Here is a 41,387-nt window from a genome sequence, read left to right on the forward strand (position 1 = left end):
TTTAGATTCATTTGGACAAAGGGGGATTAGGGCAACACACTTTTCGTTTGAAGATATAAATAATAAAGGTGATCTTAATGAAAGAGTGATTGATGCCTTAGCTATTGCTAGTTGTATCAGTGCGCATCCGTATGTCAAAGGAGAACTTTGTGTGTCGGATGACTTAACGTATACGACAGGTTATTTTGCGTCTGCTAAAATTGGTTACCATCGATTATTTGATATTAAACCAGTTAATACGAGATATGGAGGTAGAATAATATTTGTAGACGATAGTATTGATTTAAATCATTATATATCATTTTTAGAAAGCACACCGAAGCAAGTTATTTATAAAAAGGTATAGGGGTTTTAGTATGACATCAAAAGATATTACTCAAATTAGTGTCATTGCTGCGATTTTAACCATTTTTGCAGTTTTGAAAATACCATCCATTATACCAGGATTAGACTTTCAATTATCTGCACCGGCAGCATTATTAATATTAGCTTTCTTTGGAATTAAAAAGTACTTTTTAGGCGGACTTTTATCAAGCATATTATTGCTGGTATTTGGCGTATTTAATCCAATTAATGTGATCATTTCTATTATATTTAGAGTTATAGCTATTGCAGTTATTTATTTATTGAAAATAAATGTTCTATCATTAGTTTTAGCAAGTGTATTAGGCAGTTTGGTATCTAGACTACTATTATCAATTATTTTAAATTTACCTGTGTGGGCAGTATTATTAAACGCGATTCCAGGAGTAATATTCACTTTAACTGTAGCTATTCCTTTATATATCACATTGAGAAAAAGAATTGCAGTCTTACTAAGGTAATAAATTAAATCACGGTCGTCACAATTACTGGTGTCGACCGTGTTTGACTAGCTATTTATTGTTTTCAGTTTCTTTTGTATCTAATAATTTCACTTTGTGATTTTCCCAATCGATTTCATATGTTGATTTAAATGTTCTTGTTTTATAGTTTTTATAATTCGCGCCTGCCCAGTAGAAACCATTCCAACGAATTTGGTATAAGTCCATCTCGCGTTGGTAAGTTACAGTTAGTTTAGATTTTTTAGCTCCATCTTGTCTATGAGATAGTACGCTTAAAAATTCTGGATTAAAGTTGCTTCTAGATAATAATGGCATTTGGTGTTGTGCTATGAAGTTTTGACCAGCGTTTGCGCTGCTTTGTCTGCCAGCTAAGAAGAGTTCATTACCATATGTTGGGTGGAAGCTATCACGTCCATAAGGTCCCCAACCATTATTCATAATTTTATGTGCTTCAACACCCCAGCCAACATTTTTATAATTTGTGTTGCGACTTAAAGTAGTTCTGTAACTTTCTTGTTTATAATTGATTGTTTCAGAAAAAGCCGTATTTCCATTCAGTCCGCCAGATAAGCCATTAGAGATACTAATGTCACCACCAAATGTATAGCCTAAAGTATTTTGAACTTGAAACTCTTCATTTTGATTTTTTGGTGCATAATCAACGACGTTTACTGAATCGTTAGATTGTGAGCTTATAGATACATTGTATTTAGCGCCCCAATATATTTTTGAAAAGTCGTAGTCTTTAGGGTTTGGTCTTTCATAACCTGAGTTAATATTTCCAGTAGCTTTAAGTACTAAAGTATCTTTATCATAACTTTTATCTTTAATGAAATTGAATGTTAAAATCTGTGAAATATTAAATTTATCGGAGTCTGCTGTTGCTGTTGTTTTGTATAAAGTAACTTTATCATCGACTTTTTTGACGTTTACTGGTGTGATTTTGCCTTCAGCGTTAGCAGTATTTGAAAGTAATAGCAATGCCATGGACGTAGCAACGGATGATTTGACTATATTATTCATTTTCATATCAGTTCTGTCCTTTCACTTTGATTTCATGTGTCTTCCAATTAACTTCATATTTCACAGTATAATTTCTATTCACAAATGCATTATGGATTCTATGGCCATCTAAATAACTGTTACCATAATGAGTCGATCTTTTAATGGCATGTGTGACATCCATATTTCGACCATAAGTGATTTCAAATTCACTTGTGTCGCCTGAACCTTTTTCATGAGATACTGTTGCGATAAATGAAGGGTTAAAACCACTTTGTACTAGAGGTGGTAGTTCATTATCTGGAACAAAGTAATCTCTAGGGTCTTTACTATGTGGTTTATAGCCTACAAATAAATCGCTATCGAATGCTGATTTTTGACCTGATGGAGAGGTGAATGCATTTGCTTTGATACCCCATAAAATACTTTTAGAGTTTTGTTGTTCTACTTCACTGACATAATTTTGTTGTGTGTAGCTAATTGATTTAGAATAGTTAAATGAACCATTACCACCAAGTGATGGTGCAGATTGGAATTTACCACCGATATTGTATCCTAATGTCTGACTCACATTTGTAGATTCTATTTTATTTTTCGGTAGATAATTTATTAAAGAAACATTTGGATCATTTGTTTTTAACCCAATATTATATTGGAATGGCCAACGCATAGATTTAACATGATCCGTATTTTTATAGTTGTAATATGTTGTTCGAGAACTAATGAATCCTTGCATTTTTAAAATTAATGCGTCTTTGTTATATTTTTTATCCTTCACAAAGTCGAATTGTATATTTTGAGTCACGGCCCATTTATTACTTGTTTTATCTTCTGTCCTTTTGATAATTTCTACATCACTTCCTTTACCGATGTCTTCAGTATCGTTAGCAGCTTTAGCGTTTTCGAATAACGGATTGGCAAGAGGGGCAAGTAAGCTTACACATAAAGTTGTAGCTAATATTTTATTTCTAAGCATAAGTTTCACTTTCTTTCTATATTATTATTTAACTTAATTAAATAATAATATATTTTGGGCGTTATTTTAATTAACTGTTCATTAACAATTGACCTATATCAACTATTTTGAAATGCTGTTTAAAATCCTGAAATTCCGTTCAATAGGGTCTTTTTAATTGAAATGCCAAAAGCTAATTTTGAGTGAAAATAAGTTATTAAACCATTGATAATGTTGATGATTATTAACTTTTGATAGTAACCGTTTTCACGAATGTCCATTTAGTTTTTTGATTCAATGTTTGTAAAAGTTAAATAATGGGTTTTACAATTCTGTTTATTTATCTTTAACAATTAATTATTTATTAACTTGAGAATAATTATTTAAGGGTTTAAGTTAAATAATTTCATTGTGTTCTGTGTATTTTTACTATGATGAGAAAGTAAATTTTCATGCGATTCAGTTGTTATTACTAAATTTAATGTCGTGTAACATTACTTGTTATCAGTGTAGGATGTAATAAGTAAAAAATCCTGAGACAAGTATGAAGTGTCTCAGGATTGTCATATTGTTATATGTTTATTTAGGATTGATATTTTTTATTTTTACTTCATGTGTTTTCCAGTTCACTTCATATTTAACTGTAACGTTTCTATTTTTAAAAGCGTCATGTTTTCTATCTACGGCTAAGCGATGTCTTGTCACATATGAGTATGTGGCATCCATGTTTCTACCATATGTGATTTCAAATTCACTTTTATCTCCTTTATCTTTTTCGTGTGACAATGTTGTAATAAATGATGGATTAAAGCCACTTTGAATTAACGGTGGTAATTGGTTATCTGGAACGAAATAGTCTCTTGCTGATGGTCCAGTTGGGTCTTGTGCAAATAAATAACGATCATATGCAGATATTTGACCATTTGGTGTAACGAATGAATTTGCTTTAACGCCCCATTTAACACCTTTAGAATTTTGACTTTCTACTTCAGTAACATAGTTTTTTTGATTATAACTAATTGTTTTAGAATAGTTGAATGAACCGTTACCACCAATTGATGGTGCTGATTGGAAGTTACCACCAATGTTATAGCCTAATTTCTGGCTCACATCTGCTGATTCTATTTTGTTTTTAGGTAGGTAATTAATTAAATCAACATTAGGATCTTTTGTTTTTAAACTAATGTTATATTGGAATGGCCAAATCATTCTTTTAATATAAGGATATTTTTTTAAATCTGAGTAAGTGGTTCTAGAACTAATAAAGCCTTGCATCTTTACAACTAAGGCATCTTTGTTATATTTTTTATCTTTTACAAAATCAAATTGTATATTTTGTGTTATAGCCAACCGCTTACTAGTAACATCTTGTGTCCTTTTGATGATTTCTGCACCTTTACCGATATCTTCTATATTGTTTTCTGCTTTAGAAATATCTATAAATGGATTGCCTAAAGGAGCGATTAAACCAACAGTTAAAGTTGCTGTTAATATTTTATTTTTTATCATAGAAATCACATTCTTTCTATTTGATTTTTCTTTCATATTTAGAATAATCTATTGGTAAGCGTTTTCAAATTAACTATTTGTTAACAGTTAATTATTATTAATATATATGTAAAGGCGCTTTTAATCATTGGCAAATGATGTTTTACTGTTTATTTGTATTTGAGGAAATTTTTTGGCATAGAACTTTATATAGCGGTGCAACTAAGATTTGTAAGATTGATTTAACTATTCTTTTAATAAATGAAGTTAAAGAGGGGAAGATTGTGACATAATTTGTAGTGATACATTGTTAATAAAGTTGAGTGAATTCAACGAAAATATAAACTATTCGTTAATGAAGAAATTTTTATTTAACATAGTAAAAAGGGAAAATGATGAGTTTGACAAATAGGGACTGGATATCGAAGGTTTTAATATAAATAATAATAAGAACCGTTGATTCATTTTAGGAACAACGGTTCTTTTTCACGGATATTTTAATACGAAAATTATTTAAAAATTAATGTAAGACTAGGGAAGATATTTTTGAATGATGTTGCTGTTTCAGCTGTAGTTATAGCAGCTTTAACTACTTTTGGATTTTGATAAAATGCATATAATACTTTACCTGTGTTTAAAGTTTCAGTTACATAGTTTCTTACTTGTGCATATGATTTAGATACATAATTTTTTTGATCTTCAACTTTTAATGGTTGGATGTATGATTTGTATCCATTACCAAAAACTGATAGTACAGTTTTATCTATTGTACCTTTATATTTAAAATATTTATCAGTGTAGTACTTTGCAGTGTCATATTTATCTTTATAGCTTTTATAAGTATCTGTTAAATACTTGTAACCATAGTTAAATGAATTTTTTAATGATTGGTAGTAACCTAGTAATTTTGATTGAGGAACCTCAACTTTTGGAGATTCTGCTTTAGGTTTTTCAATTTGTGGTGATTGAATTTGAGGAGCCTCAACTTTTGGCGCCACTTTCTTTTCAGCATCTTTTTGAGCTACCAACACGTCTAATTGTTTCTGTAGGTGTTTTTGAACATCCATAGGAGCTTTGTTAACTTCACGTTGTGCTAAACGTCTATTTTCAATAGAATCTTTCTCGTTTAATTTTGTAATCGCATTATTTGCAGCTTTCACACGCTCATCATGACGTACGATTGCTTTTTCGATAGAAACTTTTTCAACAAAGCGGTTGTTTTTATCACGTAAATCTTTTGGTAATTTTGAGTTAGCTTCATAAGCTGCTGATTTATCATGTGGAGCTTTGTTATCTTGGAAATCTTGGATAGCTTTATTAGCATTTTCAATGTTTTGACGTTCTTTTGCTTTAGGTGATTGGATTGACTCAACCCAAACTTGTTGGCTTCTATCAGGATTTTCTTTAATTTGTGCAATGTAATTATTTTTCTCAGCTTCAGTTAAGTTTTTGTTATTATGAATATCGTAAAAAGCATTTTGTTGTGCAACACGACGTTCAGGATTTTTACTGTCTTTAAGTGACTCACTGAAAACCTCTTGAGCGCGTTCAGGGTGTTCGCGTAAAGTTTTTATGTATTGGTCACGTTGTTCTTCTGTGATGCCTTTCAAATGTAATACTTGGTAAAATGCTTTTTGTTGATCAGTTACATAATTGTTTTGAGTTGTTTGTTGCTTAGTTGAAGTTTGTTGCGAATTTTCACTCGCTTTTGCTTCCCCATTTGAAATCATTGTAGCTAAAGTAATAGTTGCTGCCCCAACTAGCAACTTAGAGATGTATTTGTTTTTCATGTTAATTCCCTTTCTTTTTACATATTAAATTTATTGTATGCTTTTAGAATTTATCACAGGCACATACAAAAGGAAATTAACTAATTATTAACTAATGTTAACTAATCGATTAACTTGTGTTAACTAACCAAATAAGCTTTTTATTCAGAATATTCAGCGTGTTTTTAGAGGATAGAAATGAATGTAGTTTTGACATATTTTCTAACAAATAGGGGAAGTTAGGCACCTTTCTAGCTCATAAAATTCGCAGAAAATAGAGGAACGCATTAGATAGCTTCGCTACTAATGCATAAGCCTTTCTAGCTCATAAAATTCGCAGAAAGGCTAAAAAAATTATTAGGGAATACTAAAGAAATAATTAGATTAATTTTATAAAAATTTATAAAAAATAAAAACGTTGTAAATTTAAAATGAATCATTCATAATATTGTTACTATACTAATTCAAGGTGGTTCAACACATGTCTCATAGTGAAAATCTTAAATTGGCACAACGTGGTGCTTATTTAAGTTTAACCGTATATATTATCTTATCCATAGTTAAATATGTGACAGGTTTTGTCTTTAATTCTGCAGCAGTTAGAGCAGATGCATTAAATAATATGACAGATATTATTGTATCTTTAGCAGTTATCATTGGATTAAAAATTTCTATTAAACCAGCTGATAGAAATCATCCATATGGTCATTTGAAATCTGAAAATATATCTTCATTGTTAGTGTCATTCGTTATTATGTTTGTCGGTATCCAGGTAGTTATTCAAAATGGACCTCGTCTATTTAAAGAAGATGATGTTGTGCCAAATGCAATAACAATTATTATCAGTTTAATCAGTGGTCTTGTTATGTTGGCTGTTTTTATTATTAATCAACGCTTAGCGAAAAAGACGAAAAGTAGTTCTTTAAATTCAGCTGCAAAAGATAATCTATCTGATAGTTTAGTTAGTATCGGAACAGCAATTGGATTAATATTTACACAAATAGGCTTTCCAATTGTCGATATTATTTTGGCCACACTTTTAGGTTTATTAATTGTTTATACAGGTTTCGGTATTTTTAAGGAAGCCATATTTATGTTGAGTGATGGATTTAACGAGACAGAATTAGAAGAGTATCGCAACGATATTTTAGAAGTTGATGAAGTACAAGATGTTAAAAGTATTAAAGGACGATATCACGGAAGTAGTGTGTTTATCGATGTAACAATTGTTGTGGATGCGCGTTTATCTTTAGTAGAAGCGCATCAAATTTGTGATAAAGTTGAACATCATTTACATAAGCAAGGTATATCTTCAGTATATGTACATCCTGAACCGGATCATTTATAAAGTTTAAACACTTCAATAGATACAATTGTATCTATTGAAGTGTTTTTCTTTCCGTTTTAATTAGGGTAACCTAAAAATATTTTTAGAATCTTAGAAAATTAAAATGAAAAGGTGTATAATATGTTTTGTTAATAGGAAGTTATTTGTTTATGAATTAAATAAATGAAAATGGGTAATAGAATTTATGTATTCTATATCTATAAACTATCGGTTTAAATTTTTGATCTTAAAGTAAACCATAAGATTCATTACAAAATTTAAATCATTTCAGTTTTTCCAGAATAACATCCTAAGATAAAAGGAAAGAGGTTATTAGTTATGCCAAAATTAATTTTATGTCGACATGGACAAAGCGAATGGAATGCTAAAAATTTATTTACTGGATGGGAAGATGTTAATTTATCTGAACTAGGTATTAATGAAGCTACTAGAGCAGGAGAAAAAATAAGAGAAAATAATATTGCTATTGATGTAGCATTTACATCATTACTAACACGTGCTTTAGATACAACGCATTATATTTTAACTGAATCTAAACAACAATGGATTCCAGTATACAAAAGCTGGCGCCTAAACGAACGTCATTATGGTGGATTGCAAGGTTTAAATAAAGATGATGCTAGGAAAGAATTTGGTGAAGAGCAAGTTCACATTTGGCGCCGCTCTTATGATGTAAAACCGCCAGCAGAAACTGAAGAACAACGTGAAGCTTACTTAGCTGATCGTCGTTACAATCATTTAGACAAGCGCATGATGCCATATTCAGAAAGCCTTAAAGATACGTTGGTACGTGTGATTCCATTTTGGACAGATCATATTTCGCAATACTTATTAGATGGTCAAACAGTATTAGTTTCTGCACATGGAAATTCTATTCGCGCATTAATTAAATATTTGGAAGATGTTTCTGATGAGGATATTATTAACTACGAAATTAAAACAGGTGCCCCGCTTGTTTATGAATTAACAGATGATTTAGAAGTTATAGATAAATATTACCTATAAAAAAGAGCTGCATGTACACAAGGAGTGAGTGTATATGCAGCTCTTAAATATGTGAAGTAATGTAAGGAAATAGTAAGTATAGAGTTAAATATATTGACGAGCTAGGGATACTCGAAAATATAGTTAGATATACAATATAGTCAAATTAAAACAATTATTTCGCTCTTTTATGTTGTTTAATAATTTTCAAAGCACGCTTTCTTGTTTTAATGTTAGGGCTATTTAAATTACGACGAGCAGTCTGTAAATCTAATTTCATCTCTATCCCTCCTTGTATATATATTATGCCTCATTATTATCTAAATGTAAATAGTAATCATTACGTTTTATGTGAATTTTGGAATAAAGACGTGCTTATTTATTGAAAAATAGGTATAATTGCCGAATGTCTAAAAATTGCGGGATATATTTTAGGCAATGAGGGGGGATATATTTAAATGTCGAAGAAACAAAAGCTTACGATGATTATAACAATGTTAATGGGCGGCTTCTTTGGATTACTTAATGAAACATTATTGGTAACAGCTTTACCAAGTATTATGGAAGATTTTGATATTTCTTATACTCAAGTACAATGGCTGACTACAGCATTTTTATTAACTAATGGGATTGTTATTCCATTATCAGCACTAGTGATACAACGTTATACAACAAGACAAGTATTTTTAGTTGGTATATTAATCTTTTTTGTGGGGACATTGCTTGGCGGATTTAGCCCACATTTTTCAATTTTACTAATCGCACGAATTATTCAGGCATTAGGTTCAGGAATTATGATGCCACTAATGATGACTACAGTTTTAGATATTTTCGCACCGCATGAACGTGGTAAATATATGGGGATTTTTGGTCTAGTGATTGGTTTAGCTCCAGCTATTGGGCCGACCTTATCTGGATATTTAGTCGAATATTTAAATTGGCGTTCATTATTTCACGTTGTCGCACCAATTGCAGCGATTACGTTTTTAGTAGGTTTTAAAACAGTTAAAAATGTAGGTACAAATGTCAAAGTGCCTATAGATATGCTTTCTATTATTTTATCTGTGCTAGGTTTCGGTGGATTGTTATACGGTACAAGTTCAATTTCTGAAAAAGGATTTGATAATCTAATCGTATTGATTGCAATGATTGGTGGTATTGTACTCGTTGCATTATTTGTATTGCGTCAATACCGTTTAACGATACCATTGTTGAATTTTGGGGTATTTAAAAATAAACAATTTACTGTTGGTATTATTATTATGGGTGTCACTATGGTCTCGATGATTGGATCAGAAACAATATTACCAATTTTTGTACAAAACTTACTGAATCGTTCAGCTTTAGATTCTGGTTTGACATTATTACCTGGTGCTATTGTAATGGCATTTATGTCAATGACTTCAGGGGCGCTATACGAAAAGTTCGGCCCGAGAAAATTGGCATTAGTAGGTATGTCTATTGTAGTTATTACGACTGCTTATTTTGTAGTCATGGATGAGCATACATCTACGATTATGTTAGCAACAGTATATGCAATAAGAATGGTGGGAATAGCTTTAGGACTAATTCCGGTTATGGCACATACAATGAATCAACTGACACCTGAAATGAATGCACATGGCTCATCTATGACTAACACTGTACAGCAAATTTCTGGTTCAATTGGTACAGCAATTTTAATTACTATTTTATCTCATGCTAGTAAAAACTTTTCCCCTAATATATCGGACTATCACAGATTGAATAAAGTCGAAATGATAAATCAAATTAAAATTGATTCTATGTTACATGGCTATCATGCCGGGTTCTTATTTGCTATGTTAATCACAGTTATTAGTTTCTTTTGTTCATTTATGTTACAAGGAAAGAAAAAAGAGGTTGATCAACAGCAATAAAGATAAGTTGTTAGCTATATAACGCTTTTTAACAAAAGTTCAACATATTGACTTATCTCGCGTTTCAGATTAAAATATTTTTATTCCGATTAGAATAATAAGAATAAGGAGATATATTCTATGAAAAGACTTTTATTTGTGATAATAGCTTTTGTTTTCGTACTAGCTGCATGTGGTAATGATTCGTCAAAAGACAAGGAAGCTAGTAAAGATAGTAAGACAATTAATGTTGGCACTGAGGGAACTTATGCACCATTTAGTTTCCATGATAAAGATGGTAAATTAACTGGTTATGATATCGATGTTATTAAGGCAGTGGCGAAAGAAGAAGGTTTGAAACTTAAATTTAACGAAACATCTTGGGATTCAATGTTTGCAGGACTAGATGCAGGGCGTTTTGATGTAATTGCGAACCAAGTTGGTATTAATCCAGATAGAGAAAAGAAATATAAATTTTCAACACCGTACACATTTTCTAGTGCTGTATTAGTTATTCGTGAAAATGAGAAAGATATCAAAGATTTTGATGATGTTAAAGATAAGAAATTAGCACAAACATTTACGTCTAATTACGGTAAATTAGCTAAAGACAAAGGTGCTGATATTACAAAAGTTGATGGCTTTAATCAATCAATGGATTTATTATTGTCTAAGCGTGTTGATGGTACATTTAATGATAGTCTGTCATACTTAGATTATAAAAAACAAAAACCTAATGCTAAGATCAAAGCTATTAAAGGTAATGCTGAACAAAGTAAATCTGCATTTGCATTTTCTAAAAAAGTAGATGACAAAACAGTTCAAAAATTCAACGATGGCTTGAAAAAAATCGAGGAAAACGGTGAATTAGCTAAAATAGGTAAGAAATGGTTTGGTCAAGATGTTTCTAAATCTAAATAGTGAACAATTACATGCACTTGATGCTGCAAAACAAGCTTTCGGGCCAATGCTCGAAGGTTTAGTAAAATATTCTATTCCAATTACATTAGTTACATTTGTATTAGGATTGATTATCGCATTATTTACAGCATTGATGCGAATTTCAACGAGTAAAGTTTTGAGAAGTATTGCACGTGTCTATGTATCAATTATTCGAGGCACACCAATGATAGTACAATTGTTTATCATATTTTATGGTATTCCTGAATTAGGTAGATTGCTAACAAATGACGCAGACAATCAATGGACATTGGCACCTGTGGTTGCTGCTATCATTGGATTATCATTAAATGTAGGTGCTTATGCTTCTGAAATTATTCGAGGTGGTATCATTTCGATACCTAAAGGTCAAACGGAAGCGGCTTATTCCATTGGTATGACATATCGTCAAACGGTTCAACGTATTATCTTACCGCAGGCAATTCGAGTTTCTATTCCTGCTTTAGGAAATACATTTTTAAGTTTAATCAAAGATACATCATTACTAGGATTTATTTTAGTAGCAGAAATGTTTAGAAAAGCTCAAGAAGTTGCGTCTACAACATATGAATATTTAACAATTTATGTGTTAGTAGCGCTAATGTACTGGGTGGTATGCTTTATTATTTCAATTATCCAAGGTATCTATGAATCTTATATTGAAAGAGGGTATCGCTCATGATTCAATTGAACAATATCCATAAATCATTTAATGATGTTGAAGTAATCAAAGGAATTGATTTATCTGTTGATAAAGGTGAGGTTGTAACTTTAATTGGTCGTTCAGGCTCTGGTAAAACAACATTGTTACGTATGATTAATGCATTAGAAATTCCAACAGAAGGTACTGTTTATGTTAACGGCAAAACATATACATCTAAAGACAAAAAATCACAAATAGAAGTTCGTAAACAATCTGGTATGGTATTTCAAAGTTATAATCTTTTTCCTCATAAGACTGCATTAGAAAATGTAATGGAAGGCCTTATTACCGTTAAAAAGATGAAAAAGGTTGAAGCACGAGAAAAATCACTGGAATTACTTGAAAAAGTTGGTTTGACACATGTTAAAGATCAACGACCACATGCATTGTCAGGTGGTCAACAACAACGTGTTGCAATTGCGAGAGCATTAGCGATGAACCCTAAAGTGATGTTATTTGATGAACCAACATCTGCACTTGATCCTGAACTTGTGAATGACGTTTTAAAGGTTATTAAAGATTTAGCAAATGAAGGTATGACAATGGTCATTGTGACACATGAAATGCGTTTTGCTAAAGAAGTATCGAATAACATTGTATTTATTCACGAAGGTATGATTGGAGAACAAGGGGCACCTGAAGATATATTCAATCGTCCGAAAACAGAAGAATTAAGACGTTTTTTAAATGTAATAAATGAAGATTAATAAAATAGAACCACACATTATGTTAATATGGCGAATTTGCCATGAACATGATGTGTGGTTCTTTGTTATGTTTACGAGACAACATATTAATCTACTAATGGCGTTTGTGATTTAAATACTGTTGAACTTTATAAAACATTGGTTTAATTGGTTTAATAAAATCACCAATATACTCTTCAACATGGGCGTTAAAACCTTTTTTGAATTGTTGTACACCGTAGTCTTCAGCAGACTCTGAGAAGTCTCCGGTAATACCATAGAAGTTATAACGATCGATATGATGCGCTTTGGCAAATTTAATCATTTCCCATTGCAAATGATAAGCACCCATGTAAGCATTATATTTAGGATTTGAACCACTCGATAAATAATAAACTTCATGGTTATTATAGATGAACAATGCGGAGGCTAAGTTTAACACTGCACCATCTTGTTCAATTTGTTCGATTGTATTGTCGATTTTACGCTTATTACTATTTAGCTGTTGTTCTAACTGTGTACGTTTTGTTTTATTTTTCTTCGAATTAGGACTCTCTTTTAACGCTTCTTCAACACCTGAGAGTTCAGCAGCTAATTGCTGTTGTTTTAATTGCAAAGTCTTTAAATAATCGTTCAAATCAATATAAGCTAACTTTAACATAGCGTGCTCACCATATAAGTTTTGCATTTCTTCAAAGTATGGTAACTCTCGGAATTTGAAACCGTGTTTTTCTTCAGCCATATGGAATAAGTCGAAAAATGTTTGTGTTTCATCAATCGTTAATGTTTTTGTTTTTACACCAATATCATATGTTTTTTTAATATTACGTCGTGTCTGGTAATCCATTTCTTTTAATAGTTGCTCTTCTGATTTATCTTTTAAATCTAATACTGACAACCAGCGAATTTGACTCATCGAATCATAACCAACTGAAAAGCCTTGATGTTTATAACCTAATGATGACATTATTTTGACGAATGCGCGATTATCAAAAGATTTAATAATTTCGCCATCTGCATTACGTAAGTTTTCAATTAAATATGGGTCTACAAGTACATATAAACAATTTTGTTTCTTCAAATATGAAGTTAGTGATTTAAAGAAAAATGAGACTAATGATTGATTTGTATAATCCATCACTGGTCCACGATGTGTATAGAAATATTTGAAAAACTTAAGTGTACGTGCCTCTGTTAATAAGCAGGCTGCTACTATTTCTCCGCTGTCATCTTTAACTCCCACTAGATGCACATCACGTTTTAAATCAACTCGATTATCAAAATGAATAGCTGATTGTGTGTAATGTGAGAAATACTTTGTTGTAAATTCATTGAATTCTTCTGAAGTCAAAGTTACAAAGTCCATTTTTATCCCTACCCTCTCTGAATAGAACTGCAAAATTTCAATTTATTAATAATGCTATTATTTCATTTTATCAAAAAATGATTGTAAACACACATGCAAAATTAAATATAATTTTTTGTTAGTATACATAACAATTATATATTTGTTGTTTTATAATAAATGCATAACAGTTGTTGTAGCGCGTTGATGTTAGACGGTGTATAGTAATAAATATATTGAAAGTTAGTTGGATATGAAATTAGGAGTGGATGTATTGAAGCGATTGGTAATAACAATATTTTTATTACTTATCTTTATGGTGGGATGCGGTAAAGATAAATATGTGAAAGAAATAGATGAAGCAGTTAAACTTCAAAATCAGAAGCAAGAGCAACTAGCTAAAAATGGCAATGGTGATCGTGTTGATCATTTTGAACGCAAAGATGCTAATATTTATGTCTACGATAAGGATAAAATCATCATTTTAGCATATAAACCGTTGAGTAATGATGATGAAGTACATTATTTTGCTTACGATTTTAGTGGTAAACATGTGACATATAAAAAGGATTTTGATTCTAGACGATACTATCAACAAAAAGAAGCAGATTATCAAGAGGAAAATATAAGAAACTAGTCTATGAATAGGAGTAACTATGACTAAAAAATTAATAACTATACTTATTGTAAGCATGTTAGTTTTAACAGCTTGCGCTAAAAAAGAATCAGCAACGACATCTACGAAAAGTGGTAAGCCATTAATTGTCATCTATGGGGATTATAAATGTCCTTATTGTAAAGAATTAGACGAAAAGGTTATGCCGAAATTAAGAAAACATTATATAGATAACCACAAAGCGGAATATCAATTCGTAAATTTAGCTTTCTTAGGTAAAGATTCAATAGTAGGTTCGCGTGCGAGTCATGCAGTTTTGATGTACGCACCTAAATCATTTTTAGATTTTCAAAAGCAACTATTTGCTGCGCAACAAGATGAAAATAAAGAATGGTTAACAGAGGCAGTATTAGATAAACAAATTAAAAATCTTCATTTAGATAAAAAGACGGAAAATAAAATTATAAAAGATTACAAGTCGAAAGATAGCAAGTCTTGGAAAGCTGCAGAGAAAGATAAAAAAATAGCTGAAGATAATCATATAAAAACGACACCAACTGCATTTATTAATGGTGAAAAAGTCGAAGATCCATATGATTATGAAAATTATGAGAAGTTATTAAAAGATAAAATTAAATAGTCTTAATTGTTGAGATGAGTAAGTGATATCAATTTATTAGGACAATATAATAAGGCAATTTCTATTAGCAATATGATAGAGATTGTCTTTTTAATGTATGAAGTTTAAATAGGTGAAAATTACTTTGTAAACATTGTTTAGTAGGGAATTAGTATAGGATAGGTATTGATTCATCCCCGTGCAAAATCTTGGTTAGTAATTTTTTGTATCTCTTGTTTTATTGTACAAATATTTGTACAATTGAGATGTGTTAAAAGGAGGAGATAAATATGATTATTAAAAATTATTCATACGCTAGACAGAATTTAAAGGCACTTATGACAAAAGTAAATGATGATAGTGATATGGTAACTGTAACATCTACTGATGATAAAAACGTAGTAATCATGTCAGAATCAGATTATAACTCCATGATGGAAACACTTTACCTTCAACAGAACCCAAACAATGCTGAACACTTAGCTCAATCAATTGCAGATCTAGAACGTGGCAAAACTGTAACGAAAGATATAAATGTATAATGACTAGGTTAAATATTACGTTCTCGCCTCAAGCCTTTGAAGATTATGAGTATTTTCAGCAGAACGATAAAAAAATGGTGAAGAAGATTAATGAGTTACTTAAAAGTATCGACAGAAATGGTGCATTGAAAGGTATAGGTAAGCCTGAAAAGTTAAAATCGAATCTGACTGGGTATTATAGTAGACGTATCAATCACGAACATAGACTTGTTTATACAGTAGATGGCAATCATATAAAAATAGCCTCATGTAAATACCATTATTAAATCTAAAAATCACACTATAAAATTAGGGTAAGTTATTTTAGGACAATATGATAAGGCAATTTCTATTAGCAATATGATAGAGATTGTCTTTTTTTACATTATGACGTTCGTAAATACAATAAAGCTTTCAGTATCATATGTGTACAATGGTCATGTATTAGATATATTGCAAGGTGGTAAATACCTAAAGTATGATTCGATTTTATATTATTTGTAAAAACAGTGCTTGTATTTTAAGTAGCATGAGTATATAATTTTAAAACGTAAAGATTACTATTTAGGAGGGTGACTATGAAAAAGAAATTAGGTATGTTACTTCTTGTGCCAGCCATTACTTTATCATTAGCAGCATGTGGGAATGATGATGGGAAGGATAAAGATGGTAAGGTAACTATTAAAACGACTGTGTACCCATTACAATCATTTGCACAGCAAATTGGTGGGAAACACGTAAAAGTATCGTCAATCTATCCAGCAGGAACAGATTTACATAGTTATGAACCAACGCAAAAAGACATTTTAAGTGCAAGTAAGTCAGACTTGTTTATGTATACAGGGGATAATTTAGATCCAGTTGCTAAGAAAGTAGCATCAACAATCAAAGATAAAGATAAGAAGTTATCTTTAGAAGATAAATTAGATAAATCAAAACTTTTAACTGATCAGCATGAGCATGGTGAAGAACATGAACATGAGGGGCATGATCATGAAAAAGAGGAACATCATCATCATGGCGGATATGATCCACATATATGGTTAGATCCTAAAATTAACCAAACTTTCGCTAAAGAAATTAAAGACGAGTTAGTGAAAAAAGATCCAAAACATAAAGATGATTACGAGAAAAATTATAAAAAATTAAACGACGATCTTAAAAAACTTGATAATGATATGAAGCAAGTTACAAAAGATAAGCAAGGTAATGCGGTATTCATTTCGCATGAATCAATCGGATACTTAGCTGATCGTTATGGTTTTGTACAAAAAGGTATTCAAAATATGAATGCTGAAGATCCATCACAAAAAGAATTAACGAAAATTGTTAAAGAAATTAGAGATAGTAATGCTAAATATATTCTTTATGAAGATAACGTAGCGAATAAAGTGACTGAAACCATTCGTAAAGAAACAGATGCAAAACCGTTAAAATTCTATAACATGGAATCTTTAAATAAAGAACAACAGAAAAAAGATAACATCACTTATCAATCATTAATGAAAACAAATATTGAAAATATCGGCAAAGCTTTAGATAGTGATATTAAAGTGAAAGACGACAAAGCTGAAAGTAAACATGACAAAGCGATTTCTGATGGTTATTTTAAAGATGAACAAGTTAAAGACCGTGAACTTAGCGACTATGCTGGTGAATGGCAATCTGTTTACCCATATTTAAAAGATGGTACGCTTGATGAAGTAATGGAACATAAAGCTGAAAATGATCCTAAGAAATCTGCAAAAGATTTAAAAGCTTATTATGACAAAGGATATAAAACTGATATTTCTAACATTGATATAAAAGGAAATGAAATTACATTTACTAAAGATGGTAAGAAACATACTGGTAAATATGAATACAATGGTAAGAAAATATTGAAATATCCTAAAGGAAATCGTGGTGTAAGATTTATGTTTAAATTGGTAGATGGTAATGATAAAGATTTACCGAAATTCATCCAATTTAGCGATCACAACATTGCGCCTAAAAAGGCAGAACACTTCCATATCTTCATGGGTAATGATAATGACGCGTTATTAAAAGAAATGGATAACTGGCCAACGTACTATCCTTCAAAATTAAATAAAGACCAAATTAAAGAAGAAATGTTAGCACATTAATTCAATAGGTTTACACACTTTATTCAGCTGTTAATAGCTGAATAAAGTGTGCTTTTTTATTTTGTAGTTATCATTTTTAATAGAGGGAATGATTAATATTACCATAGTTTCTAACAAATGATTTGATAACATATATCACTCAATGCATGTTAAGATGAGTAAATATAAAATAGGGAGTGAGTAGATGACGATTAAAGTTGAAGATAATAAAATTATTTTTTCAAGAACGATACAAGCGCCAATAGAAAAGGTATTTGATGCTTACACTAAAAAAGAATTATTTGAAAAATGGTTTCATCCAAAAGGAGCTAACACAAAAGTATTTCACTTTAATGCAATTACTGGTGGCGATGCATTTTATGCAATTAAAACACCTGCACTGACGAGCTATACGTTAGTAGAATACGAAGCGGTTAAACGCCCATATTTAATTGAATACATTGACTCATTTGCAACATCAGAGGGCAACAAAGATACTAAAATGCCAAGTATGAACATAACTTTATCATTTTCAGAAACTAGTAAAACCGAGACGACTGTGACATCTATTTCCACATTTCCAACGAAAGAAGCAGCTCAACAAGTAATTGAAATGGGTGTTGAAGAAGGAATGAATCAAACTTTAGATCAACTTGATGCATTATTGAAATAAAGTTGTTGAAAATATGTAAAAACTTTTTTGTTTCATTCGGTTTATAATAATCTTGTAATATTATAAAAATGAGGGATGATTCAATGGTAGAACGTTATATCAAAGTTTTAATATTATATATTTTTACAACACTATTATCTTCTATTTCAGTAACGTCAAAATGTGTACCTAATAAAGGGATAAGGTTTATTTTACGAACTGCAATTGGTTACAGTGTATTTGCCTACGGTTTACATTTCTTTTCAAACTTAAAAAAATATAAAAAATAGCTTGATAACAAAGCGAGATAAAATGAGCGTCGTAATATCTTAAAGTACAAAGGTATTAGCCAATCACGCGATTTATCTCGCTGCTTTTATGAAAGAAAACTACATATTTGAGACAATAAAAAGATTTTTCTGAAATTTAATCTATCAATTACATTGATTTACTAATATAATTAGAAAGTGAATTTTATTTGATCAAAGTAAATGGGGGAAGTACTGTGATAGAAAATAAGAAAACAGTTGAAGATACATATTCAACAGGCGCAATTGTTGATTCAATATCATCTTCAGTACAGATGAAGCAAGTAATGGTACAGCAAACACCTGGCCGATACATGCTTAAAGCAATGATGGCAGGATTTTTACTCTCAATCGTTACCGTATTTATGTTCGGAATAAAGACACAGTTTGCGAGTACTCATGTAGATGGGCTCATCAATTTAATGGGAGCCATTGCATTTAGTTTAGGTTTGATTTTAGTTGTATTAACTAACTCTGAATTATTAACAAGTAACTTCATGTATTTTACAGTAGGCTGGTATTATAAAGTCGTTTCTGTTAAGAAGATGACTTGGATTTTATTATATTGTTTCTTAGGAAATATTTTAGGTGGGTTTGTACTATTTTTCTTAATGAAATTTGCACATGTCATGACACCTGAAATGACACAAGCTTTAACAGCTTTAGTTCAGAAAAAGACTGTTGATTCGACATGGTTGAATATTTTTACAAAAGGTATTTTCTGTAACTTCTTTATTAATATTGGTATTTTCATTTCTATGCAATTCAAAGGCGGCTTAACAAAGGCATTTTTCATAGCTTGTGGTGTTGTTGTCTTTGTATACATGGGATATGAACACGTTGTGTTCAATGCAGGTCTTTACGCAGGCATGGTATTCTTTAACCTTGATGCAGTTTCATGGTTACACGTTTTAAAAAATATCGTTTTTGCTTTCTTAGGTAACTTTGTCGGTGGCGGTATTTTTGTAGGTCTCGTTTATGCTTTCTTAAATGGTAAGCGTAATCGTTTAGAGCAACAATAAATAAGATATAGTGGTTAAATAGCGTTACAATGAAATGAATCATCCTTCTAAACCATTCATGTATTTGAATGGTTTTTTACGTTTAGAGAGTAAATTTTAATATGATTCATGCGAGTATTGGTGTATTCATATGAAGCATCCTTTCTGACATGTGATAAATTTATTGGTACACTTTGATGGATAATTATTTTAAAAACAAAATACGGTTAAATCATCATAAAAAAGAGTGGGGACTAATATGACAAAAACAATGATTCGACTCGCAAGTGAACAAGATGCAGAAAAGTTGCAACAACTCATGCATGAAGCATTTACACCTCTAAGAGAACTAGGTATTGATTGGCCTTCAGTCAACGCAGATATAGATGCTGTTAAAGAAAACATAGATAAAAATACTACATTTGTCATGACTATTGACGATGAAATTATCTCTACCATTACAGTTAGATATCCTTGGAGCAGTTTAAAAAGTATTTCTGGTTACCCTTTTGTCTGGTGGTTTGCGACTAATCCGGCATATGAAGGCCAAGGCTATGGCAGTCAATTGCTTACTTATGTTGAAGAAACATTTTTACGAGACACGTTAAAGGCAGCTGCAGTAACTTTAGGTACATCTGCTAGATTGCATCCATGGTTACTTAAAATATATGAAAAAAGAGGCTACGAAATTTATAGTGAACATGAGAATGATGATGGTGATTTAGGTGTTATCATGCGTAAAGTTCTTATTCCTGAACGGTTTGAAGAATCTGTCTTAGGACAACCACCATTTTAAGATAATCACATACACTACAAGCGACCAATGTGTTGATGCTTGCTCAAATGAATGTTGAGTAAGTGTTAATATATTGGTCGCCTTTTATTTTAGGAAATATAAAAAATGTATAAGGAATATGCATGACTACAGGCATCAGGGAATTCCCTGATTTTACATTATAATGTGATTCTTTTCACAAAAATAAAGTGATTTGGTATACAATACGTGTGAAAGGGTTGGTAAACGTGAATGGGAATATCATTGTTGCACATGGCATGAGGCGCGGGCGACAGAATCAAGCATTAGAAGCATTTATTTCTGAATTAGTAAAAGATGATATACATCACTATGATATTGCATTTTTAGAAAGTGAGCATCAGGATTTAGCAAAAGTAATGATGACGTTGATTCAAAATGGGGTTGTACATTTTAAAATAGTACCATTGCTTATCTTTAGTGCGATGCACTACCTCAAAGATATACCAAATATCGTTCATGAAATGAAGCAAATGTATCCAGGCATAACGGTGGAAGTTAGCGAACCACTTGGTACACACCCTTTAATGACAGAAATTATCATGCAACGTATTGAAGACGCGCTAGGAGATGAAGAACAACACGTAGGTATTGTCGTTGTTGCACATGGCAATATTAGTGGCAAGTTTACAAAAGCACATGACGAATTACAAGCCTGTGTCCAAACGTTGCAGCTTAATCACCCAACTTATGCGAGAACGCTCTATGGTTCAATTAGTTTTATGCATGATTTAAAGGATATTGCTAGACAATATCGAAAATTGATTGTCGTACCTTTGTTTTTATATGACGGGCGACTTGTCAATAAAGTAAGGCAGCAAATTAATGACATGACTATTAGCGCAGATATACACATGACACCTTCAATTAACTTTGATCCAATTTTAAAGCGAATAATTAAAGATAGATTAGAAAACTTAATAACTCCAATAAAAATATAAAAGCACAAACGAGACATTAAAACCTTTTTGAAATAAATATTATGTAGTAAAGGGGCATATTTTATGGTAAAGCAAAAACTAGTAATGATTGGTAACGGTATGGCGGGCATTCGAACAATCGAAGAAATATTAGAGCGTGCCAACGATTTATATGATATTACAGTAATTGGTAAAGAACCTTATCCTAACTATAATCGCATCATGCTTTCAAATATTTTACAAAATAAAATGACTGTTGAAGAGACAATTATGAATCCTTATGAGTGGTATGAGGAACACGATATTAAGTTAATTACAAATGACCCCGTAGTAGAAGTGGATAGAGAGAATCAATCAGTAACTACTGCTAATGGTATTGAAGTAGTATACGATAAGTTGATTTTTGCGACAGGATCTAAGGCATTTGTCATTCCTGTTCCAGGTTCGACATTACCAAGTGTTATCGGTTGGAGAACTATTGATGATACTGAAAAAATGATGGATATTGCTAAAACGAAAAAGAAAGCGATAGTAATAGGTGGGGGCTTATTAGGTTTAGAATGTGCGCGTGGTTTATTAGATCAAGGTATGGAAGTGACAGTATTACATTTAGCTGAGTGGTTGATGGAAGTGCAGTTAGACCGTAAAGCTGGTAACATGCTTAAAGCTGATTTAGAAAAACAAGGTATGAAGTTTGAAATGCAAGCGAATACGACTGAAATCTTAGGTGAAGATGATGTTGAAGGTGTTAAATTAGCTGATGGACGCGAGATTCCTGCAGACTTAGTTGTTATGGCAGTCGGTATTAGACCGTATACAGAAGTAGCCAAAACAGCAGGTTTAGACGTTAATCGAGGTATTGTTGTCAATGATGTGATGCAAACAAGTGACAATCATATATTTGCTGTCGGTGAATGTGCAGAACATAATGGCAAAGTTTATGGACTAGTTGCGCCATTGTATGAACAAGGTAAAGTATTGGCAGATCATTTAACGAATAAAGAAACGAATGGCTACAAAGGATCAACTACATTTACATCATTAAAAGTTTCTGGTTGTGACTTGTATAGTGCTGGTCAAATTGTTGAAAATGCCGGAATTAAAGGGATTGAAATATTTAATAGTGTTGATAATAATTATAAAAAAGTATTTTTAAAAGATGGCAATGTAGTCGGTGCAGTGTTATATGGTGACATTGATGATGGCTCTCGCTTTTATAACATGATGAAAAAAAGCGAATCGATAGAAGATTATACACTCGTATCGTTACTCACTAAAGGCGGTGAAGAGGCAACAACATCAATTGCGGATATGGCAGATGATGAAACGATTTGTGGTTGTAACGGTGTTGATAAAGGGACAATTGTAAAAGCTATTACCGAAAATGGATTTACAACAGTGGAAGAAATTACAGCTAAAACGAAAGCTGGTAATTCATGTGGTAAATGCAAACCACAAATTGGGCAAATTTTACAACATACACTTGGTGATGATTTTGTTGCTGCAAAACCAGCTGGTATATGTGGTTGCACTGATTTGACACGTGATCAAATCGTAACACAAATACGAGCGAAAGGCTTAAAAACATCTAAAGAAGTTCGACATGTTTTAAACTTTAAAAATAAAGGTGGATGTCCAAAATGTCGACCTGCGATTAACTATTATTTAAATATGGTTTATCCGCATGATCATGAGGATGAAAAAGAATCAAGATTTGCAAATGAACGTTATCATGCGAATATTCAAAATGATGGCACCTTTTCTGTTATACCTCAAATGCGTGGTGGTGTTACAGATGCAGATCAACTTATTCGTCTTGGAGAAGTAGCTAAAAAATATAACGTACCATTGGTTAAAGTAACTGGTTCACAACGTGTTGGATTATATGGATTGAAAAAAGAAGAATTGCCTCTTGTATGGGATGATTTAGGTATGCGCTCGGCATCAGCTTATGGTAAGAAAACACGTTCCGTGAAAAGTTGTGTCGGCAAAGAGTTTTGTCGATTTGGTACACAATATACGACACGACTTGGTATTCGTTTAGAAAAAACATTTGAATACATTGACACTCCTCATAAGTTTAAAATGGGTGTGTCAGGTTGCCCAAGAAGTTGTGTAGAATCCGGTGTGAAAGATTTTGGTATTATCTCTGTTGAAAATGGATTCCAAATTTATATCGGTGGCAATGGTGGTACAGAAGTTGAAAAGGGAGAATTTTTAACAACAGTAGAAACTGAAGACGAAGTAATTAAATTATGTGGTGCTTTAATGCAATATTATAGAGAAACAGGCATTTATGCTGAAAGAACAGCACCTTGGTTAAGAAGATTAGGTTTTGAAAATGTCAAAGAAGTGTTGCTTGATCCGGAAAGACAAAACGAATTATTTGAACGTATTATGGATGCTAAAAAAGCGGTCGAAGCAGAACCATGGGAAGCAATAACTAGCAATGCTCAAGCACGAAAAATCTTTGAAGTGGAGAAGGTGTAATACATGGAAACAAAAGAGAAAATTAAAGTCACAACCTTAGACGAATTGACACCCTTAATTGGTAAAAAGGTTATTGTTAAAGGTAAAGAAATAGGATTGTTCTTAACGGAAAGTGGTACAATTCATGCGATTCATAACATTTGTCCGCATAAACAAGGCCCATTATCTGAGGGGACAGTTAGTGGTGAGTATGTATTCTGTCCACTTCATGATCAAAAGATTGATTTAAATACAGGTATTGTCCAAGAACCTGATGAAGGTTGTGTAGATGTATATGAAGTAGAAGTTACAGATGGGAACGTATATATATGTCTGTAGATGGTTATGGTAAGGTTTACTTGATAGGTGCGGGCCCAGGTAACCCTAACTATTTGACTAAAAAAGCAGAGCGTTTACTACGCGAAGCGGATGTCATTTTATATGATCGATTAGTGAATCCGTTAATCTTACAATATGCGAAACCAACAACTGAGATTATAGATGTTGGGAAAAAGCCGTATGCAAAACATATTCAGCAAGAAAAAATAAATGACTGTATCGTGGAAGCAGCGCGTCGTTATAACAAGGTTGTTAGACTTAAAGGTGGCGATCCAGCGATATTTGGGCGAGTTCAAGAAGAAGTTGATACGCTAAACAAGTTTAATATTGCATTTGAAATTGTACCTGGTGTGACATCTGCGAGTGCTGCAGTTGCTACTATGCAAACAGGATTGACAATGCGTGCTGTTGCTAAAAGCGTTACATTTTCGACAGGACACTTTAAAGATTCAGAAGAAAATGAAGTAGATGTCAACGCTTTAGTAAATGGGGGTACATTGGCAATATATATGGGTGTCAAGCGTTTAGGAAAAATTATCGCACAGATACAACAGTATACAGATATTGATTATCCAATTGCTATCGTGTTTCAAGCATCATGCTTTAATGAATTTGTTGTTAGGGGACGTTTAAGTAATATCCTAAAGAAATTACAACATTATTCAATTGATGCAAAGCCAGGGATATGTATTGTTGGAGATGTTGTTGGTTATACAAAAAATGCCCATGCAACATCTAATTCTACGCAGCAGTTTTACGTTGTAAGTGGTTCTAAACATGACGCGCTCATGCTTTGTGAAGATTTATATGAAAAAGGTTATGGATGCATAGTCAATCCATCTGACATGTCAAATGGTCCATATCATCCATCACAACATGCTTACTATGATGCATTTATCAAACAACAAGAAAATGTAGCATATATTTCAGCTGATTGTGAGCACACTATTACAGAATTAATGCATTAATAACATTCATCATAAATGTATAGATAAGGTTTTAACCGAGTAAAGATATTCGTGTTGAAGCCTTATTTGTCGTTGCATTAAAATGGATGATTTCGTCTTTGCAATGACTCATAGTTGATTCAATTGTGTCGCTTTTTAGTGAATTACCGTAATTGATAGGGAAAATCCTTGAGTAATTAGGTGATTCCCTAATATTTTACGTTTGTGAAAAAATGTACAATCTAATTAAAGCAATAGTCTTGGGCATTTTATAGTAATTAAAAACACGACATCTACACATCGTATTGTTATACGTAGGAGGATATAAATATGGGAAAATTTGGATTGAATTTCTTTAAGCCAACAGAAAAATTTAATGGGAATTGGTCAGTCCTTGAAAGCAAAAGTAGAGAATGGGAAAAAATGTATAGAGAACGCTGGAGTCATGATAAGGAAGTTAGAACAACACATGGCGTTAACTGCACAGGATCATGTTCTTGGAAAGTCTTTGTGAAAAACGGTGTCATTACTTGGGAAAATCAACAAACTGACTATCCAAGTTGTGGACCGGATATGCCTGAATACGAGCCAAGAGGCTGTCCTCGTGGTGCATCATTCTCTTGGTATGAATATAGTCCACTTCGAATCAAGTATCCATATATACGAGGGAAACTTTGGGATTTATGGACTGAAGCATTAGAAGAAAACAATGGTAATCGTGTCGCTGCATGGGCTTCTATTGTAGAAAATGAAGATAAAGCGAAACAGTATAAGCAAGCGCGTGGTATGGGTGGACATGTGCGTTCAAATTGGAAAGATGTTACGGATATTATCGCAGCACAATTACTGTATACAATAAAAAAATATGGGCCTGATAGAATCGCAGGATTTACACCAATCCCAGCGATGTCAATGATTAGTTATGCAGCAGGTGCCCGATTCATCAATTTACTTGGTGGTGAAATGCTTAGTTTTTATGACTGGTATGCAGATTTACCACCGGCATCTCCACAAATTTGGGGAGAACAAACAGATGTACCTGAATCAAGTGACTGGTATAACGCATCATATATTATTATGTGGGGCTCTAATGTGCCTTTAACACGTACACCGGATGCACATTTTATGACAGAAGTCCGCTATAAAGGAACAAAAGTTATTTCGGTAGCACCTGATTACGCTGAAAATGTGAAATTTGCTGACAATTGGTTAGCACCAAACCCTGGTTCGGATGCGGCAATCGCACAAGCAATGACTCATGTTATTTTACAAGAATATTATGTTAATCAACCTAATGAACGTTTTATAAATTATGCCAAACAATATACAGATATACCATTTATCATTATGTTAGATGAAGATGAAAATGGATATAAAGCGGGGCGCTTTTTAAGAGCAAGCGACTTAGGACAAACGACAGAACAAGGTGAGTGGAAACCGGTTATCCACGACACGATTAGTAACAATCTAGTCGTACCTAATGGCACAATGGGGCAACGTTGGGAAGAAGGTAAGAAGTGGAACTTAACACTAGAAACAGAAGATGGTTCTAAAATTAATCCTACATTATCAATGACAGAAGGTGGCTACGAACTACAAACAATTCAATTCCCTTACTTTGATAGTGCTGGTGATGGCATATTTAAACGTCCAATTCCAACTCGACAAGTCACTTTAGCAAATGGTAATAAAGTTCGAATTACGACAATTTTTGACTTAATGGCGAGTCAGTACGGCGTTCGCCGCTTTAATCATGAATTAGAATCTAAAGGTTATGACGATGCAGAATCAAAATATACACCTGCTTGGCAAGAAGCAATTTCAGGCGTAAAACAAAGTGTCGTCGTTCAAGTAGCTAAAGAATTTGCGCAAAATGCTATCGATACTGAAGGGCGTTCAATGATTATCATGGGCGCAGGTATTAACCATTGGTTTAATTCAGATACTATTTATCGATCAATCTTAAACTTAGTTATGTTATGTGGCTGTCAAGGTGTGAATGGTGGTGGTTGGGCTCACTATGTAGGGCAAGAAAAATGTCGCCCAATAGAAGGATGGAGTACTGTTGCGTTTGCGAAAGACTGGCAAGGACCACCACGTTTACAAAATGGAACAAGTTGGTTCTACTTTGCGACAGACCAATGGAAATATGAAGAGTCTAATGTAGATCGTTTAAAATCTCCATTAGCTAAAACAGAGGAGTTAAAACATCAGCATCCAGCTGACTACAACGTGTTAGCAGCTCGACTTGGCTGGTTACCATCATATCCACAATTTAATAAAAACAGCTTATTGTTTGCGGAAGAAGCCAAAGATGAAGGCATAGATTCAAACGAGGCAATTTTACAACGTGCTATTGATGAAGTGAAATCAAAGCAAACGCAATTTGCAATAGAAGATCCTGATTTGAAAAAGAACCATCCGAAATCATTATTTATATGGCGTTCAAACTTAATTTCAAGTTCTGCAAAAGGTCAAGAATACTTTATGAAGCATTTACTTGGCACAAAATCTGGTTTATTAGCTACACCAAATGAAGATGATAAACCAGAAGAAATCACATGGCGTGAAGAAACAACAGGTAAGTTAGATTTAGTGGTCTCTCTAGACTTCAGAATGACAGCAACACCTTTATATTCTGACATTGTATTGCCGGCAGCGACTTGGTATGAAAAGCATGATTTGTCATCTACAGACATGCACCCATATGTACACCCATTCAATCCAGCGATTGATCCATTATGGGAATCACGTTCAGACTGGGATATTTATAAAACGTTAGCAAAAGCATTTTCAGAAATGGCAAAAGACTATTTGCCTGGAACGTTTAAAGATGTAGTGACAACACCACTTAGTCATGATACAAAACAAGAAATTTCAACACCATATGGCGTAGTGAAAGATTGGTCTAAAGGTGAAATCGAAGCGGTACCAGGCCGTACAATGCCTAACTTCGCAATCGTAGAACGTGACTACACTAAAATTTATGATAAGTATGTCACGCTTGGTCCTGTACTTGAAAAAGGAAAAGTTGGAGCACATGGTGTAAGTTTCGGTGTAAGTGAACAATATGAAGAATTAAAAAGTATGTTAGGTACGTGGAGTGATACAAATGATGATTCTGTGAGAACGAATCGTCCACGCATTGATACAGCACGTAATGTAGCTGATGCGATATTAAATATTTCATCTGCCACGAATGGGAAGTTATCACAAAAATCATATGAAGATCTTGAAGAACAAACTGGCATGCCATTAAAAGATATTTCTAGTGAGCGTGCTGCTGAAAAAATTTCATTTTTGAATATAACTTCACAACCACGTGAAGTGATACCAACAGCAGTATTTCCAGGATCTAATAAGCAAGGTCGACGTTACTCTCCATTTACAACTAATATAGAACGTCTAGTGCCTTTTAGAACGTTAACTGGTCGTCAAAGTTATTATGTTGATCACGAAGTTTTCCAACAGTTTGGCGAAAGCTTACCAGTATACAAACCAACATTACCGCCAATGGTATTTGGTAATAGAGATAAGAAAATTAAAGGTGGCACAGATGCTTTAGTACTACGTTACTTAACGCCACATGGTAAATGGAATATACACTCAATGTATCAAGATAATAAGCATATGTTGACATTATTTAGAGGTGGGCCAACCGTTTGGATATCAAATGAAGATGCTGAAAAACATGATATTCAAGATAATGATTGGCTAGAAGTTTATAACCGTAATGGCGTCGTAACTGCAAGAGCAGTTATTTCACACCGCATGCCTAAAGGCACAATGTTTATGTATCATGCGCAAGATAAACATATTCAAACGCCTGGATCAGAAATTACAGATACACGTGGAGGCTCACACAACGCGCCGACTAGAATTCATTTGAAACCAACGCAACTAGTCGGGGGATACGCACAAATTAGTTATCATTTTAACTATTATGGACCAATTGGGAACCAAAGGGATTTATATGTAGCAGTTAGAAAGATGAAGGAGGTTAATTGGCTTGAAGATTAAAGCGCAAGTTGCGATGGTATTGAATTTAGATAAATGCATAGGATGCCATACGTGTAGTGTGACATGTAAGAACACTTGGACGAATCGTCCAGGCGCTGAGTACATGTGGTTTAACAACGTAGAGACTAAGCCAGGTGTAGGGTATCCGAAACGTTGGGAAGACCAAGAACATTACAAAGGTGGATGGGTACTAAATCGTAAAGGGAAACTGGAATTAAAATCTGGAAGTAGAATTTCAAAGATTGCATTAGGTAAAATTTTCTATAACCCAGATATGCCATTAATTAAAGATTATTATGAACCATGGAATTATAATTATGAACATTTAACAACAGCGAAATCAGGGAATCATTCGCCTGTTGCTAGAGCATATTCAGAAATTACAGGGGATAACATTGAAATTGAATGGGGGCCTAACTGGGAAGATGACCTAGCAGGCGGTCATGTTACAGGTCCAAAAGATCCTAATATTCAAAAAATCGAAGAAGATATTAAATTCCAATTTGATGAAACATTTATGATGTATTTACCGCGTTTATGTGAACATTGCTTGAATCCAAGTTGTGTTGCATCATGTCCTTCAGGTGCAATGTATAAACGTGATGAAGATGGCATTGTGTTAGTTGACCAAGACGCATGTCGTGGCTGGCGTTACTGTATGACAGGTTGCCCATATAAAAAAGTTTACTTCAACTGGAAAACGAATAAAGCTGAAAAGTGTACTTTCTGTTTCCCGAGAATTGAAGCAGGGATGCCGACGGTGTGTTCCGAAACATGTACGGGACGCATGCGCTATTTAGGTGTTTTACTATACGATGCGGATAGAGTACATGAGGCAGCATCTGCTGTAGATGAGAAAGATTTATATGAAAAGCAATTAGACATATTTTTAAATCCATTCGATGAAGAAGTGATTGCTCAAGCTGAAAAAGATGGTATTGGTTACGATTGGATAGAAGCTGCACAAAATTCACCAATTTATAAGTTAGCAATTGAATATAAACTAGCATTTCCATTACATCCTGAATTTAGAACGATGCCGATGGTTTGGTATTGTCCACCACTTAGCCCTATAATGAGCTATTTCGAAGGGAAAAATACAAATCAAAATCCTGATGCTATTTTCCCAGCAATAGAAGAAATGCGTTTACCAATTGAGTATTTAGCGAATATTTTCACTGCTGGAGATACAGAACCAGTAAAAGAAGCATTGCAACGAATGGCAATGATGAGAAGTTATATGCGATCTCAAGTTACACAACAACCATTTGATACATCGCGTTTAGAACGATTAGGTTTAACTGAACGTCAAACTGAAGATATGTATCGTTTATTAGGACTAGCCAAATATGAAGATCGTTTTGTTATTCCAACATCGCATAAAGAAACTTATCTAGATACGTATCATGCACAAGGTAGTACGGGATATAACTACGGTGGCGAACACTTTGGAGATAACTGTGAAGGTTGTGGTGTTGCAGTAGGTTCAGGAAAAACTGGTCAAGAAATTTATAATGAGAATTTCTATGGAGGGATCTTCCGTGATTAATTTCGATAATTTTAAAAAATATCAAGAAAGTTTTGGATATATGGCACAACAGTTATGTTTTCCAGAAAAGTTAACTTTTCATCCAAAAACTTTTGAAGAAACAATTACGAAAGACCATCCAGCATACGAAGATTTATTAGCGTATAGAAATGTAATGCTGACATTTTCATTATCAGAAATCAAAGCGATTTATACAGATACATTTGATTTTACGAAAAAAGCACCATTATATATGACATATAACAAATTTGATACGCAAAAAGAACGTGGGCAAATGTTAGCTAAATTAAAGGTATTATATGAAATGTTTGGATTAGAAATGGTAGACAATGAACTTTCTGATTATCTACCGTTGATGTTGCAATTTTTACAAGTAGCAGAATGGCGAAATGATCCAAGGGCTGAAGAAAATATACAATTGATTATTATGATTATTGAAGATGGCACGTATGTTATGGCGAATGCACTTGGCGAAGATAACAATCCATATGCTTATGTGATTCAAGCGCTAAGAAAAACATTAAAACTATGTTTGACATCACCAAAAGGAGTGAAACATCATGCTTAATCAATTTTTGTGGGTTATATTTCCATACCTATGCTTAGTTGTTTTTGTCGCAGGTCACATTGCACGCTATCGTTATGACAAATTTTCATGGACAGCTAAATCTAGTGAATTAATAGAAAGAAAAAGATTGATGTGGGGAAGTTTGCTATTTCACTTAGGTATTATTCCAGTGTTTTTTGGACACGTAGTTGGATTGTTAATACCGAAATCATGGATGGATGCAGTGGGTGTGTCTGAGCATTTATATCATATAGGAGCTGTTTATATAGGGAGTATCTTTGGTATAATTACATTGTTAGGTATGTTTTTATTAACAGCGAGACGTGTAACTACAAAAAGCATTCGAAGATTAAGTTCAGCGTCTGATATATTTGTTAATTTCCTATTATTACTTATTGTATTTATGGGATGTTATGCAACATTAGTAACAAACGTGCAGCATCCAGATTTTAATTACAGAACTTCATTGTCAATTTGGTTTAGACAATTATTCATATTAAAACCGGATGCGTCATTGATGAGTGGTGTACCAATTGCATTTAAAATTCATATATTGTTAGGTTTCACTATTATGGCTTGTTGGCCATTCACACGTTTGGTACATGTTTGGAGTGTACCTTTGACATATATAAATCGCAGATATATTATTTACCGTAAGAATAAAGTGTAAGTATAAGAGGTGAAAGGATTTGACACCAGAAGCAATTATTGAAGATCGTAGATTTCAAGAGACATTAGATAAAATACGCAAAGAAGAAGGTTATGATTTTGCGGCAATCGCTTTCTATGAATCTAATAAACCATCATCTCCAATAAAATGGCACTATGTTTCAGGTAATAAAAATAATCGCTTTAAATTGATTATTTTAAGAAAAGGCCGTGGATTAGCTGGAACTGTTATGAAAACAGGAAAGCGTATGGTAATAGCCAATGTCGGTTTAGCATTAGGACCGGAAGAAAAGATTGACTATCCAATTTTATTGAGCGAATCATTAACAGCAGTTTTAGCTGTGCCGCTTTGGTATAAGAATCAAGTGTATGGTGTGCTATTATTTGGACAAAGAGACGGGCGTCCTTTACCAAAAATATTTGATAACGATGATATTCAACATAAGTTTGGTATTTTCAATGATGACAAATAATGAAATGAATTAGGGTGTAGGCATGATTAATGAGGACAGTGTACAATTAGAAGCTTTATTAAAACAATACTATGAACATTCAATCGAAAAGATAGTCTTTGCTGATAATAGCGGTAAAATTATTGCGATGAATGATGCGGCTAAAGATATTTTATCTGAAGAAGATAATTATAGTGCTGTGGCGAATGCGATTTGTCATAGATGTGAAGGATATACCAATGCTTATGATGTACAATCATGTAGAGATTGCTTTTTAGAGTCAATGCAAGTACAAGCTACGAATTTTCAAGTGTTTATGAAGACGAAAGACCAAAAAGTTATGCCATTTACTGCAACTTATCAGCTGATTGATCAAGATAGAGGGATTCATGCATTTACGCTTCAAAATGTTTCATCACAAATTGAACAACAAGAAAAGTTACATCAACAACGTATGATGCGTAAAACAATATCAGCACAAGAAAATGAACGAAAGAGAATTTCTAGAGAATTGCACGATAGTGTTATTCAAGAAATGCTTAATGTAGATGTTCAATTGCGATTATTGAAATATCAAGAAGATAAAGTAAAGCTGTTGGAAGATGCAGAAAACATCGAGTACATTGTTGCTAAGTTAATTGATGATATTAGAAATATGTCGGTTGAATTAAGACCAGCTTCTTTGGATGATTTAGGTCTTGAGGCAGCTTTTAAATCATATTTTAAGCAGTTTGAAGAAAATTATGGGATTAAAATCATCTATACGTCTAATATAAAAAATATGCGCTTTGATAGTGAAATTGAAACGGTTGTTTATCGTGTAGTACAAGAAGCCATTTTCAATGCATTAAAATATGCTGATGTGAATGAGATTAATGTAGGTATCCGTCAAACGGGACGTTATTTGATTGCGGAAGTGATAGATGCGGGAAATGGTTTTGATCCAAGTTCTAAGCCAAAAGGTTCTGGACTTGGTTTATATGGAATGAATGAGCGTGCCGAGTTAGTCAGTGGTAGCGTCAACATTGAAACGAAAATTGGTGAGGGCACTAACGTTACACTGAACATTCCAATTTGAAACATACATTGGGGGAATAAAATTGAAAATAGTCATTGCCGATGATCACGCTGTTGTCCGTACAGGGTTCTCTATGATTTTAAATTATCAAAATGATATGGAAGTAGTTGCAACGGCTGCAGATGGTGTCGAAGCTTACCAAAAAGTAATGGAATATAAACCTGATGTACTACTGATGGATTTAAGCATGCCACCAGGTGAATCAGGACTTATCGCTACAAGTAAAATTGCTGACAGTTTTCCTGAAACTAAAATACTAATATTAACAATGTTTGATGATGAAGAGTATCTGTTCCATGTGTTACGTAATGGTGCGAAAGGTTATATATTGAAAAATGCGCCAGATGAACAATTATTGTTAGCAATTCGAACTGTATATAAAGGCGAAACATATGTTGATATGAAACTCACAACATCTTTAGTAAATGAATTTGTATCTAATTCAAATCAAGATACGGCAAATTCATCAGATCCTTTTAAAATATTATCAAAACGTGAGCTTGAAATATTACCACTTATTGCCAAAGGATATGGAAATAAAGAAATTGCAGAGAAATTATTTGTATCTGTGAAAACAGTAGAAGCACACAAGACGCATATTATGACAAAACTTGGATTGAAAAGTAAACCTGAATTGGTTGAATATGCGTTAAAAAAGAAATTGTTAGAGTTTTAAAGTTTGAAAAGAAATTAGTATAGTATAAAAGCGCCGGATGAAATGATTATCTTCTGGCGCTTTTGTATGTTTCAAAACATATTTTTATAAATAGAATGGGATCTAATACTTTCTCCGTTATAGGTAAGCCATAGCAATTTGCATGACAAAGGTAAAACTTTAAATAGAGTCATTGATATAGAGAATAAATGTTTGATTGTCTATTTTGAACAAGCCATTTTAGTTTTCCTGTATTCTGTGTTGTAACATCTGTGTGATGTTTAAAAATTGACACTGTTATTCTGTTTTGCCCAAAAAATATTTAATAGATTGTGAAATGTATGATGCTAAATTTTGATTTTTATATGAATTAAAGTAATCTTTGAAACGCGTATCATCTTGATATGTTTTAGCAATACAGCACAATGTTTCATCATCAAAATCAGCGATAGTATTCATAAATGCCTTCCACTCAAATACCAGATCACCACAATCTTCGATAGGATAATGATTCAAAGACATTTGATTGAATTTATTGAAGATAGTTGTCAGTTTTTGTCTGATATCCTGTGATTGTAAGTTATCTTTTCGGTTAATAAATGATTGATATGCTTTCGTATGACCATACTTTATAGATGCTTCTTTATCATATTGTGATTGTAGTGTTTTGCTTAAAATATTGGTATCTAACAGAGAGTGTCCTTTAATAAATTCACCTACAGAGACTCTAATTAATTGTAAATCAGAAATTTTTTTATCTAACTTGATTAGTTGCTCTGAAAATAACTTGCGCAATTGTTCATTATCATATGAAATGCATTGCTTTATTTTAGAAATATCAAAATCAAAAGACTTGAGTATTAAAATTTTTTGCAATTTTTCTAAGTCTTGCTGATTATAAACGCGATAATTTTTATCATTTTTATCAGGAACTAATAATCCTACTTCATCGTAGTAATGTAAAGTTCTTTTAGTTACACCTGTAATTTCAATAATATCTTTTAAAGTGTATGTGTGTGCCAAAATTCAGTCACCTCATTTATTATTTTTTGTGCTGGAAGTGTTGTTGCAACTTCAATAGGAATGTTAGTTTTTTGTAAAAAGTATTTCACCAAGTGATAGCCACATGCATACCCAGCAGCATGAGATAAGCCAACGTTAGGCCTACCTTGAAGTTTATTAATTTCATCGCCATAGAGATAAGGCATTGATTCAAATATATGCTTTAAATGTAAATGGTTATAAATAGTATTTTTAATTTTTACGTTATCACGACTCCAATTAGTATTTGTTACCCACGGTCCTATATATGATTTACCATACAATGATTCTACATAGTTTTCAGCTAATCCTTCAGCAATAATCAATTCAATCAAGCTGCCACCATCCCAGTCAATATATTGATAGCGCATATTATGATTTACTTCATGTGCAATTAAGCTTTTTAAAGAATTATTTGTGTTTGTACTCGGTACTAAATAAATCATTATGTAACCTGGTATGCCACCATCACCACCGCAATTTTGATTTAGATACATAAGTGGTTTTTGGCTATCTCCAAGTAATACTGTGAAATGATAATTAGAAACTTGAGACGAGATATTATAATTTGAAAATTGATCTATAGCAACTTTTAAATATTTTTCGCAATTACTCCAGAAATCATTATTCAGGTATTGTATTAATATTTTGTCAGACATGCGTAAATCTTTGGGTGAAATTTGAAATGCATCTAAAAATTGAATTGCATTCATTGTCTGCGTGTCATCTTTATGAATAGGAATACGCTGTGCCTCAAATTTCTTTTTAAAAGGTACTAATATTTCTTTTATAAAAATTGATTCACGGTCATTTAATGGTGCCTTGAGTAGATTCTTATAGACAAAATCTGATCTAATAATATTGATTTTATACATGATAAGCCTCCTTATATTGTTAGCATAAGGGGTAACGTAACGTGATTTTCAAGTATAAAATGTAATTATTTGAAGTAAACGTGTGAATAGTCGCAAATAATAAGGTTGAAATGATGGCAAATAATTGTCTAAATCCATCTCAACGGGACATTGTATAGGGGAAATCACTTCATAAATAAGGGAATATCCTTATGTTCAGTTTTTCACAATCATAATAAAATATATATGTAGTCAATACTTTGTCTATATTGAATGTTTTCATATAAATGAATGCATTTTTAAATAACATTGACCTCTAACATATAGGCAGAGTATTGATATCTAAAAAAAATAAATGATTTTGGTGAAGGTGAAACGTATGTACAAGACAAAAGGTGGCTTTCAGCTTACATTACAAACATTAAGTTTAGTGGTTGGGTTTATGGCTTGGAGTATTATTGCTCCATTAATGCCTTTTATTAAACAGGATGTTAATGTTACTGAAGGACAAATATCAATCATTTTAGCGATACCAGTTATTTTGGGATCAGTGCTCCGTGTGCCATTTGGTTATTTAACAAATATTATTGGCGCTAAATGGGTATTCTTTACTAGTTTTATCGTATTGTTATTTCCAATATTTTTCTTAAGCCAAGCACAAACACCAGGTATGTTAATGGCGTCAGGATTTTTCTTGGGTGTAGGTGGCGCTATTTTCTCTGTTGGTGTTACATCAGTTCCTAAGTATTTCCCGAAAGAAAAAGTAGGATTGGCAAACGGTATTTATGGTATGGGGAACATCGGTACAGCAGTTTCTTCATTTTTAGCACCACCAATTGCAGGTATTATTGGTTGGCAAACAACTGTTAGAAGCTACTTAATTATTATCGCTTTATTTGCATTAATTATGTTCATTTTTGGTGATACGCAAGAACGCAAAATTAGAGTACCGTTAATGGCACAAATGAAAACATTATCTAAAAACTATAAATTATATTACTTAAGTTTATGGTATTTCATTACTTTTGGGGCTTTTGTAGCATTTGGTATTTTCTTACCTAACTATTTAGTAAATCATTTTGGGATTGATAAAGTAGACGCTGGTATTCGTTCAGGTGTATTTATTGCACTCGCAACATTCTTGAGACCAGTCGGTGGTATTTTGGGGGATAAATTTAATGCAGTAAAAGTATTAATGATTGATTTTGTTATTATGATTATCGGTGCCGTTATTTTAGGTATCTCAGACCATATTGCATTATTTACTGTAGGTTGTTTAACAATTAGTATCTGTGCAGGTATTGGTAATGGACTAATCTTTAAATTAGTACCATCATACTTCTCAAATGAAGCGGGATCTGCAAATGGTATTGTATCAATGATGGGTGGTTTAGGAGGATTCTTCCCGCCGTTGGTTATAACATATGTTGCTAATTTAACTGGCTCAAGTCATCTCGCATTTATTTTTCTAGCAATGTTTGGTGTCATCGCATTATTAACGATGCGTCATTTGTACCAGAAAGAATATGGCGCATTGAAAAAAATGAGTTAATAAAGCATTATTATAATTAAGATATTTAAAAAGCCTTAATCTTCATGTGCCTAAGTAGGAGCATGATATTAAGGCTTGGTTGTATTTAATTAAGAAATTGGAATTGTTGTTGATGACGACGTATCATGATTTGGTTGAATTTTAGGTAATGTCATTGTTAAAAGACCATTTTCAAAATTTGCTGTGATTTTATTTTTATCAATATTTTCAAAATCGAATTGACGATATAATTGGTTAGCTCTTCGCTCATCTAAAGTTAAGTTTTCATCTGGATGTTTTAAATGTTTGATAGCTTGGATTGTTAAAACATCATTATTGAAATCTATCTGGATATCTTCTTTATTGACACCTGCTAGTTCAGATTCTAAATAAATAACATTGTCTATGTCATATATATTTGTGGGGAACGTGGGTGAAGAGAAATAATTAAATACTTGTTTCCCTAAATCTTTAAATGTATCACTTGGATTATTATTAAAAATGTTTTGACTATCGAATTGATTGAAATTCATTATAATCACTTCCATCATTATATTTGTTGTATAAAGTCATTATATGAGTAGGAAATAAAAAGATAAAGTAAAAGGGGATAAATAATCTATATGTATAGGTATGTATAGGTAGGGAAATGCAATAAGAATCAGGGCAAGCGAAATAAGCATCGAAATTCACGTAACAATGTAAAAGATAATGAATAAAGATATTTATTCCTAATTCTGCCCTTTTCTTATGCAAAAGGGGTATTACTTTTTGTCGCAATTGTCGAAATTTTTAGAAACAAAATTACGCAAATTTTGGATTAATTCAGATGCTTCAGGACCTGAAATATTAAATTCTTTAAATACTTTAATTGAAATTTCTGTCAGTGGCTCTTTGATTTCTTTACCATGTTCTGTTAGTGAGATTTGAAGATTTCTTTCGTCTTTTTCCTCACGTGTGCGAACGACATAATCTTTCTTTTCTAGTTTCTTTAGTAATGGTGTCAATGTTCCAGAATCAAGGAAGACACGTTCACCTAATTTTTTGATGTTAAGTTTCTCATCATTTTCAATCGCCATTAAAACAATGTAACCTGTATAGGTTAAGTCATACTCTTTCAGATATGTTGTATATTTTTTGATTATTTCTTTTGAAGAAACGTAAAATAAAAAACATAGCTGTTTACTAAGATAACTGTTTTCTACATACATCCAATCACTCCTTGTTAAAATAAACAATATTATGAAGTGTAATAGTTGTCAAGTACTGATTTCATCGCAATCATCGAATTGTCTTAAATTGAATTTTAATGTTAAAAAATACAATTTTAAATAATAACCTAGTATTTTTATCGGTAATAGGCGGATTGGAAGTTTTTTACAATTGCCAAGAATGCAATTATATCAATCTTAATCGTTCAAAGTAGTCAATTATTTTAATTAATAGTAAAATGTGATTTGTTATTAAATTTAATAAAAGATGTGCATTTGAAATTCAAATTTTATCATTAAAATTGTGAATAAAAAAATTGTTACAATCTGGTAAAATCTCTTTATTAAATAAATTTATTCGTTCATACTGAACAGATAATCAAAAAGGAGTCGTATAATGAAGAAGAAAAGCAATGTCTTTAAAGTTGTCGTCATATTATTTATTTCATTAATTGTTGCTGTTGCATTCTTCTTTGGTCTTAAGACTTATCAAGGCCATAAGAATATTCAACTAATAGACAGTTATTTGGAAGAAAAACATTTGAAAGATAAAATTAAGTCTGAAGAGACACTTTATAGTGCTAAAAAAGGTCTATACTATAAAGAGGTTACTTTTAAAGATGAACCGGGGGTAACTTATATAGTTCAACCAATCAGTACATATAAAGGTTTATTTGTTGAGGGCTTTGATACTGAGACAAAGAAAAGCTTGAAAACTGCTAAGCATAAATATTTTAATCAAAATTACAAGCCTTCAGAGTAAAATCGAACATTTATATAGCACTAACGGTAAAATTTGTTGAGTTTTAATTGTTTGTATTATACAGTTTTGATATGAAAAATTGTCAATTTTGATATCTATAAAGTTTAAATAGTTTAAATTTTTATAGATAATTATCAATTATCTGATATAATTGAGTGATGTCAGATGAAGGGGAGTTTGTACTATGGCTCTATTCAAGAGAAAAATCAGCCTACCTATGCAAGTAGTTATTGCATTAGTGTTAGGTGTTGTCGTAGGACTTTTATTATATGGACAAGAAAATGTAGCGAATTACATTAAACCATTTGGCGATGTATTTTTAAATTTAATTAAAATGATCGTTATACCGGTTGTATTTTGCTCACTAGCGCTTTCAATTTCGAACGTCGGGGAATCGAAAACTGTAGGGCGTTATGGCTGGAAAACAATACTTTACTTTGAAATTATTACAACAATCGCAATAGGTTTAGGGATTATCTTCGGTAACCTGTTTAAACCAGGTGCTGGATTAGACCCAACTAAGTTACCTAAAGGTGATATTTCTAAATATCAATCAACTGCTCATGCAGCAGAACAATCTACATATGGTAATCATTTTATTGATACCATTGTACATATTATTCCAACAAACTTTTTTGAAGCTTTGAATAAAGGTGAATTGTTACCGATTATCTTCTTCGCAGTTTTCTTTGGACTAGCATTAGCTGCAGTAGGTAAAAAAGCAGAACCAGTTAAAGATTTCTTAAGTGGATCTTTAGAAGCTGTGTTCTGGATGATTAATAAAATTTTGAAATTAGCACCACTTGGTGTGTTCGCATTCATCTGTACTACAATTATTACATTTGGTGCATCAGCATTATTACCACTATTAAAATTAGTATTAGTAGTTGTCTTTGCGATGGTATTCTTCGTATTCGTTGTACTTGGGATAGTTGCATGGATGTGTCGTATTAATATTATGAGCATAATTAAGATTTTAAAAAGTGAATTGCTATTAGCTTTTTCAACATCAAGCTCAGAAGCTGTATTACCTATAATGATGAAGAAAATGGAAAATTTCGGTTCACCTAAAGACATTACATCTTTCGTTATACCAATTGGTTATACATTTAACTTAGATGGCTCTGCGTTGTATCAATCAATCGCAGCATTATTCGTTGCGCAAATGTATGGAATGCATTTAACATTGTCAGAACAAATTGTTTTGATGTTAACGTTAATGATTACATCTAAAGGTATGGCAGCAGTACCAGGTACATCGATTGTTGTATTACTTACAACATTAGGTGCAATGGGCTTGCCAGCACAAGGTTTAGCATTAATCATTGGTGTAGACCGTATATTAGATATGGTTCGTACATGCGTAAACGTTATTGGTAACGCATTATCAACAGTAGTTATTGCTAAATGGGAAAATGTATACGATAGAGAAAAAGGTCAAGAATATTTAAAATCAATTTAAAAAAATACTATCTGACATTTAAAGCCCCTTACAACCTGAGGTTGTTAGGGGCTTTTATGCATGGGCAAAGCGCAGGCGAACGATAAACGAAGCAACCTGAGGTTGTTAGGGGCTTTTATGCATGGGCAAAGCGCAGGCGAACGATAAACGAAGCAACCTGAGGTTGTTAGGGGCTTTTATGCATGGGCAAAGCGCATGCGAATGATAAACGAAGCAACCTGAGGTTGTTAGGGGCTTTTATGCATGCGTAAAGCGCAGGCGAACGATAAACGAAGCAACCTGAGGTTGTTAGGGGCTTTTATG

The 41,387-nt window shown here is 32.5% G+C and carries 41 protein-coding genes and 1 pseudogene (1 of these 42 running past the window's edge); 32 read left to right on the forward strand and 10 right to left on the reverse strand.

What is annotated here, in order from left to right; all coding sequences use genetic code 11:
* Together CD116_RS09610 and CD116_RS09615 are read left to right on the forward strand one after the other, a co-directional pair.
* Positions 1 to 346, forward strand: partial view of a 6-carboxyhexanoate--CoA ligase gene (locus tag CD116_RS09610; protein WP_047529856.1) — the 3' end only. 347 nt of this gene lie to the left of the window's left edge; only the last 346 of its 693 coding nucleotides appear in the window; its start codon lies off the left edge, out of view; its stop codon occupies positions 344 to 346.
* 10 nt (positions 347 to 356) lie between these two features.
* A complete protein-coding gene (locus CD116_RS09615; RefSeq protein ID WP_047549895.1) occupies positions 357 to 824 on the forward strand; it encodes a QueT transporter family protein in 468 nt (155 codons plus the stop codon).
* A gap of 51 nt (positions 825 to 875) precedes the next feature.
* Here the strand turns inward: CD116_RS09615 and hlgB are convergent, their stop codons facing one another.
* From hlgB to CD116_RS09635, 4 genes are all read right to left on the reverse strand, one after another.
* Positions 876 to 1,853, reverse strand: a complete 978-nt coding sequence (gene hlgB / locus CD116_RS09620; RefSeq protein ID WP_047549892.1) for a bi-component gamma-hemolysin HlgAB/HlgCB subunit B — start codon at positions 1,851 to 1,853, stop codon at positions 876 to 878.
* A gap of 1 nt (position 1,854) precedes the next feature.
* Positions 1,855 to 2,802 (reverse strand): leukocidin/hemolysin toxin family protein, encoded by a 948-nt coding sequence (locus CD116_RS09625; protein ID WP_047549889.1) that lies wholly within the window; start codon positions 2,800 to 2,802, stop codon positions 1,855 to 1,857.
* Between the two features lie 558 nt (positions 2,803 to 3,360).
* Entirely contained in the window at positions 3,361 to 4,290 is a 930-nt protein-coding gene (hlgA, locus tag CD116_RS09630) for a bi-component gamma-hemolysin HlgAB subunit A (protein ID WP_047549885.1), read from the reverse strand.
* A 488-nt stretch (positions 4,291 to 4,778) separates the two neighbouring features.
* Positions 4,779 to 6,059: a B domain-containing protein gene (locus tag CD116_RS09635; RefSeq protein ID WP_047549883.1), complete on the reverse strand. Its 1,281-nt coding sequence runs from the start codon at positions 6,057 to 6,059 to the stop codon at positions 4,779 to 4,781.
* Positions 6,060 to 6,519: 460 nt separating this feature from the next.
* Here CD116_RS09635 and CD116_RS09640 point away from each other — a divergent pair, with 460 nt between their 5' ends.
* Together CD116_RS09640 and CD116_RS09645 are read left to right on the forward strand one after the other, a co-directional pair.
* Positions 6,520 to 7,386, forward strand: a complete 867-nt coding sequence (locus CD116_RS09640) for a cation diffusion facilitator family transporter (protein ID WP_047529867.1) — start codon at positions 6,520 to 6,522, stop codon at positions 7,384 to 7,386.
* A gap of 318 nt (positions 7,387 to 7,704) precedes the next feature.
* Complete coding sequence (locus CD116_RS09645) at positions 7,705 to 8,391, forward strand: 2,3-diphosphoglycerate-dependent phosphoglycerate mutase (protein ID WP_047425786.1); 687 nt, start codon at positions 7,705 to 7,707, stop codon at positions 8,389 to 8,391.
* A gap of 154 nt (positions 8,392 to 8,545) precedes the next feature.
* On the opposite strand, the gene CD116_RS09650 is transcribed toward CD116_RS09645, so the two are convergent.
* Entirely contained in the window at positions 8,546 to 8,650 is a 105-nt protein-coding gene (locus CD116_RS09650) for a putative metal homeostasis protein (RefSeq protein ID WP_000762708.1), read from the reverse strand.
* 178 nt (positions 8,651 to 8,828) lie between these two features.
* Here CD116_RS09650 and CD116_RS09655 point away from each other — a divergent pair, with 178 nt between their 5' ends.
* The 4 genes from CD116_RS09655 (at position 8,829) to CD116_RS09670 (ending at position 12,596) form a co-directional block, all read left to right on the forward strand.
* On the forward strand, positions 8,829 to 10,268 hold the full coding sequence (locus CD116_RS09655; RefSeq protein ID WP_047549881.1) for an MDR family MFS transporter: 1,440 nt from the start codon (positions 8,829 to 8,831) through the stop codon (positions 10,266 to 10,268).
* A 120-nt stretch (positions 10,269 to 10,388) separates the two neighbouring features.
* The gene (locus CD116_RS09660; protein ID WP_031787176.1) at positions 10,389 to 11,168 is read left to right on the forward strand and encodes a transporter substrate-binding domain-containing protein; all 780 of its coding nucleotides are present in this window, start codon (positions 10,389 to 10,391) and stop codon (positions 11,166 to 11,168) included.
* Entirely contained in the window at positions 11,149 to 11,868 is a 720-nt protein-coding gene (locus CD116_RS09665; protein WP_047425796.1) for an amino acid ABC transporter permease, read from the forward strand. The genes CD116_RS09660 and CD116_RS09665 overlap by 20 nt, the downstream gene beginning before the upstream one ends.
* A complete protein-coding gene (locus tag CD116_RS09670; RefSeq protein WP_047529873.1) occupies positions 11,865 to 12,596 on the forward strand; it encodes an amino acid ABC transporter ATP-binding protein in 732 nt (243 codons plus the stop codon). The genes CD116_RS09665 and CD116_RS09670 overlap by 4 nt, the downstream gene beginning before the upstream one ends.
* A gap of 94 nt (positions 12,597 to 12,690) precedes the next feature.
* Here CD116_RS09670 and CD116_RS09675 read toward each other — a convergent pair whose 3' ends face one another.
* A complete protein-coding gene (locus CD116_RS09675) occupies positions 12,691 to 13,941 on the reverse strand; it encodes an aminoacyltransferase (RefSeq protein WP_047549878.1) in 1,251 nt (416 codons plus the stop codon).
* A gap of 253 nt (positions 13,942 to 14,194) precedes the next feature.
* On the opposite strand from CD116_RS09675, the gene CD116_RS09680 reads away from it, so the two are divergent.
* The 21 genes from CD116_RS09680 to nreC all read left to right on the forward strand — a co-directional run bounded on the left by CD116_RS09680 (position 14,195) and on the right by nreC (position 34,243).
* Positions 14,195 to 14,557: a DUF4467 domain-containing protein gene (locus CD116_RS09680; protein WP_047425801.1), complete on the forward strand. Its 363-nt coding sequence runs from the start codon at positions 14,195 to 14,197 to the stop codon at positions 14,555 to 14,557.
* 19 nt (positions 14,558 to 14,576) lie between these two features.
* On the forward strand, positions 14,577 to 15,176 hold the full coding sequence (locus tag CD116_RS09685; protein WP_047549875.1) for a DsbA family protein: 600 nt from the start codon (positions 14,577 to 14,579) through the stop codon (positions 15,174 to 15,176).
* A 27-nt stretch (positions 15,177 to 15,203) separates the two neighbouring features.
* Positions 15,204 to 15,284, forward strand: a complete 81-nt coding sequence (locus CD116_RS09690; RefSeq protein WP_224757351.1) for a hypothetical protein — start codon at positions 15,204 to 15,206, stop codon at positions 15,282 to 15,284.
* A 161-nt stretch (positions 15,285 to 15,445) separates the two neighbouring features.
* Positions 15,446 to 15,697, forward strand: a complete 252-nt coding sequence (locus CD116_RS09695; protein WP_047549871.1) for a type II toxin-antitoxin system Phd/YefM family antitoxin — start codon at positions 15,446 to 15,448, stop codon at positions 15,695 to 15,697.
* Positions 15,697 to 15,963: a Txe/YoeB family addiction module toxin gene (locus tag CD116_RS09700; RefSeq protein ID WP_047549868.1), complete on the forward strand. Its 267-nt coding sequence runs from the start codon at positions 15,697 to 15,699 to the stop codon at positions 15,961 to 15,963. The genes CD116_RS09695 and CD116_RS09700 overlap by 1 nt, the downstream gene beginning before the upstream one ends.
* Before the next feature lie 291 nt (positions 15,964 to 16,254).
* Entirely contained in the window at positions 16,255 to 17,802 is a 1,548-nt protein-coding gene (adcA, locus tag CD116_RS09705; RefSeq protein ID WP_047425807.1) for a zinc ABC transporter substrate-binding lipoprotein AdcA, read from the forward strand.
* A 184-nt stretch (positions 17,803 to 17,986) separates the two neighbouring features.
* Entirely contained in the window at positions 17,987 to 18,454 is a 468-nt protein-coding gene (locus CD116_RS09710; protein WP_047549859.1) for an SRPBCC family protein, read from the forward strand.
* Between the two features lie 83 nt (positions 18,455 to 18,537).
* Positions 18,538 to 18,723 carry a hypothetical protein gene (locus CD116_RS09715; RefSeq protein ID WP_047425811.1) on the forward strand — a complete coding sequence of 62 codons (186 nt, stop codon included), beginning with the start codon at positions 18,538 to 18,540 and terminating at the stop codon, positions 18,721 to 18,723.
* A gap of 215 nt (positions 18,724 to 18,938) precedes the next feature.
* Positions 18,939 to 19,763: a formate/nitrite transporter family protein gene (locus CD116_RS09720; RefSeq protein WP_000572040.1), complete on the forward strand. Its 825-nt coding sequence runs from the start codon at positions 18,939 to 18,941 to the stop codon at positions 19,761 to 19,763.
* A gap of 238 nt (positions 19,764 to 20,001) precedes the next feature.
* Positions 20,002 to 20,538 carry a GNAT family N-acetyltransferase gene (locus tag CD116_RS09725; protein WP_047549856.1) on the forward strand — a complete coding sequence of 179 codons (537 nt, stop codon included), beginning with the start codon at positions 20,002 to 20,004 and terminating at the stop codon, positions 20,536 to 20,538.
* 227 nt (positions 20,539 to 20,765) lie between these two features.
* On the forward strand, positions 20,766 to 21,497 hold the full coding sequence (locus CD116_RS09730) for a sirohydrochlorin chelatase (RefSeq protein WP_047549853.1): 732 nt from the start codon (positions 20,766 to 20,768) through the stop codon (positions 21,495 to 21,497).
* A 63-nt stretch (positions 21,498 to 21,560) separates the two neighbouring features.
* Positions 21,561 to 23,966 (forward strand): nitrite reductase large subunit NirB, encoded by a 2,406-nt coding sequence (nirB, locus tag CD116_RS09735; RefSeq protein ID WP_047549850.1) that lies wholly within the window; start codon positions 21,561 to 21,563, stop codon positions 23,964 to 23,966.
* Positions 23,967 to 23,969: 3 nt separating this feature from the next.
* The gene (gene nirD / locus CD116_RS09740; RefSeq protein ID WP_000448227.1) at positions 23,970 to 24,284 is read left to right on the forward strand and encodes a nitrite reductase small subunit NirD; all 315 of its coding nucleotides are present in this window, start codon (positions 23,970 to 23,972) and stop codon (positions 24,282 to 24,284) included.
* Positions 24,275 to 25,252, forward strand: coding sequence for a uroporphyrinogen-III C-methyltransferase (gene cobA, locus CD116_RS09745; RefSeq protein WP_047549847.1), 978 nt, complete (start codon positions 24,275 to 24,277; stop codon positions 25,250 to 25,252). Before nirD ends, cobA begins: the two co-directional genes overlap by 10 nt.
* A 309-nt stretch (positions 25,253 to 25,561) precedes the next feature.
* The gene (locus tag CD116_RS09750; RefSeq protein WP_047549844.1) at positions 25,562 to 29,251 is read left to right on the forward strand and encodes a nitrate reductase subunit alpha; all 3,690 of its coding nucleotides are present in this window, start codon (positions 25,562 to 25,564) and stop codon (positions 29,249 to 29,251) included.
* A complete protein-coding gene (gene narH / locus CD116_RS09755) occupies positions 29,241 to 30,800 on the forward strand; it encodes a nitrate reductase subunit beta (protein ID WP_047425826.1) in 1,560 nt (519 codons plus the stop codon). Before CD116_RS09750 ends, narH begins: the two co-directional genes overlap by 11 nt.
* Positions 30,793 to 31,368 carry a nitrate reductase molybdenum cofactor assembly chaperone gene (gene narJ / locus CD116_RS09760; protein WP_047549841.1) on the forward strand — a complete coding sequence of 192 codons (576 nt, stop codon included), beginning with the start codon at positions 30,793 to 30,795 and terminating at the stop codon, positions 31,366 to 31,368. The genes narH and narJ overlap by 8 nt, the downstream gene beginning before the upstream one ends.
* Positions 31,361 to 32,038, forward strand: coding sequence for a respiratory nitrate reductase subunit gamma (narI, locus tag CD116_RS09765; protein WP_047549838.1), 678 nt, complete (start codon positions 31,361 to 31,363; stop codon positions 32,036 to 32,038). Before narJ ends, narI begins: the two co-directional genes overlap by 8 nt.
* Before the next feature lie 19 nt (positions 32,039 to 32,057).
* Complete coding sequence (gene nreA / locus CD116_RS09770) at positions 32,058 to 32,510, forward strand: nitrate respiration regulation accessory nitrate sensor NreA (RefSeq protein ID WP_047529902.1); 453 nt, start codon at positions 32,058 to 32,060, stop codon at positions 32,508 to 32,510.
* A gap of 22 nt (positions 32,511 to 32,532) precedes the next feature.
* Positions 32,533 to 33,567 (forward strand): nitrate respiration regulation sensor histidine kinase NreB, encoded by a 1,035-nt coding sequence (gene nreB, locus CD116_RS09775; protein ID WP_047425833.1) that lies wholly within the window; start codon positions 32,533 to 32,535, stop codon positions 33,565 to 33,567.
* Positions 33,568 to 33,589: 22 nt separating this feature from the next.
* Entirely contained in the window at positions 33,590 to 34,243 is a 654-nt protein-coding gene (gene nreC, locus CD116_RS09780; RefSeq protein ID WP_047529904.1) for a nitrate respiration regulation response regulator NreC, read from the forward strand.
* 260 nt (positions 34,244 to 34,503) lie between these two features.
* Here nreC and CD116_RS09785 read toward each other — a convergent pair.
* Both CD116_RS09785 and CD116_RS09790 read right to left on the reverse strand, forming a co-directional pair.
* Positions 34,504 to 35,245: pseudogene (locus tag CD116_RS09785) on the reverse strand (MerR family transcriptional regulator).
* Positions 35,224 to 36,138 (reverse strand): DUF2268 domain-containing putative Zn-dependent protease, encoded by a 915-nt coding sequence (locus CD116_RS09790; protein ID WP_047529907.1) that lies wholly within the window; start codon positions 36,136 to 36,138, stop codon positions 35,224 to 35,226. Before CD116_RS09790 ends, CD116_RS09785 begins: the two are co-directional and overlap by 22 nt.
* A 358-nt stretch (positions 36,139 to 36,496) precedes the next feature.
* Between CD116_RS09790 and CD116_RS09795 the strand changes: the two genes are divergently transcribed.
* Positions 36,497 to 37,669, forward strand: coding sequence for a nitrate/nitrite transporter (locus CD116_RS09795; protein WP_047529910.1), 1,173 nt, complete (start codon positions 36,497 to 36,499; stop codon positions 37,667 to 37,669).
* An 89-nt stretch (positions 37,670 to 37,758) separates the two neighbouring features.
* Here the strand turns inward: CD116_RS09795 and CD116_RS09800 are convergent, their stop codons facing one another.
* The gene (locus CD116_RS09800; protein WP_051973837.1) at positions 37,759 to 38,196 is read right to left on the reverse strand and encodes an Hsp20 family protein; all 438 of its coding nucleotides are present in this window, start codon (positions 38,194 to 38,196) and stop codon (positions 37,759 to 37,761) included.
* Positions 38,197 to 38,412: 216 nt separating this feature from the next.
* Entirely contained in the window at positions 38,413 to 38,859 is a 447-nt protein-coding gene (locus tag CD116_RS09805) for a MarR family winged helix-turn-helix transcriptional regulator (RefSeq protein WP_047425845.1), read from the reverse strand.
* A gap of 397 nt (positions 38,860 to 39,256) precedes the next feature.
* On the opposite strand from CD116_RS09805, the gene CD116_RS09810 reads away from it, so the two are divergent.
* The gene (locus tag CD116_RS09810) at positions 39,257 to 39,622 is read left to right on the forward strand and encodes a DUF3139 domain-containing protein (protein ID WP_047529915.1); all 366 of its coding nucleotides are present in this window, start codon (positions 39,257 to 39,259) and stop codon (positions 39,620 to 39,622) included.
* A gap of 184 nt (positions 39,623 to 39,806) precedes the next feature.
* Positions 39,807 to 41,084 carry a cation:dicarboxylate symporter family transporter gene (locus CD116_RS09815; protein ID WP_047425849.1) on the forward strand — a complete coding sequence of 426 codons (1,278 nt, stop codon included), beginning with the start codon at positions 39,807 to 39,809 and terminating at the stop codon, positions 41,082 to 41,084.
* Positions 41,085 to 41,387: the final 303 nt, after the last annotated feature.

Origin of the sequence: Staphylococcus schweitzeri, from assembly GCF_002902405.1 — a bacterium.
In the GTDB taxonomy this organism is placed as follows: Bacteria; Bacillota; Bacilli; order Staphylococcales; family Staphylococcaceae; genus Staphylococcus; species Staphylococcus schweitzeri.

Bases quoted from the DNA above. Each gene is read 5' to 3' on its own strand.
- CD116_RS09615 (WP_047549895.1), top strand. From the start codon at position 357: ATGACATCAAAAGATATTACTCAAATTAGTGTCATTGCTGCGATTTTA.
- hlgB (WP_047549892.1), bottom strand. From the start codon at position 1,853: ATGAAAATGAATAATATAGTCAAATCATCCGTTGCTACGTCCATGGCA.
- CD116_RS09625 (WP_047549889.1), bottom strand. From the start codon at position 2,802: ATGCTTAGAAATAAAATATTAGCTACAACTTTATGTGTAAGCTTACTT.
- hlgA (WP_047549885.1), bottom strand. From the start codon at position 4,290: ATGATAAAAAATAAAATATTAACAGCAACTTTAACTGTTGGTTTAATC.
- CD116_RS09635 (WP_047549883.1), bottom strand. From the start codon at position 6,059: ATGAAAAACAAATACATCTCTAAGTTGCTAGTTGGGGCAGCAACTATT.
- CD116_RS09640 (WP_047529867.1), top strand. From the start codon at position 6,520: ATGTCTCATAGTGAAAATCTTAAATTGGCACAACGTGGTGCTTATTTA.
- CD116_RS09645 (WP_047425786.1), top strand. From the start codon at position 7,705: ATGCCAAAATTAATTTTATGTCGACATGGACAAAGCGAATGGAATGCT.
- CD116_RS09650 (WP_000762708.1), bottom strand. From the start codon at position 8,650: ATGAAATTAGATTTACAGACTGCTCGTCGTAATTTAAATAGCCCTAAC.
- CD116_RS09655 (WP_047549881.1), top strand. From the start codon at position 8,829: ATGTCGAAGAAACAAAAGCTTACGATGATTATAACAATGTTAATGGGC.
- CD116_RS09660 (WP_031787176.1), top strand. From the start codon at position 10,389: ATGAAAAGACTTTTATTTGTGATAATAGCTTTTGTTTTCGTACTAGCT.
- CD116_RS09665 (WP_047425796.1), top strand. From the start codon at position 11,149: ATGTTTCTAAATCTAAATAGTGAACAATTACATGCACTTGATGCTGCA.
- CD116_RS09670 (WP_047529873.1), top strand. From the start codon at position 11,865: ATGATTCAATTGAACAATATCCATAAATCATTTAATGATGTTGAAGTA.
- CD116_RS09675 (WP_047549878.1), bottom strand. From the start codon at position 13,941: ATGGACTTTGTAACTTTGACTTCAGAAGAATTCAATGAATTTACAACA.
- CD116_RS09685 (WP_047549875.1), top strand. From the start codon at position 14,577: ATGACTAAAAAATTAATAACTATACTTATTGTAAGCATGTTAGTTTTA.
- CD116_RS09695 (WP_047549871.1), top strand. From the start codon at position 15,446: ATGATTATTAAAAATTATTCATACGCTAGACAGAATTTAAAGGCACTT.
- CD116_RS09700 (WP_047549868.1), top strand. From the start codon at position 15,697: ATGACTAGGTTAAATATTACGTTCTCGCCTCAAGCCTTTGAAGATTAT.
- adcA (WP_047425807.1), top strand. From the start codon at position 16,255: ATGAAAAAGAAATTAGGTATGTTACTTCTTGTGCCAGCCATTACTTTA.
- CD116_RS09710 (WP_047549859.1), top strand. From the start codon at position 17,987: ATGACGATTAAAGTTGAAGATAATAAAATTATTTTTTCAAGAACGATA.
- CD116_RS09715 (WP_047425811.1), top strand. From the start codon at position 18,538: ATGGTAGAACGTTATATCAAAGTTTTAATATTATATATTTTTACAACA.
- CD116_RS09725 (WP_047549856.1), top strand. From the start codon at position 20,002: ATGACAAAAACAATGATTCGACTCGCAAGTGAACAAGATGCAGAAAAG.
- nirB (WP_047549850.1), top strand. From the start codon at position 21,561: ATGGTAAAGCAAAAACTAGTAATGATTGGTAACGGTATGGCGGGCATT.
- nirD (WP_000448227.1), top strand. From the start codon at position 23,970: ATGGAAACAAAAGAGAAAATTAAAGTCACAACCTTAGACGAATTGACA.
- cobA (WP_047549847.1), top strand. From the start codon at position 24,275: ATGTCTGTAGATGGTTATGGTAAGGTTTACTTGATAGGTGCGGGCCCA.
- CD116_RS09750 (WP_047549844.1), top strand. From the start codon at position 25,562: ATGGGAAAATTTGGATTGAATTTCTTTAAGCCAACAGAAAAATTTAAT.
- narI (WP_047549838.1), top strand. From the start codon at position 31,361: ATGCTTAATCAATTTTTGTGGGTTATATTTCCATACCTATGCTTAGTT.
- nreB (WP_047425833.1), top strand. From the start codon at position 32,533: ATGATTAATGAGGACAGTGTACAATTAGAAGCTTTATTAAAACAATAC.
- CD116_RS09790 (WP_047529907.1), bottom strand. From the start codon at position 36,138: ATGTATAAAATCAATATTATTAGATCAGATTTTGTCTATAAGAATCTA.
- CD116_RS09795 (WP_047529910.1), top strand. From the start codon at position 36,497: ATGTACAAGACAAAAGGTGGCTTTCAGCTTACATTACAAACATTAAGT.
- CD116_RS09800 (WP_051973837.1), bottom strand. From the start codon at position 38,196: ATGGAAGTGATTATAATGAATTTCAATCAATTCGATAGTCAAAACATT.
- CD116_RS09805 (WP_047425845.1), bottom strand. From the start codon at position 38,859: ATGTATGTAGAAAACAGTTATCTTAGTAAACAGCTATGTTTTTTATTT.
- CD116_RS09810 (WP_047529915.1), top strand. From the start codon at position 39,257: ATGAAGAAGAAAAGCAATGTCTTTAAAGTTGTCGTCATATTATTTATT.
- CD116_RS09815 (WP_047425849.1), top strand. From the start codon at position 39,807: ATGGCTCTATTCAAGAGAAAAATCAGCCTACCTATGCAAGTAGTTATT.